Here is a 45,108-nt window from a genome sequence, read left to right as displayed (position 1 = left end):
CGCCGCGAACGGGATGATCGTCGAGGTCGACCAGCCCGGGCGTGGCACCTTCACCACCGTCGGCAACCCCCTCAAACTCTCCGACTCCCCCACCCGCATCACCCCCGCCCCCCTCCTGGGCCAACACACCCACGACATCCTCACCACCGAACTCGGCTTGAGCGACGAGGAATTGCGTCAGCTCAGAGCGGACGGGGTGGTCTGAGGTGGGGACCGTCGAGCGCACCACCGAAGGGCTGCGTCTCCCGGCTGTTGGGGGGCGGTCCATGACCTGACCGAGCACGGGAGCCGCCGACGGTGCGCGTCGGCCGGCCCCGGGATCCGTGCGCGCACGAAAGGCATTTGGACAGGGGGCGCTGGCCAGATCTTTCGACGCAAGGAGTGCTTGACCCGATGACAACCATCGATTGTTCGACGTCCGTCCCGTACCGGGAGGTGACGGACCACAACGGCCGTGTGTACCGCATCGGGGAGTCCGATGTGGACATCATGGGCCGCCGACGCAAATGGATGGTCATCCTGCCGTGGATCGGCATGATGGGCATCAGCTCCGCCGAGTACGCGTTCACCTCCGCGGAGGACACGCTCCACGAGGCTCACCTGTGGAGCAGTGGGCACATCTTCTGGCTGATGGGCGTCTGGGTGTTCTTCCAGGCGGCCGTGGCCTTCCCCGCCGGCCAGCTGCGGGAGAGCGGCAAACTGCCCGCCCGTACGGCGATGATGCTCGGCGCGGTCGGCACGATGCTCGGTTACGTGTCGCTGGCATTCGCGCCGAACGTGCTGGTGGCCTACTTCGGCTTCGGCATGTGCAGCGGTATCGGCGCCGGTCTCGTCTACGCGACCTGCGTCAACATGGTCGGCAAGTGGTATCCGGAGCGCAAGGGCGGCAAGACCGGCTTCGTCAACGGCGGTTTCGCCTACGGCTCGGTGCCCTTCGTCTTCCTGTTCACCTCGTACATGGACCTCGGCAACTACCAGGTCGTGCTCGCCTGCGTGGGCGTAGGACTGTGCCTGGTCGTCGCCTCCGCCGGCTGGTTCTTCAAGGACCCGCCGAAGAACTGGTGGCCCGCGCAGGTCGACCCGCTCAAGGTCACCGACGACCCGAAGATCCGCCGGGCGCTGGAGAAGAACCCGCCGTCGCCCAAGCAGTACACGCCGAAGGAGGCCGCTCGTCAGCCCGTGCTGTGGATGATGTGGTTCTGCCTGCTGTGCACGGCCGGCATCAACATCTTCGGTATCGCCTTCCAGGTGCCGTTCGGCAAGGACATGGGCTTCGCGGGCGGGATCGTGGCCACGGCGATGTCCCTGAAGGCGATCGTCAACGGCACCGGCCGCGGGGTCATCGGCTGGATCTCCGACCGGTACGGGCGCCGCAACACCCTGATCATCGTCTGTCTGGTGCTGGGCACCGCCCAGTTCGGTGTGCTGGTCTCCGGCCAGATGGGCAGCATGCCGTTCTTCCTGTTCTGCTCGATGGTCTCCGGCTTCGGCGGCGGCGCGATCTTCCCGCTGTTCGCGGCCATGACGGCGGACTACTTCGGTGAGAACAACAACGCCTCCAACTACGGCATGGTCTACAGCTCCAAGCTCATCTCCGGCCTCGTGGGCTCCGGCATGGGCGCGGTCGTCGTCGACGTGTGGGACTACGAGGGCGCGTTCGTCCTGGCCGGGACCATCGGTCTGTGCTCCGCCGTCCTGGCCGTCTTCCTGAAGGCGCCCGGCGCCCCGAGGACCACCCGCCGTATCGCTCCCAACCCCCAGCCGCTCGGCGAGGAGACGGCCTGACACCCACGGGCCGAGGACACGCACGGCCTGACCCCACGGGCCGCAAGACACGCACGGCCTGACACACATGGTCTGACACGGAGGAATCGCCCTGCAATGACGGCAGATCCCATCGCATCGAACAGCCCGTCGTCCCACCCCGACGCCGCACACCGTCCCTACCGAGAAGTGACCGACGCGCGCGGCCGCGTCTACCGCGTGGGCGAGACCGACCGGGACATCCTCGGTCACTCGCGCAAGCTCATGGTGTATCTGCCGTGGATCGCCATGATGGCCATCAGTGTCTTCGAGTACGCGTACGGCTCGGCGGAGGACACCCTGTCCCACGCCCATGGCTGGACGCAGAGCAACACCTTCTGGATCCTCAGCGTCTGGGTGTTCTTCCAGGCCGGCGTCGCCTTCCCGGCGGGCTGGCTGCGGGAGAAGGGCGTGCTGACGGCCCGCAAGGCCATGTACATCGGCTCGGGGCTGTGTTCCGTCGGGTTCCTGGCCCTGTCGCACCTGAGCAACGTATGGCTGGCGATCCTGGGGTTCGGCGTCGTCGGCGGCATCGGCGCCGGGCTCGTGTACGCGACCTGCATCAACATGGTCGGCAAGTGGTTCCCCGAACGCCGGGGCGCGCGGACGGGGTTCGTCAACGGGGGGTTCGCGTACGGATCGCTGCCGTTCATCTTCATCTTCAACTACGGCTTCGACACCGCGAACTACCACCGGGTCCTGGACCTGATCGGCTGCTACATCATGATCGTGGTCCTCGGGTGCGCGTTCTTCTTCAAGGATCCGCCGAAGAACTGGTGGCCCGCGGAGATCGATCCGCTGGCGTACTCCGGTGACACGAAGAACGCCACGAGCCTCGCCAAGAACCCTCCGGCGGTGAGGCAGTACACGCCCAAGGAGGCCATCAGGACCGGCATGCTCCCCCTGATGTGGCTGTCCATCGTGCTGACCGCGGGGGTGTCGATCTTCGGGATCTCCTTCCAGGTCGACTACGCCAAGGAGGTCGGGTTCGGTCCCCTGGTGGCGGCCTCGTCGATGGGCGTCATGGCGGTCATCAACGGCATCGGCCGGGGTGTCGTGGGCTGGCTGTCGGACAAGTGGGGCCGCAAGCCCACCCTGGTGTTCGTCATCGTCGTCCTGGGCCTCGCCCAGTTCGGCGTGATCTGGGCGGGCGATGTCAGGAGCGAGGCGCTGTTCCTGTTCTTCGCCTTCCTGTCCGGCTTCGGCGGCGGCGCCTTCTACCCGCTGTTCGCCGCGCTCACCCCGGACTACTTCGGGGAGAACTACAACGCCTCCAACTACGGCCTGGTGTACAGCGGCAAGCTGATCAGCGGTCTGTTCGGCGGCGGTCTCGGCTCCATGGTGGTCGCCGCCTGGGGCTATGACGGGGCGTACGCCCTGGCCGGTGCCGTGTCGCTGGTGGCCGCGGTGATCGCCCTGCTGCTGCGGCAGCCCGGGCACCGCGCGGTGCGGCAACCCGCCGGCTGACGGCACGCGCGCGTGAGGAGGCCCTCCCGGGATGCCGGGAGGGCCTCCTCATGTGTGCGGGGCCGGTCAGCACTTCTCGCGCAGTGAATGCAGGTGCTCGCTGGAACGGCGCGCGAAGGTGAAGGACTCGGTCGGCTGGTCGTGCTCAGCCTGCCAGTGGTGGGCGAAGCGTTCGCCGCGCAGCCTGGTCACGGCGGAGATGAAGCGCCGGTAGTCGATGTCGCCGTCGCCCACGTCGGTCATGCGGTAGCCGTAGGTGTTCGCGGGGTCGCTCACCCCGTCCTTGACGTGGAAGAGCGGGTAGCGGTGCGGCTGCTTCAGGACGTAGTCCAGGGGGTCGAAGGGCGCGGGCGTGCCGTCGGGCCGCTTGGAGAAGCGGAACTGGCCCGAGTACGCCCAGAAGATGTCCATCTCCAGGAACACCAGGTCGGGGTCGGTCTCGGCGAGCAGCACGTCGTAGAGGCGGACCTTGGGGTTGTCGGTGGCGAAGGAGAACTCCTCGGAGTGGTTGTGCTGGTAGAACTTCATGCCCCGCGCGCGGGCGGCCGCGCCGTAGGTGTTGAACTCCTCCGCCGCCCGCTTCCAGGCGTCGACGGTGGAGCCGTAGCGGAAGGGTCCCGAGGCGGTGCCGATGTGCTTGAGGCCGAGGGCCTGGGCGTCGTCGAGGACCTTGGTGAGGTTCTGGGCGAAGGTGTAGGCGTTCGGGTCGTCGGAGTAGTAGCCGACGTGGCTGCCGATCGGGTTCAGGCCGTAATTCCTGGCCAGCCGCCTGAGCTGCGCGAGGGTGATCGGGCCGGCCGAGCCCTGGGTGTAGCCGGCGAACTCGACCTCGTCGTAGCCGTACTTCGCCAGTTCGGCGAAGACGGGGGCGAAGCCGAGGGTGGAGACCTTGTCGCGGAGGCTGTAGAGCTGGATGCCGAGCCGGCCGGGGGGCAGGACAGGACGGCCGCGACCGGCGGTACCGGCGAGGGCTCCGGCCTCGTCCGCGGTGGTTGTGGCCCCGGCGGGGGCGGCCGCGGCTCCCACGAGCGCGGCGGCGGTGGCACCGGCGGCCACGCCGAGGATGCCTCGTCTGCTGAGGCGGTGGGAGAGCTCCGGGTCGGGCTGGGAGATGCGGCTCATGCCTGGGACTCCTCGGTGTGGGAGGGCGTTGTCAGTGGCGGGTGCTTCACTGGTGAGCAGTCGGAACGGTGATCTGCCGGAAGGGTGACCAGTCGGAACGCAGCGGTCGTACGAGGCCGGTGGTGAGGTCTGGGGTGCGGACGGGTCAGGTGAGACCGGCCAGTTCGAGCAGGAGTGCTTTCACATCGGTGGCCGCGACGCGGTCGCCGACAGCGCGGGGGGTGGAGCAGATGAGCAGCGGACCTTCGTCGTCGCTCGCCGGAAGGCGGCCGTGGCTGCCGCGCACAGGTGAGGGATCCAGAGGCACGACCGCCATGCGGTAGCGCAGGCCGAGCTTCTTGCGGGCCAGTGCGGTCGCCGCCTTGACCTTGACGTACGGGTCGACGGGGTCCATGAAGAGTTCGACCGGGTCGTAGCCGGGTTTGCGGTGGATCTCGACCAAGCGCGCGAAGTCGGGTGCGCGGGCGTCGTCGAGCCAGTAGTAGTACGTGAACCAGGCGTCCGGCTCCGCCACGGCGACGAGCTCCCCGGAGCGCGGGTGATCGAGCCCGTGGGCCTTCTTGCCCTCGTCGTCGAGGAGCTGCTCGACGCCGGGCAGGTCGGCGAGGGCGTCCCGGGTCGCCTCCAGGTCTTCCGCCCGTCGTACGTAGACGTGGGCGATCTGGTGGTCGGCTACCGCGAAGGCGCGGGAGGTCATCGGGTCCAGGTACTCCATGCCGTCCTGCGTGTGCACCTCCAGCAGCCCGGCGCGGCGCAGGGCACGGTTGATGTCCACAGGGCGGTCCGCGCGCGTGATGCCGTACTCGGACAGGGCGACGACGGTGCGGCCCTCGGCGCGTGCGTCGTCCAGGAGCGGGGCCAGGGCCCGGTCCAGGTCGGCGGCGGCCTTCAGGGAGCGTGGGTCGTCGGGGCCGAAGCGTTGCAGGTCGTAGTCGAGGTGGGGGAGGTAGCAGAGGGTCAGGTCGGGGCGGCGGGTGGCCATGATGTGGCGGGTGGCGTCGATGATCCACTGGCTGGAGACGAGGTCGGCGCCCGGACCCCAGAAGTGGAAGAGGGGGAAGGTGCCGAGTTTCTCGGTCAGTTCGTCGTGCAGGGCGGGCGGCCGGGTGTAGCAGTCGGGTTCCTTGCGGCCGTCGGAGTAGTAGATCGGCCGGGGGGTGACGGTGATGTCGGTGTCCGCGCCCATCGCGTACCACCAGCAGATGTTGGCGACGGTGTAGCCGGGGTGCACGCGGCGGGCCGCGTCCCACAGCTTGTCACCGGCGACCAGGCCGTTGTGCTGGCGCCACAGCAGGACGTCGCCGAGCTCGCGGAAGTACCAGCCGTTGCCGACGATCCCGTGCTCCGCCGGGAGGCTGCCGGTCAGGAAGGTGGACTGGGCGGCGCAGGTGACGGCGGGCAGGACGGTGCCGAGGGGTGCCTGGGACCCCGCCTGGGCGAGGGTCTTGAGGTGGGGCATGTGATCGAGGAGACGGGGGGTGAGGCCGACGACGTCGAGGACGAGGAGCGGGGTGGGGGCGGGACGGTCGGGGTGCGGCGCGGGGGCTGGGTGCGGCGCGGGGGCTGGGCGGTCGGGGTGGGGCGCGGCGTCGTGGGTGCTCATGGGAGCTCCTTCAGACCGAGGTCCGTCAACAGGTCGCGGGCCAGGGTGAGTTCGGCGGCGATGCCGTCGGCGAGTTGGGTCCGGCCGCGGGGGCGCAGCTCGGGCGGGAGTGCCTGCCAGGTGTAGGTCTCGACCTCCAGATGGCGGGTGCGCGGGTGCGGGCCGCCGATCAACCGGGTCAGTGCGGCCCGGAGGACGGGGAGGGTGGAGGTGAGGGGTGCGGCGGGGGCCGCGTGCAGGGGGACGTGGAAGTGGGCGCGCCAGGGACTCGCGTCGGGCAGCGTGTCGCCGCCCAGTGCCTCGCCGAGGTCGTCGGTGCCGCGCAGACCGGCGGCCGTGGACGTGCGGGTCTGGTGCAGGAAGCGGGGTTCGTCGAAGGCGGCGAGGGCCGCGCGGACCTCGGGGAGATGGGGGTGCTCGGCGTGCAGGGCCGCCGAGAGCTGCGACTTGACGATGGGGACGCCGGCCGCGGTGAGGGCGTCGACGGCGGTGTCGGGGTCCTCGAAGGACGTGGCGAGGTGGCAGGTGTCGACGCAGACGCCGATGCGGGGGTGGGCGATCGCGGTGAGCGGGGCGAGGGCGTCACGGGTGGTCTCCACGACACAGCCGGGTTCGGGTTCGAGGCCGACGCGGACGGATTTGCCGGTCAGCTCCTCCAGGGCGTCGAGGCGTTCGGCGAGGGTGCGCAGGGCCTTCTCACCGCGTCCGGTGTCATGGACGGTGCGCCAGGCGAGCGGCAGGGTGGAGATGCTGCCCTCGGTGACGTCCTCGGGAAGGAGTCCGGCCAGGACCCGGGCGAGGGCGGTGGTGTGCTCCAGGCGCTCGGGGTCGGCCCAGTCCGGCTTGTAGACGCGGTACTTGACCTCCTCGGCGCCGAACCCGTCGTAGGGGAAGCCGTTGAGGGTGACGACCTCCAGGCCGCGGCGGTCGAGTTCGGCGCGCAGGGTGCGCAGGGCGGCGGGGTCGGAGTCGAGGGTGCGGGCGGCGTCCGCGGCGAGCCACAGGCCGATGCCGAGGCGGTCGCGGCCGAGGCGGCGGCGTACGGGCTCGCAGTGGTCGCGGAGCTGGGCGAGGACGCCGTCGAGGGTCTCGGCGGGGTGGACGTTGGTGCAGTAGGCGAGGTGGACGGTGGAGCCGTCGGGGTGGCGGAAGCGCATCCTCTACTCGCCTCCGCGCAGGATCGAGTTGCCCTCGTGGCTCGCCCCGGCGGGGGTGGCCTCGGTGTCGAGGGCGAGGCGGCCGCTGAGTCCGTAGAAGGCGACGGGGTTGCGCCACAGCACGAGGTCGACGTCGTCCTCGTCGAACCCGCTGCTCAGCATGGTGTCGGCGACCCGGCGGGTCTTGAGTGGGTCGCTTCTGCCCCAGTCCGCGGCGGAGTTCACGAGCACCTTCTCGGGGCCGTACCGCTCCAGGATCGCGACCATCCGCTCCTCGTCCATCTTGGTGTCGGGATAGACGGAGAACCCCAGCCAGCAGCCGCTGTCCTTGGCCTCCTCCACGGTGGTCTCGTTGAGGTGGTCGACCAGGACGTGGTCAGGGGGCAGCGCGGACTCCCGGACCACGTCGAGGGTGCGGCGCAGGCCGGCGAGTTTGTCGCGGTGCGGGGTGTGCACGAGGGCGGGCAGTCCGTGGTCCGCGGCGAGCTGGAGCTGGGCGGCGAGGGCGGTGTCCTCGGCCGGGGTCATGGAGTCGTAGCCGATCTCGCCCACGGCGACGACCTGGTCCTTGGCGAGGTAGCGGGGCAGTTCGTCGAGGACGGGCACACAGCGCGGGTCGTTGGCCTCCTTGGGGTTGAGGGCGAGCGTGCAGTGGTGGGCGATGCCGTACTGGGCGGCGCGGAAGGGTTCCCAGCCGAGCAGGGAGTCGAAGTAGTCGAGGAAGGAGGCGGGCGAGGTGCGGGGCTGGCCGAGCCAGAAGGCGGGCTCGACGACGGCGCGGACTCCGGCGGCGTGCATGGCCTCGTAGTCGTCGGTGGTGCGGGACGTCATGTGGATGTGGGGGTCGAAGATGCGCATCAGGGCCGCTCCTTGGACGCGGGCGGTGTGGCTCGGGGCAGGGCCGGCACGCGAGGGGGGCTTCGGGCACAGGACGCCCGGCATCGGCGCGTTCCGTGAACGCCCGTGCGGGGCAGCGCCGTTCAGGGGTGGAAAAGGCGACGGGCAGGGGTCCGGCGTCCCCCGCCCGCCGCCGCTCAGCCGCCCTTGACGGGCAGTTCCTCCCTCCGGACGCCGGTCCGTACTCGTGCCCGGGAAAGACGCCCTCCAGGACAGGTGACGGGCGGGGTGAGGTGGCAGGCCGTCAGTTGCCGAACGCCGCGTCGAAGGAGGCCGACGGCGGCTCGAAGTCGTAGGTCTTCAGGCTCTTCAGCGCCTCCGGGGCGCCCTGGAGCCGGTCCATGCCGGCGTCCTCCCACTCCACCGAGATCGGCCCCTGGTAGTCGATCGAGCGCAGCATCCGGAACACGTCCTCCCAGGGCACGTCACCATGGCCGGCGGAGACGAAGTCCCACCCGCGGCGCGGGTCCCCCCAGGGCAGGTGCGAGCCCAGGCGGCCGTTGCGGCCGTCCAGGCGCCTGCGGGCCTCCTTGCAGTCCACGTGGTAGATCCGGTCCCGGAAGTCCCACAAGAAGCCCACCGGGTCGAGGTCCTGCCACACGAAATGACTGGGATCGAAGTTCAGCCCGAACGCCGCACGGTGCCCCACCGCCTCCAGCGCACGCACGGTCGTCCAGTAGTCGTAGGCGATCTCACTGGGATGGACCTCGTGCGCGAACCGCACACCCTCGGCGTCGAAGACGTCCAGGATCGGGTTCCAGCGCGCCGCGAAGTCCTCGTACCCGCGCTCGATCATCGACTCCGGCGCGGGCGGGAACATCGCCACCAGATGCCAGATCGCCGAGCCGGTGAACCCGATGACGGTCTCCACCCCGAGCGCGGCCGCCGCCCGCGCGGTGTCCTTCATCCGCTCCGCGGCACGCCGGCGCACCCCTTCGGGATCACCGTCGCCCCAGATCGTCGCGGGCAGGATCGCCTGATGGCGCTCGTCGATGATCGCGTCACACACCGCCTGGCCGACCAGATGGTTGGAGATGGCCCAGCACTTCAGCCCGTACTTCTCCAGCAGCTGGTGACGGGACGCCACATAGCCGGGGTCGGCCAGGGCCTTGTCGACCTCGAAGTGATCGCCCCAGCAGGCGAGTTCGAGCCCGTCGTAGCCGAAGTCCCGGGCCAGACGGCAGACCTCCTCCAACGGCAGATCGGCCCACTGACCGGTGAACAGCGTGAACTGGCGCGGCATGTCGCGTCGCCTCCTCAGACGGCAATGGGCGTGTAGACGGAGTTCTTCTCGGCGCTCTCCTCGACCGCCGCGAGGACGCGCTGGACCTGGAGTCCGTCGGCGAAGGAGGGTTCGGGACGGCGGCCCTCGGCGATGGCGTGCACCAGGTCGCGGGCCTGGTGGACGAAGGTGTGCTCGTAACCGAGGCCGTGGCCCGGCGGCCACCAGGCGTCCAGGTAGGGATGCTCGGGTTCGGTGACGAGGATGCGGCGGAAGCCGGCGTGCGTGCCCGGCTCGGTGCCGTCGTGGTAGGAGAGTTCGTTGAGGCGCTCCAGGTCGAAGGCCAACGAGCCGCGGGAGCCGTTGAGTTCGATGCGCAGGGCGTTCTTGCGGCCGGTGGCGTACCGGGTCGCCTCGAAGGAGGCGAGGGCGCCGGAGGTGAAGCGGCCGGTGAACAGCGCGGCGTCGTCGACGGTGACCTGGCCGGTGCCGGCGGACGACACCGCGGACAGTCCGCTGGTGGCGCCGACGGGCAGGGGACGTTCCCGTACGAAGGTCTCCAGGAGGGCGGAGACCCCCGCGAGCGGCTCCCCCGCCAGGTACTGGGCGAGGTCGACGATGTGCGCGCCCAGGTCGCCGAGCGAGCCGGAGCCCGCGTGCTCCTTGCGCAGTCGCCAGGTCAGGGGGAACTCCGGGTCAACCAGCCAGTCCTGAAGGTACGTCACCCGCAGATGGCGCAGCTCTCCGATGCGGCCGTCGGCGACCATGGCGCGGGCCAGCGCGGTGGCGGGCACGCGGCGGTAGTTGAAGCCGACCATGGCCAACTGGCCCCGTGCGGACGCCTCCTCGGCGGCCGCGACCATGGCGGAGGCTTCCTCGACGGAGTTGGCGAGGGGCTTCTCGCACAGCACGTGTTTGCCCGCGGCGAGCGCGGCGACGGCGATCTCGGCGTGGCTGTCGCCGGGGGTGCAGATGTCGACGAGGTCGACGTCGTCCCGGGCGATCAGCGCACGCCAGTCGGTCTCGGCCGCCGCCCAGCCGTGCCGGTCGGCCGCGGCCCGCACGGCGACCGGGTCACGTCCGCAGATCGCGGACAGCACCGGCTGCCGGGGCAGGTCGAAGACGCGGCCCGCGGTGCGCCACCCCTGCGAGTGGGCGGCGCCCATGAAGGCGTAGCCGACCATGCCGACCCGGAGTGGCGGCTTGTCGGCCCCCTCTGACTGCTGCGGCTGTGCCATGCGCGATGTCCTCCTCGTCGTCGTGGCGCGGTGGGGGGTGCCTCCCGCCCGACGGGCCGTCCGGCGCGTCGGGCGGAACGCCTCACTTGAAGCCGGTGGACATGTACTGGTCGATGTTGGTCTTGTCGACGACGGCCGAGTAGAGCGTGAGGGAGGCCGGGATCTCGAACTCGGCGAGCCCGCCGATCCCCTTGCTCTGTCCGAGGGCGCGGGCGAGGTCGATCGCGGACGCGGCCATGGTCGGCGGGTACAGGACCGTCGCCTTGAGCACGCCGTCGTCCTGCTTGATGGCCTGGAAGGCGGAGAGCGCGCCCGCGCCGCCGACCATCAGAAAGTCGTCCCGCCCGGCCTGCTCGATGGCGCGCAGCGCGCCCACGCCCTGGTCGTCGTCGTGGTTCCACAGCGCGTCGAACTTCGACTGGGCCTGGAGGAGTTGGGCCATCTTCGCCTGCCCGGACTCCACCGTGAACTCGGCGGCCTGCCGGGCCACCTTCTTGACGTTCGGGTAGTTCTTCAGCGCGTCGTCGAAGCCCTTGGTGCGCTGCTGGGTCAGCTCCAGGTTGTCCAGGCCGGCCAGTTCGATGACCCGGGCGTTCGACTTCCCCTTGAGCTTCTGGCCGATGTAGTGGCCGGCGTTCAGGCCCATGCCGTAGTTGTCGCCGCCGATCCAGCACCGGTACGCCTGCGGGGTGTTGAAGACCCGGTCGAGGTTGACGACCGGGATGCCCGCGCGCATCGCCTTCAGGCCGACCTGGGTGAGCGCCTTGCCGTCGGCGGGCAGGATCACCAGGACGTCGACCTTCTTGTTGATCAGGGTCTCGATCTGGCCGATCTGCTGGGCGGTGTCGTTGGAGCCCTCGGTGATCTCCAGGGTGACGTCCGAATACTTCTTCGCGCGGCTTTTCGCGTTGTCATTGATCGCGTTGAGCCAGCCGTGGTCGGCCTGCGGTCCCGCGAAGCCGATGGTGACCTGCTTGCCGGGCTTGTCGTCGGCGGCCGGCTGGTCGTTCGCGGCGGGCTCGTCGTCCGACTCGTTGCTCGTGCAGCCGGTGAGGACGGCACCCGCGGAAACGGCGGCGGCCCCGAAGAGCAGCCCTCTGCGTGTGGGGAGCTGTGGCATGGCGGTGAACCCTTTCCTCAGGTCGTGCTCGCGGTACGGCGCTGGACCAGCACGGCGGCGACGATGATCGCGCCCTTGGCGATCTGCTGGACGTCGCTCTGCAGGTTGTTCAGGGCGAAGATGTTGGTGATCGTGGTGAAGATCAGGACCCCCAGGACGGAGCCGGTGATGGTGCCGCGGCCGCCGCTGAGCAGCGTGCCGCCGATGATCGCGGCGGCGATCGCGTCGAGTTCGTAGAGGTTGCCGTTGGTGTTCTGACCCGACCCGGACAGGATGATCAGCAGGAACGCGGCGATGCCGCAGCACAGTCCGGACAGCAGGTAGAGGTAGAGGCGCTGGCGGCGGACGTCGATGCCGGCGAGCCGGGCGGCCTCCGCGTTGCCGCCGACGGCGACCGTGCGGCGGCCGAAGGTGGTGCGGTTGAGGACCAGCCAGCCGATGATCGTGACGACGGCGAAGACCATCACCAGCGGCGGGATCCCGAGCACGTACGCGTCGCGCAGGCCGAGGTCCAGGACGCTGTCGACGGTGACGATCTGGGTCTTGCCGTCGGTGATCTGCAGGGCGAGACCGCGGGCCGAGGCGAGCATGGCGAGGGTCGCGATGAACGGCACCATCCCGCCGTACGCGATGAGCAGTCCGTTCACCAGGCCGCAGCCGAGGCCGACCAGGACCGAGGTGAGGAGGATGCCGCCGAAGCCGTACTCCTGGGTGGCGACCGTGGTCGCCCAGACGGAGGAGAGGGCGACGATCGCGCCGACGGACAGGTCGATGCCGCCCGACATGATCACGAAGGTCATGCCGACCGTGACCACGCCGATCACCGAGGCCTGGGTGAGGACGAGTTGGAGGTTGCGGGTGTCGAGGAACTCGTCCGGCTTGGTGATCCCGCCGACCAGGATCAACGCGGCGAGGACACCGACCAGGGAGAGGGTGCGGACGTCGGCGCGAGCCAACACCGCCCGCCACGCCGGGGGTTGGTCCACGGGCGTGGTCTTCTCGGTACCGCCCCGGGGCGGGGAGACGTGCTGCGTCATGACGCCGGGCTTCCTTCCATGACGAGGTCGAGTACACGGTGTTCGTCGAGTTCACGGGCGGGGGCGGTGTGGACGACACGGCCCTCGCGCAGCACGAGCACCCGGTCGGCGAGGCCGAGGACCTCGGGCACCTCGCTGGAGACGAGCAGGACCGCGAGGCCCTCGTCGGCCAGTCGACGGACGACTGCGTACAGTTCGCTGCGGGCGCCGACGTCGACGCCGCGGGTGGGCTCGTCGAGCAGCAGCACGCGGCAGCCGCGCAGCAGCCAGCGGGCGAGGACGGCCTTCTGCTGGTTCCCGCCGGACAGGGTGCGGATCGGGACGGACGGGTTGTCCGGCCGCAGCGACAGCTCTCGGACCGCCGCCCGGGCGGCGCCCAGTTCGGCGCCCCGGTCGATCCAACCGCCGCGGGAGAAACGGGACATGGAGGAGACCGAGACGTTGCGGGTGACGGACTCCAGCATCAGCAGCGCCTGCGCCTTGCGTTCCTCGGGAGCGAGACCGAGGCCGGCCCGGACCGCGGCGCGGACGCTGCCGGGCCTGAGGGGGCGGCCGTCCACCAGCACCTGGCCGGACGTGGGCTTGCGCGCACCGTAGACGGTCTCCAGGATCTCGGAGCGTCCGGACCCCACGAGTCCGGCCAGCCCGACGATCTCGCCGGGACGCAGGGTGAGGTCGAGCGGCTCGAACTCACCGTCCCTGGCGAGCCCCCTGACCTCCAGGACCGGCGTGCCCGTGGGGGGCGCGACCGGGCGGTCCGGGAACACGTACTCCACGTTCCGTCCGGTCATCAGCGCCACGACCTCGCGGGTCGGCGTCGACTTCGCCGGCAGCCCGCCCGCGACGGCCCGTCCGTCCTTGAGCACGGTCACCCGGTCGCCGATCCGCCGGATCTCCTCCAGCCGGTGGGAGATGTAGACGACGGCGACGCCTTCGGCGGTGAGATCCCTGACGATCCGGAAGAGGTTGTCGACCTCGTCCGGGTCGAGCGCGGCGGACGGCTCGTCCATCACGATGAGCCGTACGTCGTGGGAGAGCGCCCGCGCCATGGAGACGATCTGCTGCTGCGCCGCCGACAACTCCCCCACCAGCCGCGCCGGATCGATCTCGGGGTGCCCAAGGCGCTTGAGCAGGGCACCGGTTGACTCGCGGGCCGCCTTGCCGCGTACGACGAACCCGGCCGTGGTGGGTTCGTGACCGAGGTGGACGTTCTCGGCGACCGACAGGTGCTCCACCAGGTCGAGTTCCTGGTAGATGGTGGCGATGCCCAGACGCATGGCGGCGATCGGTGAGCGCAGGGTGACCGGCTCGCCGCGCCAGGAGATGGTGCCGCCGTCGGGCTGGTGGGCGCCCGCGAGGACCTTGATGAGGGTGGACTTGCCGGCCCCGTTCTGGCCGAGCAGGCAGTGCACCTCACCGGCCTGGACATCGAGGTCGACGCCGTCGAGGGCCCGGACTCCGGGGAACGACTTGGTGATGCCGGACATGCTGAGCAGCGGTGGTTCTGGTGCCATGTGTGGTTCCCCTCGGCTGGCGTGCGGGCCGGTTCAGGGCAGGGCGAAGCGGTACAGGGGCAGCGCGTGACGGATCGTGCCGGTGAGCGGTGTCGGAACCAGTGGGTGCGCAGGGCCGCCCGGGAGGTCCGCGCGGACCTACGCGGGTGAGAACAGGTGGTCGCTGATCAGCCGGGCCCCGCCGATGACTCCGGCGGTGGGTCCCAACTCCCCTAGGACGATGGGCAGGTTGCCGGTCGCCAGGGGCAGCGACTGGCGGTAGACCTGGGTGCGGATCGCGGCGAGCAGGTTGTGGCCGAGGCCGGTCACCCCGCCGCCGATCACCACCAGGCCCGGGTTGAAGAAGCTGACCAGGCCGGCGATGACCTGGCCGGTGCGGTTGCCGCCCTCGCGGATGAGGTCGAGGGCGGTGGCGTCACCGGCCGCGGCCGCGGCGGCGACGTCGAGGGCGGTCAGGGTGCCGTTCGTCTCCAGCCGGGAGGCGAGTTCGGCGGAGCGTCCCTGCTGGGCCGCCTCGACGGCGTCCCGGGCGAGGGCCGCCCCGCTGAAATGGGCCTCCAGGCAGCCCCGGTTGCCGCAGACGCAGGGGCGGCCGTCGGGCACCGCCTGGATGTGCCCGATGTCGCCCGCGCTGCCCGTCGTGCCGCGGTAGACCTCGCCACCGACGACGATGCCGCAACCGATGCCGGTGCCGATCTTGACGCAGAGGAAGTCGCCCACGGAGCGCGCGACGCCCGCGTGCTGCTCCCCCGTCGCCATCAGGTTCACGTCGTTGTCGACCATGACCGGGCAGCCCAGGTCCTGGCTGAGCGCCTCGCGCACCGGGAAACCGTCCCAGCCCGGCATGATCGGCGGCGCGACTGGTACGCCCTCGGGGAAGCGGACCGGGCCCGGGACTCCGATGCCGGCGCCGTCGAACCCCTCCGCGAGCCCCGTGGCCTTCAGCTTGGCGGCCATGGACAGGACCTGCTCGAAGACCGCGACCGGGCCCTCGCGTACGTCCATGGGCTGGTTGAGGTGCCCCAGGATCTCCAACTCGGCGTTGGTGACGGCGACATCGATCGACGTGGCACCGATGTCGACACCGAGGAAACGCAGCGTCGGTGCGAGCCGGATGTTGTGGGACCGGCGTCCGCCGCGCGAGGCGGCCAGCCCGTCGGCCACGACCAGGCCGGTCTCCAGCAGCCGGTCCACCTCCACGGCCAGCTTCGACCGCGACAGATCGACCTGATCACCCAGCTGCGCACGGGAGTTGGGACCCCCGTCGCGCAACAGCTTGAGCAGCCTGGCCTGATGACTGTTCGCGGGTCGTGCCGTCATACGTCTCACGAGCCCCTCCCCGCCTCAATCGGCCGCCTGCCGTCGTGCTTTCGAGGGGAACGTAGCAGCGGCTGCCGAACCTGGGAAGAAGCTGTGCACGAATTGGTGAGGACTTTCTCCACTCTCAGGACAAAGGACAGTCGGGACGCTGCCGAGCACCGGTGGACACCGAGCGGCCCGCCCCGGCGAACGCAGCGGCGGGCTGGGCGGGTCGGACAGGACGTGGCGTACGCGTCAGGAGCGGCGCGTAGGCACCCTCGGGCGCACCTTCACCTCACGGCACCGCCGGATCACAGTGCGACGCACAACCACCTCTCACCGCCCCCCGCCGGAGCACAGGCAGCGCACGACCACCTCACCGACCGCCCGACCACAGGCAGCGCACGACCGCCCCAGACGACGATTCACCCTCGCCCGCTCACGGGCACCGCACCACCTGCCCCGCGTACGACAGGTTCCCGCCGAAGCCGAAGAGCAGCACCGGGTCGCCCGTGGTCAGGGCGCCCTTCTCGACGAGCTTGGAGAAGGCAAGCGGGATGCTGGCCGCGGAGGTGTTGCCCGACTCGGTGACATCGCGCGCGACGACGGCGTTCACGGCGCCGATCTTCTCGGCAAGCGGCTCGATGATCCGCAGGTTGGCCTGGTGCAGCACCACCCCGGCGAGCTCGTCGGGGGCGACGCCCGACCGCTCGCAGGCCTTGCGCGCGATCGCCGGCAACTGGGTGGTCGCCCACCGGTACACGCTCTGCCCCTCCTGCGCGAACCGGGCGGGCTGGCCCTCGATGCGCACCGCGTGCCCCATCTCGGGCACCGATCCCCACAGCACGGGCCCGATGCCGGGCTCGTCGCCCGGACCGCAGGCCTCCACGACGGCGGCCCCCGCCCCGTCACCGACGAGCACGCAGGTCGTGCGGTCGGTCCAGTCGGTCACGTCGGTCATCTTGTCGGCGCCGACGACCAGCGCCCGGGTCGCGGCACCGGCCCGCACGGCGTGGTCGGCGGTGGCCAGGGCGTGGGTGAAGCCCGCACAGACCACGTTGACGTCCATCGCGGCCGGGGAGGGGATGCCGAGCCTGGCGGCGACCCGGGCGGCCATGTTCGGGGAACGGTCGATGGCGGTCGACGTGGCGACCAGGACCAGGTCGATGTCGCCAGGCGTGAGGCCGGCGGCGGCGAGCGCCTTGGCGGCGGCGTGCGAGGCGAGCTCGTCGACCGGCTCGTCGGGACCGGCGACATGACGGGTGCGGATGCCCACCCGGCTCCTGATCCACTCGTCGCTGGTGTCGACCAGGCCCGCCAGGTCCTCGTTGGTGAGTACCTTGGCGGGCTGGTAATGGCCGAGTGCGGCGATGCGCGAGCCGTTCATCGGGTGGTCCCCCTCGTTGCCTTGGGTAGCGGGATCCACCAGTCTGATCAGTGACTCGCGGGTACGACGGCAGGTGTTGGCACAGGAAACGGGCGCCCGGGTTGTCGGCTTCTGTCAGACCCTCGGACGCCCGAACACCTCTCGAACACTCAGTTGGTGAACAGCTGGGTCGCCTTCCGCACGAGCTCGTACAGGCCGTAGGCGAGCGGCGTGCCCACCCACAGCCAGGCGAAGGCGATCAGCGGGCGCCGGTCAGGCGGACTCTGACTGCTGTCGTGCTCCGGCATCGGCGGCCTTTCTCGGTGCGGGGATGTGGTGACGGACGTGGACGGGCCGGACCAGCTCGTTGGCGACGAAGCCGATCAGCAGCAGCCCGATCATGATGAAGAGGGACAGGGTGTAGAGCGAGGCGCCGTCCTTGCCGGCCTCCTCCTGCCGGTCGGCGATCCAGTTCACGATCAGCGGTCCGAGGACACCGGCCGTGGACCAGGCGGTGAGCAGCCGGCCGTGGATCGCGCCGACCTGGTAGGTGCCGAAGAGGTCCTTCAGATACGCCGGGATCGTGGCGAAGCCGCCGCCGTAGAAGGAGAGGATCACCAGGGCGCAGAGGATGAACAGCGGCTTGGACGAGTCACCGACCAGGGCGATGAGCAGGTACATCAGAGCGCCCGCGCCCAGGTAGAGGCGGTAGATGTTCTTGCGGCCGATCAGGTCGGAGGTGGACGACCATCCGATACGGCCGGCCATGTTCGCCGCCGACAGCAGCGCCACGAAGCCGGCCGCGGCGGACACCGACACCGTTGTCGAGGTGTTCGCGAAGAAGTCCGTGATCATGGGGGCGGCCTTCTCCAGGATGCCGATGCCCGCGGTGACGTTCATGCAGAGCACCACCCACAGGCACCAGAACTGCGGGGTCCGCACGGCACTGCGGGCGGAGACCTGCGGTCCCTCCAGGGTGCTCGGTCCGCTCTCCCCCGCGGGCCTCTCGGTGCGCGGCACCCGGACCAGCAGCACGCCCAGCGTCATGAAGACCGCGTACGTGAGCCCGTGCACGAGGAACGCCAGCGCGATCCCGGAGCTGTCCGAGCCGAACGACTCCAGCATCTGCGCCGACCAGGGCGAGGCGATCAGCGCGCCGCCGCCGAAGCCCATGATGGCGATGCCGGTGGCCATGCCGGGCCGGTCCGGGAACCACTTGATCAGGGTCGACACGGGCGAGATGTAGCCGATGCCGAGGCCGATCCCGCCCACGAAGCCGTAGCCGAGGACGATCAGCCAGTACTGCTCGGTGTACGCGCCCAGCGCGGAGAGCAGGAACCCGGACGAGAAGCAGACCAGGGCGACGGTCATCGCCCAGCGCGGACCGTTGCGCTCCACGAGGGTGCCGCCGAACGCGGCCGACAACCCGAGCATGACGATGCCGAGCTGGAACGGCAGCGCGCTCTGCGTGCCGCTGAGGCCGAGCGCGGACTCCAGGGGCGGCTTGAACACGGACCAGGCGTACGCCTGACCGATGGAGAGGTGGACCGAGAGCGCGGCCGGGGGGACGAGCCAGCGGCTCCAGCCGACGGGGGCGACGGGGGGACTCATGATCCCGGACGGTAGGGAGAACCACGGCAGTTGAGAAGGCGGCACGGCGAACGTATGCGATGAACGGTATGCCGTACGCGCCGAACGGTCGGGCCGGCCGGTTTCCGCGAAGCCCTTCGCTCCGGCCCCACACCCTTGTGGGCGCCTCGACCATACTGTAGACAATATGGAGTCGACGACGTTCGACAGTTCCGCGGTACATCCTCGACCGAACGGAGCGCCACACAGTGAGAGTCGCAGTCCTCGGCGCCGGAGCCATCGGCGCCTACGTCGGCGCAGCCCTGCACCGGGCAGGCGCCGACGTCCACCTCATCGCCCGTGGACCGCACCTAGCGGCCATGAGGCGCCACGGCGTCCACGTCCTCAGCCCCCGGGGCGACTTCGTCGCACGCCCCCACACCACCGACGACCCCGCCGACATCGGCCCCGTCGACTACGTGCTCCTCGGCCTCAAAGCCAACTCCTACGCGGCGTGCGGGCCGCTCATCAGGCCGTTGCTGCACCAGGACACCGCTGTCATCGCGGCTCAGAACGGCATCCCCTGGTGGTACTTCCACCGACACGGCGGACCCCACGACGGCCGGCGCATCGAGAGCGTCGACCCGGGCGGCTCGGTCAGCGCGGTCCTCGCCCCCGAACGCGCCATCGGCTGCGTGGTCTACGCGGCCACCGAACTCGAGGGACCGGGTGTGGTGCGGCACCTGGAAGGCACCCGCTTCTCCATCGGCGAGCCCGACCGGACCCTCTCCACCCGCTGCCAGGACTTCAGCCGGGCCATGCACGAGGGCGGGCTCAAGTGCCCCGTCGAACCCCACCTCCGCAACGACATCTGGCTCAAGCTCCTGGGCAACATCAGCTTCAACCCGATCAGCGCGCTCGCCCGGGCCACCATGCGCGAGATGTGCGACCACCGCGGCACCCGCCAGGTCATCGAGACGATGATGGAGGAGACCCTGGCCGTGGCCGAGGCGCTGGGGTGCGAGGTGGGCATCTCCATCGAGCGCCGTCTCGCGGGCGCCGAGCGCGTCGGCGACCACCGCACCTCGACCCTTCAGGACCTGGAAGCGGGCAAACCCCTCGAACTCGACGTCCTCCTCGCCGCCGTCATCGAACTCGCCGACATCACCCACGTCGACGTCCCCACCCTGCGCACCGTCCACGCCATCAGCGACCTCCTCGCCCACCAGACCGCCGCGTGAACCGGCCCGAGGCGGGGACCTCGGTCGACTTGTCGACGACGCCCGGGGCCGACCGGTGGGCACTGCGGGGTGGGCTGTGGGCCGATCCCGCACGTGCAGGACAATGAGATCGTGAAGGTCACCTCGCCGCCCGACGACCCGGTGACCGGAGGCAACCTCTGCATCAAGGGCCGTTTCGGCCACCAGAGCGTACAGAACCGGGGTTGATCAGGACATGGGACGAGTCACGGAACGACGCAAGGTGATCCGCGTCCGGGACGGGGCGGTCTCCTCCCGCCCGGACACGCTCGTCGCCGAGGAACCGCTGGAGATCCGGCTGAACGGCAAGCCGCTCGCGATCACCATGCGCACCCCCGGCGACGACTTCGCCCTGGCGGCCGGCTTCCTGGTCAGCGAGGGCGTCCTGGCGAGCGCGTCCGATCTGCGGAACATCGTCTACTGCGCCGGGGCGACCGTGGACGGCTCGAACACCTACAACGTGGTCGACGTGCAGACGGCGCCCGGCGTCGTGATCCCGGACATCACGCTCGAACGCAACGTGTACACCACCTCGTCCTGCGGCCTGTGCGGCAAGGCGAGCCTCGACGCGGTCCGGACGACGACGCGCTGGCCCATCTCCGACACTCCCCCGGTCCGCCTCGAACCCGAACTGCTCGCGGGCCTCCCCGACCGGTTGCGCGCGGCGCAGCGGGTCTTCGACCGGACCGGGGGTCTGCACGCGGCCGCGCTCTTCACCGAGACCGGCGAACTCCTCGACGTCCGCGAGGACGTGGGCCGGCACAACGCGGTCGACAAGCTGGTGGGCCGCGCCCTTCAGAACGGCGACCTGCCTCTCTCCCGCGCCGTCCTGCTGGTCTCCGGACGGGCCTCGTTCGAGCTGGCCCAGAAGGCCGTCATGGCGGGCATCCCCGTGCTGGCCGCCGTCTCCGCGCCGTCCTCCCTCGCCGTCGACCTCGCCGTCGAGACCGGCCTCACCCTCGTCGGCTTCCTGCGCGGCTCCTCCATGAACGTGTACGCGGGACCGGACCGCATCGCCCTGGAGGCCACGGCCGCCCCGAGCTGACCGGGCCGGCGGACGGGGCACGCGCCCGGCCCCGCGGCACCCGGTCAGCCCTCCCGCGGGAACAGCACCTCGCCCGCCCGCACCACCGTCCCGAGCCGCGGGAAGTCCAGCCGTACGGACGCCTCGTGCTCGGCGGCGGTGAACGCGGCCATCGCGTCCTCGACGAAGACGAGGTCGTAGCCGAGGTCCCCGGCGGCGCGGGCGGTGGACTCCACCCCGAGGTTGGTGGCGATGCCGCCGAACACCAGCGTGGTGACGCCGAGTTCGCGGAGCCGGTCGTCGAGGCCGGTGCCCTGGAAGCCGCCGATCGTGCGCTTCACGATCTCGAGGTCGCCGTCCTGCGCGAGGCCTTCCACCAACCCGCTGCCGGGCGGCTGCTGGACGACACCGGGGCGCTCCACGCGGATGAGCACGACGAGGGCGCCCGCCGCCCGGAAGACGGCCGCCAACTCCTCGGCCACGGACAGGACTTCGGTCCCCTTGCGGGGTTCCAGGGGCAGCGCGACGATCCGGTCCATGAGATCGACGAGGACCAGGGCGCAGCGCGCCGGATCGAGGGTGCGGGGTGCGGTCATGACGGAACGTTATCCGCCGTCCGCCGCGCGTACCGGAAATCCGGATCAACAGGCCCGTGAACAGCTCGCGTTCGCTCGCGGTCGGCGGGGCGAGCAGCTCGTCGTCGGTTGCGCGGGTCGTGCCGCGACCGTGAACACCGCCCACCGACACCGCTCCCGGGCAACCCGGTTCGGACGCCCCACCGCTGGACCGGATCAGCGTCAGCCACTACCGTCCCGTGGGTGCCCGACGACGTACGAGCACGACAGCGGACGGGAACCGGGCTCGGCCTGTTGCTGGCCCTGGTTCTCGGGGCCGTGCTGCTCAGGGGGCTGCCGGAGGACGACGGGCGGCAGGACGCGGACGACTGCGTGCCGCGGACCGTCGGCGCATGGTCCGCGGACGACCGGCTGACCGGCGAGTTCGCCCGCTACGGCGACGACGCCGGCCGCGCCGACGACTGGACCGGCGGCGACGGCACGCACTCGGTGCGGCTGCCGGACGGCCGGGTGCTGTGGCTGTTCTCGGACACCTATCTCGGCCAGGTGTATGCCCCGCCCAACCCGGTGGGCGAGTCGTTCGCCTGGCGGGACACCACCGCCCCGCTGGTGCGCAACTCGGCGGTGCTGATGCGGGAGGGCCGGCTGGAGACCACCCTGCCCGCCCCGCTCTTCGGCGATCCCGGCCCGAACCGGTGGCGGTGGCCGGTCGCGGCGCGGGTGGAGCCCCGTTCGCCCGGGTCGGACGAGCGGGTGGTTCGGGTGCTGCTGTGGGTGCGGACGGCGGGGGCGGCGCCGTGGATCTACGGCATGCCCACCGCGACGGAGGTCGCCACGCTCTCCCTGCCCGACCTGCGGGTCGAGTCCGTCACCAAGGTCTTCGACCAGCAGCTGGTCCCGGATCCCTCGCGCCGGGTCCAGTTCGGCACCACGCTCGTGCACGAGGACGGCTGGACGTACGTCTTCGGCGGCGACGACGGACAGGCGGCGGGGCGGCCCGTGTCGTCGGCGTACGTGGCACGGGTGCCGGACGGCGGCCTCGGGCAGCCCGGCGCGTGGGAGTACTGGAACGGCTCCCGCTGGGCGGCCGGTGCCCGGCCGCGGGCCGTGCTCGGCGACGTGCACCGGCGCACGGGCGTGGGCAGCGCCTTCTCCGTCGTGCGCGAGGACGGGACGTACGTGCTGTTCACCATGGCGGCGGGCACCGCGGGGCTGACCACGGTGACCTCGTACTGGGCCTGCTCCCCCACCGGGCCGTGGCACGGGCCGGCGAAGGACTTCCGTGCCGTGCTCCCGGCGGGCGATGTGGCGGCGTACAACCCGCAGGTCCATCCCGCCCTGTCCGACGGCTCCTCCGGCGACGGACGGCTGGTGCTCAGCTACGACGTCAACTGGCTGGAGCCGTCCGCCGCGGCGGCGCAGCTCAACCGGAACGTGTCCCTGTACCGACCGCGGTTCGTGACGCTGCGGTTGAGGCCTGGGCGCTGAGAGGCGGGGTCGGGTCCTGCGAGCGGCGCTTGGCGATGACCGCGCACACCATCAGCTGCATCTGGTGGAAGAGCATCAGCGGCAGCACGGCCAGCGAGGCATGGGCGCCGAACAGGACACTCGCCATGGGCAGGCCGGAGGCCAGGGACTTCTTGGAGCCGGCGAACTGGATCGCGATCCGGTCCTCCCGGTCGAAGCGCAGCGCCTTGCCGCCGTACCAGGTCAGCACCAGCATCACCGCGAGCAGCACCGCCTCGACGACGAGCAGTCCGGCCAGCCTGAGCGGGCTGACCTGGCCCCAGATGCCCTGGACCATGCCCTCGCTGAACGCGGTGTAGACGACGAGGAGGATCGAGCCGCGGTCGACCAGTCCGAGGACCTTCTTGTGACGGGTGACGAACCCGCCGATCCAGCGGCGCAGCAGTTGCCCGGCGGCGAACGGCACCAGCAGCTGGAGCACGATCTGCACGAGCGAGTCGGCGGAGAACCCGCCCGCGCTGCTGCCCAGCAGGGCGGCGGCGAGCAGGGGTGTGACGACGATGCCGACCAGGGAGGAGAAGGAGCCGGCGCAGATCGCGGCGGGCACGTTGCCGCGGGCCATGGAGGTGAAGGCGATCGACGACTGGATGGTCGACGGGACGAGGGTGAGGAAGAGCAGTCCCTGGTAGAGCGGCTGGGTCAGGAGCACCGGGACGAGGCCGCGGGCCGCCATGCCGAGCAGCGGGAAGGCGACGAACGTACAGGCCAGGACGGTGACGTGGAGGCGCCAGTGCTTCAGTCCGTCCAGCGCCTCGCGGGTGGACAGCCGGGCGCCGTAGAGAAAGAAGAGGAAGGCGATGGCGGCGGTGGAGGCGCCGGAGGCCACGTCCGCGCCCGTCCCGCGCGCCGGGAGGAGGGCGGCGAGGCCCACCGTGCCCAGGAGCAGCAGGATGTACGGGTCGATCGGCATCCAACTCGGCCAACGCAGGCGTTTCACGGTGCTCCATCTAGCTGGTGACGGTCGGTGGTACGGGGGGCGCAGGGCCCCCCTTCATCGTCCTCCTCGAACCCGCGATCGGGAATCCGGCATACCGCTCTGACTGTCATCACGTTCCGCGATAGGCTGCGGGACATGTACGACCCGTCCCAGTTGCGCACGTTCCTGGCGGTGGCCCAGACGCTGAGCTTCACGCAGGCCGCCCGACGGCTCGGGCTGCGCCAGTCGACGGTCAGCCAGCACGTACGACGGCTGGAGGACGCGGCGGGACGGCAGCTCTTCGCCCGGGACACCCACTCCGTGGAGCTCACGGAGGACGGCGAGGCCATGCTCGGCTTCGCGCGCCGGATCCTGGAGGTGCACGAACAGGCGTCGGCATTCTTCACGGGTACCCGGCTGCGGGGCCGGTTGCGCTTCGGAGCCTCGGAGGACTTCGTCCTGACCCGGCTGCCGGAGATCCTGGAGGGCTTCCGCCACGACCACCCCGAGGTCGACCTGGAGCTGACCGTGGAGCTCTCGGGCACCCTGCACGAGCAGTTGGAGGCCGGGAAGCTGGACCTGGTGCTGGCCAAGCGCCGGCCGGAGGATCCGCGCGGCGAGCTGGTCTGGCACGACCGCCTGGTGTGGATCGGGGCGGAACGGCTGCGCCTGGACCCCGACCGGCCGGTTCCGCTGATCGTCTATCCGCCGCCGGGCATCACCCGGACCCTCGCCCTGGAGTCCCTGGAGCGGCAGGGGCGGCCCTGGCGGATCGTCTGCACCAGCGGCAGCCTGAACGGCCTGATCGCGGCCGCCCGCGCCGGCCTCGGCGTGATGGCCCACTCCCGCGGCCTGATCCCGCCCGGCCTGGTCCGCACCCCGGACCGCGCGGGCCTTCCGGAACTCGGCCGGGTCGACTTCGTCCTGGTCCACGGCCGCCGCCGCACGGCCGCCCAGGGCGCCGCGGACGCGCTGGCCGCGGCGATCCTGGCGGGCGGGGACCGGTTGCACCGGCGCTAGGCGCTCCGCTGGAGGGGCGGCGACATGCCGTCTGCGGCACCAGCGTGGCTGATCGCGCAGTTCCCCGCGCCCCTTCAGGGCGCGGCCGCACCGCAGCCGACTTCGCCAGACCCGCTCAGCGCAGGCGGCCGGGGGCCGTGGCCGGGGCGTACAGATTCGGTGGAGATTACGGGACCGAAACTTACCCGGCCGTCAGTTTTCTGTCCGACCCTTCCCCATGTGAGCGCATTTTCCTGCGCTGACCTGTGCGTACCCGCACCGGGCCCGGAGCCGCACCCCCTCCCGCCCCGAGGCAAGGTGGGGTAGCTTTCACGGCGCTATACAGAACGTCATCAGGAGCGGGGACCGAGGGAGCGGGAGCGGGGTTTGCGCGAGTTCACCAACCCTCCGTTGGCGTTGCCGGCCCCCGTGGGCGGACTGGCCGACGTCGTCTACCGGCGCGCCCAGGAGGACCCGCGGCACATCGCGCTCGGCCGCAAGGACGCGCAGGGCCGGTGGCAGGACGTCACCTCCGCGGAGTTCCGGGACGAGGTCCTCGCGCTCGCCAAGGGACTGCTCGCCCAGGGCGTCCGGTTCGGCGACCGGGTCGCCATCATGTCCCGCACCCGCTACGAGTGGACCCTGTTCGACTACGCCCTGTGGACCATCGGCGCCCAGGTGGTGCCGATCTACCCCACCTCCTCGGCCGAGCAGTGCTTCTGGACGCTGTACGACGCCGAGTGCACGGCCGCCGTGGTGGAGCACGAGGACCACGCCATGACGATCGCCACCGTCATCGACCGGCTGCCGCACCTGCACCGGCTGTGGCAGCTGGACGCCGACGCGGTGCACGAGCTGTACGACGCCGGGGCCGCCATCGACGACGAGGTGGTGCACCGGCACCGGCAGGCGGTCACCCCGGACTCGGTCGCCACGATCATCTACACCTCGGGCACCACCGGCCGCCCCAAGGGCTGCGTCATCTCGCACGGCAGCTTCATGTGGGAGGCCGACACGGTCGCCGAGCACTGGGAGCCGGTGTTCCACTCCAAGAAGGGCGACGAGGCGGCCACCTTGCTGTTCCTGCCGCTCGCCCACGTCTTCGGGCGGATGGTGGAGGTGGCCGCGATCACGCGCGGGGTGCGCTTCGGCCACCAGCCGCAGCTCAACGCGGCGGCCCTGCTGCCGGACCTGGCCGCGTTCAAGCCGACGTTCATCCTCGCGGTGCCGTACATCTTCGAGAAGGTGTTCAACGCCGCCCGCCGCAGGGCCGAGAAGGAGGGCAAGGCGGGGCCGTTCGAGAAGGCCGTCGAGGTCGCGGTGAAGTACGCGGAGGCCATCGAGGCCAAGGCCTGGGGCATCGGCCCGGGCCCCTCGGCGGGGCTGCGCGTGCAGCACCAGCTCTTCGACAAGCTCGTCTACGCCAAGGTGCGCGCCGCGATGGGCGGCCGGATCCGCAACGCGATGTCCGGCGGCTCGGCGATGGACCGCCGGCTCGGGCTGTTCTTCGCGGGCGCGGGCGTGCAGATCTACGAGGGGTACGGCCTGACCGAGTCCACGGCGGCGGCGACCGCCAACCCGCCCGGCCGTACCCGCTACGGCACGGTCGGACAGCCCGTCCCCGGCGTCACCGTGCACATCGCGGACGACGGGGAGATCTGGCTGAACGGCCCCAACGTCTTCCAGGGCTACCTCAACAACCAGAAGGCCACCGACGAGACCCTGCACGACGGCTGGCTCGCCACCGGCGACCTGGGCTCCCTGGACGCGGACGGCTTCCTCACCATCACCGGCCGCAAGAAGGAGATCCTCGTCACCTCCGGCGGCAAGAGCGTGGCGCCCGGGCTGCTGGAGGAGCGGGTCAGGGACCATCCGCTGGTCGCCCAGTGCATCGTCGTGGGCAACGACCGGCCCTACATCGCCGCCCTGGTCACCCTCGACCAGGAGGCCGTCGAGCACTGGCTGGCGATGCGCGGCAAGGCGCGCATGACGGCCTCCGAGCTGGTGCGCGACGCGGATCTGGAGGCCGAGGTGCGGCGGGCCGTGGTCGCCGCGAACACGCTGGTCTCGCAGGCCGAGTCGATCCGGACGTTCCGGATCCTCGCGCAGCCGTTCACCGAGGAGCACGGGCTGCTCACCCCGTCCCTGAAGCTGAAGCGCAGGGCGATCGAGACGACGTACGCCAACGAGGTCGAGGCCCTGTACCGGGCCTGAGCGAGTTTCCGGCGAATTCCGTCCGATTCCGCGGTCAGGAATGCATCAGGCCCCCTGATCGTTGACGATGGGAGTACCACCTGTCGACAACGTTAAGGATCAACAGCTCGTGAGCAGCAAGGTCCCCTCGATCACCCTCAACAACGGCGTGGAGATGCCCCAGCTGGGCTTCGGAGTCTGGCAGGTGCCCGACGACGAGGCCGAGCAGGCGGTCAGCACCGCTCTGGAGGCCGGGTACCGCAGCATCGACACAGCGGCGATCTACGGCAACGAAGAGGGCACCGGCAAGGCGATCGCCGCCTCCGGTCTCCCGCGCGAGGACATCTTCGTCACCACCAAGCTCTGGAACAGCGACCAGGGCCACGACGCCACGCTGCGCGCCTTCGACACCTCGCTGGCGAAGCTCGGCCTGGACTACGTGGACCTGTACCTCATCCACTGGCCCACGCCGGAGCGGGACTTGTACGTCGAGACGTACAAGGCGTTCGAGAAGCTCCAGGCCGACGGCCGTGTCCGGGCCATCGGTGTGTCCAACTTCGAGCCCGCGCACCTCGAGCGGCTGATCGCCGAGACGTCCGTCGTCCCGGCCGTCGACCAGATCGAGCTGCACCCGCACCTCCAGCAGCGCGCGGCCCGCGACTACCACGCGGAGCAGGGCATCGCGACCGAGGCCTGGTCGCCGCTCGGCCAGGGCAAGGGCCTCCTGGAGGTCCCGGCGGTCGTGGCCATCGCCCGCAAGCACGAGCGCACCCCGGCCCAGGTCGTCCTGCGCTGGCACCTTCAGCTGGGCAACATCGTGATCCCCAAGTCCGTGACGCCGTCCCGGATCAAGGAGAACATCGAGGTCTTCGACTTCACCCTGGACACCGAGGACCTGGCCGCGATCAGCGCGCTGAACGAGGACCGCCGACTGGGCCCGGACCCGTCGACGTTCAACGCGGCCTGACCGCACAGCACGTGGAGGCCCGGGCGGTGACACACCGCCCGGGTCTTCGCGCTGGGGCCGGGCCCGCGTCCGTCAGTTGGGCTGCCCGATCGGCCGTACGACGACGGTGTTGACGTCGACCCCCTCGGGCTGCCGGATCGCCCACACGATCGAGTCGGCGAGCTGGTCGGCGGTGAGGAGATGGCCGGGCGGGAGGCTGCCGTAGCTGTCCCAGAACGGCGTCTCGACCCGGCCGGGGGCGATGAGGGTCACCCCGACGCCCCACTCGGTGACCTGGCGGCGGGTGTTCTCGGCGAGGCCGGTCACCGCCCACTTCGTCGCGCCGTAGATGTTCCCCGGCGTGGGCACGAACCCGGCGACACTGCCGACCAGCACGATCCGGCCGCGGGTCTCCTTGAGGGCGTCGACGGAGGCGCGGATGAGCAGCGCCGGTCCGAGCACATTGGTCAGCACCATCTCGGTCCAGCCGGCGGGGTCCCCCTCGGCAACCGAGTCATGGGTGGCGATGCCCGCGTTGCCGACGACGGTGTCCAGCCGCCCGAACTCCTCCAGCGTACGGTCCACCGCCGACCGCACGCTGTCGTAGTCGGCGGCGTCACCGACGAGCGTCAACAACCCCTCGGGGTCACCGAGTTCCTGGGCGAAGCCGCGCAGCCGCTCCTCGCCGCGCCCGGTCACGGTGACCCGGTACCCGGCCCCGAGCAGCTGCCGCGCGACCGCGGCGCCGATACCACTGCCGCCGCCCGTGACGAGTGCGACCGGAGAGTCGGTCATGGTTGCCCCCTGTGATGTCCCGCGGGGTTTCCCGCGGAGGCCGATGCGCCGCGGGGTCATGGTTCCCCACGGATGCCGATGTCCCGCGGCTGCCGGTCTCCTGCCGAGACCCGTCTCCTGCGGATGCCGGGGAGTAGATCACTTGGAGCCTTCTCGAAGTCAAGTGCCGCAGGTGTCACGGTATTTCGACGCGGGGAGGTAACGCCGCCACTGCGCCGCGGTCGGACCGCCTTCCGCCCGGACGGGACGTCGCTGACGGTTCAGGCCGCGCGGGCGGCCGTGTGTACCGTGCGGGCCGTCAGGACGAAGACGTCGGGGCGGTGGTGGACGCTCGCCTTGTCGTCCGGGTCCACGAGTCGGTCGAGGGTGGCGATGTCGTCCGGGTCGAGGCGTTCGCCGAGGACGTCGCGCATCCGGGTCAGGGTCGCGACGGCGCACCTGCGTGCCCGGTCGGTGGTCGGGGCGGGCAGGTCCAGCAGGAAGCTGCGGCTGCCGGTGTGTTTGAGGCCGACGGACGTGAGCAGGGCGGGCCAGTCCTCGACCTCGGCGACCGCGCCGGGCAGAGCGGCCCGCATCTCGGCGAACCACTCCTCGTGCACCGCGTCGAGCCGGGCCGCCAGGCCCGGCTTGCCGATGCCGATGTCCCGCGGCAGGTACCGCGTGGGCAGGCCGCCCTCCAGCAGCGCCAGCGTGCCGCCCGGGGCGAGGCGGTCGGCGAACGCGGCGAGGGCGGCCCGCTGGTCACCGAGGTGGTGCAGGCTCCAGCTGGCCCAGAGCAGGTCGGCCGGGTAGTCCAAGTCGTCGAGCACGCCGGGCAGTTCACCGGCGAGGGTGCTGAAGCGGTCGGCGACGCCGAGGCGGCCGGCCCGGTCGCGGGCCCGCTCCAGGAGCGGCTCGGAGCTGTCGACGGCGACGATCCGGGCGCCGGTGAAGGTCTCGGCCAGCAGACACGAGACGACGCCCGGGCCGCTGCCCGCGTCCACGATCAGCCCGGGTTCGGTCTGCCGTTTGGCGAGCCATGCCGTCGCCCGTTCGTACAGCGGGGTGTACAGCTCCGCCTGGTCCTCCAGGAGCGGGGCCATCTCGGCCCAGTCGATGTCGGTGTGGTCGTGGTGGTGACCGGGCCGGTCCTCGTGGTGGTGATCGTGCTCGCCGTGCTGGTCCTGGTGATCGTGCGCCATGGGGTCAGCCTCTCGTCCGGGTGCGACCAGCGTGCGCCGACGCACCGTGCGGAGGCCAGTACTGTTGCCGAGGCGGCAAAAAACGGGGGTGCGGATTCCCTGGAGAGTCCAGGTCGCGGTCCGCCGGGGCCCGGCGTGGGGGAAGTCCGGGCCCCGACGTTCAGCCGCTTACGACAGCGGCGGGTAGGCGTTCTGCATCAGCTGCTGGAACTGCGCGGAGAACCAGTGGCCGGACAGCGGCGCGTTGGGCAGGGCGCCGGACAGGTTGTTGCCGTTGCGCGGGTTGCCGGTGTACGTGGGGTCGCACATCCGGTCGAAGCCCTTGCCCTCGTTGTTGTCGATGACCGAGCTCGCACCGTCGGACTCACCCGGGGGCTTCACCCACACGTATGCGTCGATCCCGGCGGCGGGGGCCGCCTTCGGACGCTCACCGAGACCGGCTCCGGACTGGTTGCACCAGTTGCCGACGTGGATGCGACGGTCGTAGCGGCCGCCGTTGACGTACGCGTCGACGTCGGTCATCGGTCCCGGGCCGGTGGGCCGGGCGGTGCCGCCCCAGCCGTTGCGGGAGGTGTCGATCAGCATGCCGATGCCGGAGTTGAAGCCGACCGACACCAGCTGGTTCCGGAACGCCTGGGCGTACGACAGCTCGTCGGTGTACCGGTTCCAGTCGACCCACTTGGACTCCCGCACGGACTTGCCGCCGACGGAGTCGTTGATGGAGAAGTTGTTCTCCTTCAGGGCGCTGTAGTTGGCCGTGTTGGTGATGAACCCGTGGACGTCGTTGACGGTGGCGCCCTCGGTGGTGGCCGCCTCCTTCATGATGGCCGCGCTGGGGGCGAAGTTGTCGTCCCAGCCGAGCCAGCCGTGGTGTCCCGCGTCGACGTAGTTGTAGACGTTGGGCACGTCACCGAGCTTGTTGAGGGCGTACCCCACGCCCTTCTGGTAGTTGCCGTTGGCCTTCATCACGTCGCACTGCGGGGTGGCCGTCGGACGGCTGCCGGTGTTGGTGACGAGGTTGGGCAGCGAGTCGATCTCGACCGTGGTGACGATCCGCAGCGAGGCGTACTTGGGGTCGGCGAAGATCGCGGCGATCGGGTCGATGTACTGCGTCTTGTACTTGTCGATCTCCGTCGGGCCGAGCTCGCCGTTGGAGGCGAGGGCGGAGCAGTCCCGGCCGGGCAGGTTGTAGATCACGAACTGGACGACGAGTTCGCCGGAGCCCTTCTGCCGCAGCGCCTCGTCGAGATGGGCGCGCACTCCCATGCCGCCGCTCACCCCGTTGATGGCCGCCGTCCGGTCCAGCCACACCGCGGTGGGCTGGTTGGCGATACGGCTGCCACCCGGCTCGGCGGCCGCCTTGGCGGACCACTCCGGGTTCACGTACACCTTGGCGCCGCTGTACGGGTTGTCGACCCGGGTGCCGGTGCCGGGGTCCGGCGGGTCCGTCGGGCCGCCACCGCCGTCGACGTTGCAGGTCACCCCGTCGAGGGTGAAGGTGGCCGGGATCGCGTTGGTGCCGCTGTAGGTGCCCTGGAAGCCGAAGCTGGTCGAACCGCCGGTGGCGAGCGTGCCGTTGTAGCTCTCGTTGGCGGCGGTGACGGCCGTCCCGCTCTGGGTGATCTTCGCGTTCCAGCCGCTGGTGACCTTCTGGCTGCCGGCGTACGACCACTTGACCGCCCAACTGCTCTTGGCGGCACCGTTGTTGGTGATCGTGACCGCGGCGGTGAAGCCGGAGCCCCAGTCGTTCTGGATCTTGTAGTCCACGGTGCAGGGGACGGCGGCCGCCCCGACGTCGGCGGGGTTGACGGCCAGCGCCGTCCCGGAGGCCCCGGCGACCAGGGCCATGGCTGCGAGGAGCGCGGTTCTGGTGCGACTCATGAGTGGGGGTTTCCTTCTCGGTTGCGAGGTGCTCGGATCTCGGTCGTGCGAGAGGGGGTTGTCCGTGCAGGGTGTGCGGGTGAGCGCGCAGCCCGATGCCGTACGTCGTCGGCGTACCGTCGTAACGGGAGATCAGGGCTGGTCCGCAGGAGCGGTTCCCCGGATGCCGTCGCCCGGCACACGACGGCACTCGCCGCCGGACCGGTTGACGTCGAGGGGACGTCGGGTGGGGCCGTCGGCGTCGCCGAGCTTGCACCCGGCGTTCCGGCCCTGGTCGAGCTTCTGACCGCCCATCAGGTCGAAGGCGGGGCTCCAACTGCGCCTAACGGCGGTGTTGTCGGTGGCCGTCACGGACCCGAGCGGGGTCACGTCGGCGCTGACGGCTAAAAGTACTGAACGCGGGGGGTGTCGCATGAGCGACTCCTTGCAGCTCAGCGCGCCGTGACGGACGCGTCGACTGATGGAACCGCTCCCACTGGTGCTTTTGAAGCTAGCGCCACGGGACGGCAAAGAACAGAGGAGTCACTTGACTTTTCCTGAGCCGCCTTCGTCGAATCGTTTCGACTCTTCAAGCATCTTGACCCCCCACACCCACGTCCTCACTATGGGAGCGCTCCCACTGGTTCAAGCCTTGACTTCTCCGAGCCGCAAGGAGGGACCAGCACATGCCCCCCAGAAAGAGACGCCGGACTGCCCGGCGCTTGTGGACGGCCGTCGCGGCCGCCCTGGCCCTGCCGATCACGATGTTGAGCACGGGTTCAACTCCCGCACAGGCAGCAGCAGTTCAGTGCAGCGTCGACTACAAGACCAACGACTGGGGCTCCGGCTTCACCACGGACGTGACGATCACCAACCGTGGTACGGACGCCATCAGCGGCTGGACCCTCACCTACGCCTACGCGGGCAACCAGAAACTGAGCAACGGCTGGAACGGCACCTGGTCCCAGTCCGGTCAGAACGTCACGGTGAAGAACGCGTCGTACAACGCGAACATCGCGGCCGGCGCCGCGGTCTCCACCGGCGCGCAGTTCAGCTACAGCGGCACGAACGCCGCTCCGACCTCCTTCGCGATCAACGGCACCTCCTGCACCGGCGCCCACCAGCCGCCGATCACGGTCCTGACCAGCCCGGCAGCGGGCGCCGTCTACACGCAGGGCAGCGCCGTCCCGCTCGCGGCGACCGCCGCCGCCGCGGACGGGGCGACGATCAGCAAGGTGGAGTTCTACGACGACACCACGCTGCTCGGCACCGACACGACCGCGCCGTACTCGCTCTCGGCCTCAAGCTTGACCGTGGGCAGTCATTCGCTGGTGGCGAAGGCGTACGACAGTCTGGGCGCCTCGGCGTCCTCGACACCGGTCGGCATCACGGTCGCCTCGGGTCCCGCCGTGGTGGCCTCGGCCACCCAACTCGCCGTGCAGCAGGGCAAGACGGGCACCTTCGGGGTGCGGCTGTCGACACAGCCGTCCGCGAACGTGACGGTGACGACCGCTCGCACGAGCGGCAACACGGGTCTGTCCGTGACCGGCGGGGCCTCCCTGACCTTCACCCCGTCGAACTGGAACACCGCCCAGAACGTCACCATCACGGCAGCCGCCACCGGCACCGGCGCGGCGACCTTCGAGTCGACGGCCACCGGTCACGCGAAGTCGTCGGTGACGGTCACCCAGATCGAGGCGGCGGGTGAGTACGACGCCCGCTTCCTGGAGCTGTACGGAAAGATCACCAACCCGGCGAACGGCTACTTCTCCCCCGAGGGCATCCCCTATCACTCGGTGGAGACTCTGATCGTCGAGGCTCCGGACCACGGTCACGAGACCACCTCGGAGGCCTACAGCTACCTGCTGTGGCTGCAGGCCATGTACGGCAAGGTGACCGGCGACTGGTCCAAGTTCAACGGTGCCTGGGAGATCATGGAGAAGTACATGATCCCCACGCACGCCGACCAGCCGACCAACTCCTTCTACAACGCCTCCAAGCCGGCGACCTACGCCCCCGAGCTGGACACGCCCAACGAGTACCCGGCGAAGCTGGACTCCGGGGTGCCGGCGGGGTCGGACCCGATCGCCGGTGAGCTGAAGTCCGCGTATGGCACGGACGACATCTATGGCATGCACTGGCTCCAGGACGTCGACAACGTCTACGGCTTCGGCAACTCGCCCGGCAAGTGCGAGGCGGGTCCGACGGACACCGGCCCGTCGTACATCAACACCTTCCAGCGCGGCGCGCAGGAGTCGGTGTGGGAGACGGTTCCGCAGCCGACCTGCGACGCCTTCAAGTACGGCGGCAAGAACGGCTACCTGGACCTGTTCACCGGTGACTCCTCGTACGCCAAGCAGTGGAAGTTCACCAACGCCCCGGACGCCGACGCCCGCGCCGTGCAGGCCGCCTACTGGGCCGACAAGTGGGCCGACGCGCAGGGCAAGGGCAGCCAGATCTCCGCGACCGTGGCCAAGGCCGCGAAGATGGGCGACTACCTCCGCTACTCGATGTACGACAAGTACTTCAAGAAGATCGGCAACTGCGTCGGTCCGTCCACCTGCCCGGCCGGCACCGGCAAGGACGCCTCGATGTACCTGCTGTCCTGGTACTACGCCTGGGGCGGTGCCACCGACACCTCGGCGGGCTGGGCCTGGCGCATCGGCTCCAGCCACGCGCACGGCGGCTACCAGAACCCGATGGCCGCGTACGCCCTGAGCAATTACGCCGACCTGAAGCCCAAGTCGGCGACGGGCGCGGCGGACTGGGGCACCTCGCTGACCCGGCAGATCGAGTTCTACCGCTGGCTCCAGTCCAACGAGGGCGCCATCGCGGGCGGTGCGACCAACAGCTGGGCGGGCCGCTACGCGACCCCGCCGGCCGGCAAGTCGACCTTCTACGGCATGTACTACGACCAGCAGCCCGTCTACCACGACCCGCCGTCCAACCAGTGGTTCGGCTTCCAGGCGTGGTCGATGGAGCGGGTGGCGGAGTACTACCAGCAGACGGGCAACGCGGCCGCGAAGACCGTCCTGGACAAGTGGGTCGACTGGGCGCTCGACCACACCACCATCAACCCCGACGGCACCTACCAGATCCCCTCGACACTCCAGTGGTCGGGCCAGCCCGACACCTGGAACCCGTCAAGTCCCGGCGCCAACAGCGGACTTCACGTCACCGTCGCGGACTACACCAACGACGTGGGCGTGGCCGCGGCGTACGCCAAGACCCTGACGTACTACGCGGACCGCTCCGGTGACACCGCCGCCGCGAACACGGCGAAGGCGCTGCTGGACGGCATGTGGGACAACTACCAGGACGCCCTGGGCATCGCCGTGCCGGAGAACCGGGCCGACTACAACCGGTTCGACGACACGGTGTACATCCCGAGCGGCTGGACCGGCACCATGCCCAACGGCGACGCCATCAACTCCTCGTCCACCTTCGCGTCCATCCGGTCCTTCTACAAGAGCGACCCGGCCTGGTCGAAGATCGAGGCGTATCTCAAGGGCGGCGCGGTGCCGTCGTTCACGTATCACCGGTTCTGGGCCCAGGCGGACATCGCCCTGGCCATGGGGTCGTACGCGGAGCTTCTCGAATAGCCCCCGCGAAGCGCTCCGCGGGGCGCGCCGTGCTCGACTGCGGGTCCGTTGTGGCTGGTCGCGCAGTTCCCCGCGCCCCTTCCGGGGCGCGGGACAGGCACCGCTCGTTCCGCGGAACCGCTTAAGAGCCCGCGTACGAGGTCTCGCCACCTGACGGCGAGGCCGACTCGCCGGGCGGCCCCCTCCCGCACTGGGGGTCGCCCGGCACCTCTCACCCCACCTGGTAAGCGCTTGCTATTCGCACTTTCCCCTCCCCCTCACGTCCCGGAAAGGACCCCCCGTGCGAAGAACACGCATCCTCACGGCCGCGCTGGCGCTCGCGGCCGGCCTGCTCGCGGGCACCCCGCCGGCACTCGCCGCCGACAGCGCGAAGCCGGCCCTCGCCGCCGACACCTACTCCTGGAAGAACGCCCGGATCGACGGCGGCGGATTCGTCCCCGGCATCGTCTTCAACCGCAGCGAGAAGAACCTCGCCTACGCCCGCACCGACATCGGCGGCGCCTACCGCTGGCAGCAGTCGAGCAAGACCTGGACCCCGCTGCTGGACTCGGTCGGCTGGAACGACTGGGGGCACACCGGCGTGGCGAGCATCGCCACCGACTCGGTGAACCCCGACAGGGTGTACGCGGCCGTCGGTACGTACACCAACAGCTGGGACCCGGGCAACGGGGCGATCCTGCGCTCCTCCGACCGGGGCGCCAGCTGGGCGAGAACGGACCTGCCGTTCAAGCTCGGCGGCAACATGCCGGGGCGCGGCATGGGTGAGCGCCTGGCGATCGACCCCCACAGGAACAGCGTGCTCTACCTGGGCGCGCCCAGCGGCAAGGGCCTGTGGCGGTCCACGGACTCCGGGGTGACCTGGTCGCAGGTGACGAACTTCCCCAACGTCGGCACCTACGTACAGGACCCCAGCGACACCTCCGGCTACGCCAGCGACAACCAGGGCATCGTCTGGGTCACCTTCGACGAGCGGACCGGCGGCTCCGGCAGCGCGACGCAGACGATCTACGTCGGGGTGGCCGACAAGGACAACGCGGTGTACCGCTCCACGGACGGCGGGGCGAGCTGGTCGCGGCTGGCCGGGCAGCCGACCGGCTACCTCGCCCACAAGGGCGTGCTGGACACCGCCAACGGCTATCTGTACCTCGCCTACAGCGACAAGGGCGGCCCCTACGACGGCGGCAAGGGCCGGCTCATGCGGTACGCGACCGCGACCGGCACCTGGACCGACATCAGCCCGGTCGCCGAGGCCGACACGTACTACGGTTTCAGCGGGCTGACCGTCGACCGGCAGCACCCCGGCACGCTGATGGCCACGGCCTACAGCTCCTGGTGGCCGGACACCCAGATCTTCCGCTCCACCGACAGCGGCGCCACCTGGACGCGCGCCTGGGACTACACCTCCTATCCCAACCGCTCGAACCGCTACACCATGGACGTCTCCTCGTCGCCCTGGCTGACCTGGGGCGCGAACCCCTCGCCGCCCGAACAGGCGCCGAAGCTGGGCTGGATGACGGAGGCGCTGGAGATCGACCCGTTCGACTCCGACCGGATGATGTACGGCACGGGCGCGACGGTCTACGGCACGGAGAACCTCACGAACTGGGACTCCGGCAGCCAGTTCACCATCAAGCCGATGGTGCAGGGCCTGGAGGAGACCGCCGTCACCGATCTCGCCGCGCCCCCGTCCGGCGGCGCCCAACTCTTCAGCGCGCTGGGGGACATCGGCGGCTTCCGGCACACGGACCTGACCAAGGTGCCGGCGATGATGTACACCCAGCCCAACTTCACCACGACCACGAGCCTGGACTTCGCCGAGACGAATCCGAACACGGTGGTCCGGGTCGGCGACCTCGACTCCGGGCCGCACATCGCGTTCTCGACGGACAACGGCGCCAACTGGTTCGGCGGCACCGACCCCTCGGGGGTCAGCGGCGGTGGCACGGTCGCGGCGGCCTCCGACGGCAGCCGCTTCGTGTGGAGCCCGGCGGGCACCGGGGTGCAGTACACGACGGGCTTCGGCTCCTCGTGGGCGGCGTCGAGCGGGATCCCCGCCGGTGCGATCGTCGAGTCCGACCGGGTCGATCCGAAGACCTTCTACGGCTTCAAGTCCGGGAAGTTCTACGTCAGTACGGACGGCGGCGCGAGTTTCACCGCCTCGGCCGCCACCGGGCTGCCGAGCGGGGACAGCGTGCGCTTCAAGGCGCTGCCCGGAGGCAAGGGCGACGTGTGGCTGGCGGGCGGCGCGAGTGACGGCGCGTACGGGCTGTGGCACTCGACGAACGGCGGCACGTCCTTCACCAAGCTGGCGGGCGTCGAGCAGGCGGACACCATCGGCTTCGGGAAGGCGGCGACGGGGTCGTCGTACCAGACCCTCTACACCAGCGCGAAGATCGGCGGGGTGCGGGGCATCTTCCGCTCCACGGACCAGGGTTCGACCTGGACGCGCATCAACGACGACGCCCACCAGTGGGGTTGGACGGGTGGCGCGATCACCGGTGACCCGCGCGTGTACGGCCGGGTCTACGTGTCCACGAACGGCCGGGGCGTGATCTACGGCGACTCCTCCGACACGGGCGGGGGCGGCGGTGGGGGCACCGACCCGACCCCCACCGGTGCCTGCGCCGTGACGTACAAGATCACGAACCAGTGGTCGGGCGGTTTCCAGGCGGACGTCCAGCTCAGCAACACGGGCTCGAAGGCCTGGAGCGGCTGGTCGCTCGGCTGGTCCTTCCCGAACGGCCAGAAAATCGGGCAGCTGTGGAACGCCGAGCACACCCAGTCGGGCGCGGCGGTGACGGCCAAGAACGTCAACTGGAACGGCAATGTGGCGGCGGGCGCGTCGGTGAGCTTCGGCTTCACGGGCACCTGGTCGGGCACGAACACCAGACCGACGGCGTTCAAGCTGGGTGACCAGACCTGCACGGTGAGTTGAGCACCGGGGGCGTGTGCCGACCGCGGTACACGCCCCCTCCCGCCCAGGACCCGGCGGGGATGCAGCTGACCGGCGCGTGGGTGCGCGCCCTCCGGGAGGGCGCGCACCCACGCCTGTTCACGGCGTGTGGACCGTCGGTCGCGGGTCCCGTGCGGACGGGAGGGTTCCGCTCCTCAGTGGCCGCCGTGTGCCCCGGAGTTGCCGTACATCTCGGCCAGTCGCGCCACCGTGGCGGCGAGCCGTTCGCGCAGCTCGGGTGGTTCCAGGACCTCCACGTCCGCGCCCATGCGCAGGAACTCGCCGAGGGCATGGTCGGTCGACTCGACGGGGACGGTGGCCAGAGTCCAACCGCCGGTTTCCTCGCGGATGTTCACGGCTCTGGCGATGCGCACGCCCGGCGCCAGCCGCACCACCGCCTCCCCCTGGTACAGCCGCTCGTGGAAGTCGCGCTGGTACGCCGCCCAGTACCCGGCCAGATCGAACTGCCCGGGCCGCTCGAACTCCTCGTCGGACGCGGTGAGTTCCAGAATCTGGTCGACCCGGAAGGTCCGCGGCCCCGGCCCGGCCACGACGTACCAGCGGCCCGCCTTCAGCACCAGCCCGTACGGCTCCAGGCGGCGCTCGACATCGGTGGGAGTGCGCCAACGGCGGTAGACGATGTGCAGCACCCGGTTGTTCCACACCGCGTCGGCGACCGCGGACAGATGCGGCGTCTGCTCGGCCTGCGCGTACCACCCCGGCGCGTCCAGGTGGAAGCGGCCGCTGACCCGGTCGGCGTGCGCGCGCAGCTCCGCCGGCAGCGCGGCCCGCACCTTGAGCTGCGCGGCCGCCAGCACCGACCCCAGTCCCAGCTCGGCGGCCGGACCGGGCGCCCCCGCGAGGAAGAGCGCCTCGGCCTCGTCGGCGGTGAGGCCGGTCAGCCGGGTGCGGTAGCCGTCGAGCAGGCGGTAGCCGCCCGCGTGCCCCGCGTCGCCGTACAGGGGCACACCGGCCGCGCCCAGCGCCTCCACGTCCCGGTAGACCGTGCGCACCGACACCTCCAGCTCCTCGGCGAGCTGGGCGGCGGTCATCCGCCCCCGGGTCTGGAGCAGCAACAGGATCGAGACGAGTCGGCCAGCTTTCACCGTCACAGCGTCGCAGACTTCACTGACACAAGCTGTCAGTGAAGCCGTCGTAGCGTCCCGCCATGGGATTCACCGAGAAACTCCTGACCGTCCCCCCGCCCATCGAGGTGGCGGGCCGGCGGATCAAGCGCTACCACGTCACCTCCGACCCCGCGGGCATCGCCCCCGAGGTGGCGAGGGCGGCGTACGAGATCCTTCCGGAGCTGCTGCCGGAGCCGGACGGCACACCGCCCGCGACCTTCGTGGTGCTGCACCGCGGCGGCGACGACGGCGCCTACCTGAACGCGTACAGCTGGGTGTGGGACAACGTCCTGCACTTCCGGGGCGCCGCCGCCGGCCAGCCCGTGCTCGGCTGCCCGGACGACGATCCCACCCACTTCGTCAGGCCCGACCTGCCCTGGATCGGCTGCGTCTGGGAGCTGCCGCCGATCCGGCACGAGCGGGACGCCTGGGTCCGCCACCTGCTGGCGCCCGAAGTCCCGGACCTGGAGGCCTACGTGGCCGACTCCCTGCCCGCCGGAACCACGGGGGACCGTTCATGAGCAGCGCCCGCGACTTCGACTTCTTCCACGGCGACTGGCAGGTCCACCACCGCCGTCGCACCGACTTCCTCGACCCGGACGGCGGCTGGGAGGAGTTCGCGGGGACCAGCAGCTGCCGGCCGCTGTTCGACGGTGCCGCGAACATCGACGAGATCGACATGCCGCACCTCGGTGCGAAGGGCGCGACCCTGCGGCTCTTCGACCACGACAGCGGGCAGTGGTCGCTGAACTGGGCGTCCAGCCGCGGCGGTTCGGTGGACCCACCGGTCGTGGGACGCTTCGAGGGCGATCGCGGCGCGTTCTACGGCGACGACACCCACGGGGGCGAGGAGGTGCGCGTGCGGTTCGTCTGGTCCGACTGCTCCGCCACCGGGGCCCGTTGGGAACAGGCCTTCTCACGCGACGGCGGGCGGACCTGGCTGACGAACTGGGTCATGGACTTCACTCGGGCTTCCGGAACGCCCGCAGCGTGAACACCGGGTCGGCGCGCGGCCGGTCCTGATCGGGCAGTGCCTCCAGGCGTACGGCGAAGTCCTCCGTGCGCGGGTCGCCCGGCGGGAGCAGCGTGAACCAGCCGCGTCGCAGGTCGGCGGCGGTGCGCCGGGGGCTGCGGCCCCGGCCCGGGAAGCTTGCCCGCCCGGCGGCGACCAGGCCCTGCGCCGCGGCGTGCGCCTCGACACGGGACGCGGCGTCCGGGGCGGGCCGGCGCGGGCGCGGGGCGAGGACGGCGTCGATGTCGCTGCCGACGTCGTGCGCGGCGGCCTTGTCGACGGTGGTCACATACACCCCGCCGGGTCTCAGCACCCGGGCGCACTCGGCGACGATGCTGCGCGCGTCGTCGGCGTCGTCGACCAGATGCAGCAGCCACACGCTGGTCACCGCGTCGAACGTCCCGTCGGGAAAGGGCAGTCGGCGGCCGTCCGCGAGCACGATCGCGCCGGGCAGCCGGGCGGCCGCCATCCGGGCCATGCCGTACGTCAGGTCGGCACCCGCCACCCGCAGCGCGGGCCGGGCCCGGGCCAGCCGCCGGGTGACGATGCCGGTCCCGCAGGCCACGTCGAGGAGGCGGCGGGCACCGTCGGGGACGAGGCCGAGGACGGCGTCGGCGGCCGCGGCGGCGCGGGGCTCGCCGCCGCGGCTGACGTCGTAGGCGTCGGCCTCCTTGTCGTAGTCCAGCACCTCACCGGGCTCCGTGGCCGGGGGCGAGCGCCTCCACCCGCTGCGCGAGCTCGAAGTCCTTCTCGGTCACCGCGCCGCCCACGCTGTGCGTGTTCACCGTCAGGGACACGGTGTTGTAGCCGAGCGTGAGGTCGGAGTGGTGGTCGAGTTCCTCCTGGACCTGGGCGATGTGGACGACCATCGCCGTGGCCGCGAAGTGCGAGGAGAGGCGGTAGGAGCGGGCGAGGCGGTCCCCGTCGAGCGACCAGCCCGGCAGTTCCGCCAGCCGGTCCTCGATCTCCTTCTGCGACAGCGGTTCGAGGGGCATGGGGTCGCTCCTTCCTGGGCGTCGGGTTCCCCTTCAGCCTGCCACACGGGACCCGCCGGAGCCCTGGTCAGAAGGGCCCGCCCTGCCTCCCGCCCCGCTGGTCCGCCCCTGGGTCGTGCACGGCCTGCCTCCGGGCCCACGCCTCGCCGTCCACGGCCTGCTTCAGGACCCACGCCTGCCCTCCCCAGGGCCCGTTCCTCGCCGACCCCGGCCTGCTTCCCCGTCCCGCCCCCTCGTCGTCTACGGTCCTCCTATGACCACCACTGCCGCCGACAAAGCCCATAAGGCCGACAGGCCCGACACAGGCGTCGGCCCCCTGCTGCGGGCCTGGCGGGAGCAGCGCCGGGTCAGTCAGCTGGAGCTGGCGCTGCGTGCCGACTCCTCCGCCCGGCACATCAGCTTCATCGAGACGGGCCGTTCCCGGCCGAGCGAGGAGATGGTGCTGCGGCTGGCCGAGCACCTGGACGTGCCGGTGCGGGAGCGCAACGCCCTGCTGCTGGCGGCCGGTTACGCCCCGCACTACTCCGAGACCCCGCTCGACGACCCGGCGCTGGACGCGGTGCGGGCGGGGATGGAGCGGCTGATCCAGGGCTACGAGCCGTATCCGGCCCTGGTGCTGGACGCGACGTACCAGGTGCTCGCGGCCAACCGGGGCATCCTGATGCTGCTGGACGGTGTCGCGGAGTCGCTGCTCGAACCGCCGCTGAACGCGATGCGGCTGACCCTGCACCCCGAGGGCCTGGCGCCCCGGATCCGCAACCTGCGGGAGTGGCGCGGGCATCTGCTGGCACAGATGGAACGGCAGATCGCGCTGCACCGGTCGCGGCCGTTGCGGGAGCTGTACGAGGAGGTGGCGGCCTATCCGGTGCCCGACACCGGCCCCGGTGAACCCCTGGAGGACGTCCCGTACTTCGCGCTGCCGATGCAGATCGAGATCGGGGGCCGGGTGCTGTCGTTCATCTCGTCCATCGCGACCTTCAACACCCCCATGGACGTGACCGTCGCCGAGCTGGCCATCGAGACGTTCCTCCCGGCCGACCCGGCGACGGTCAAGTACCTTCAGACGCTGGTCTCCTGACGCGCTCTCAGCGCTGCGTACTGGAGGACGGCGAACCCGGCGACGGTGAGCGCCTGAAGGACGGCCCACACCGCGCCCGTCGCGGTCGGCGTCAGCCACAGGGCGAGGGCGAGACAACTCAGGGCGGACCAGGCGAGGTTGGCCTCCACGACGGCTTGGACCGGCAGGGTGGCGGGGCGGGCCCGCGAGCCCAGCAGGCCGACGGCGGCCGCGTACACCGCCAGGAACCCTCCGAGGGCGAGCAGCAGCGCGCGATCGACCCCGAACAGGCGGCCCAGCGGACCGGAGAGGGCCAGGTAGGCGAGGGCGTTGGCGCCGGTCACGACCGCGTCGAGGGCGAGGAAGCGACGCAGCGCGGTGTGCGGGTCGGTGGTGCGGGCGAGGGCGGACAGCTGGGTGGCGGACATGGCGAATCACCCTCCGGCGAGGTCGAGTCGGGGCAGGGACGGATGTCGGACCCGGGTGCCGGACCGGAGTGCGCCGGCCCGGAACCCGGTGTCATCACGATCCCGCGGGGTGGCCGCCGGCGTCGATTACCCCCGGGGTAATGGCCCCACGTGGCGAGCGCCTCACCGTCGATCCTGTGAGACCGGCAGGGGAACATGACACACTGCCCTGCGTACTTCGGCGCGTAGGGGAGGCGTGGCGTGAGTGAGCGGCGTCCTGCGCCCACCGTAGGTCAGGTGGTGCTCGGCAAGCGACTGCAGGAGTTGCGGGAGGCCGTCGGCCTCAAACGCGAGGAGGCCGCCAAGGTCCTGCGCGTGGCACCCGCGACCGTGCGGCGTATGGAGATGGCAGAGGTCGCCCTGAAGATCCCGTACGTGCAGCTGCTGCTGTCCGCGTACGGCGTCTCGCAGGAGGAGGCGGACGCGTTCGTCGCGCTGGCCGAGGAAGCGAACCGACCGGGCTGGTGGCAGCGGTTCCACGACGTCCTGCCGGACTGGTTCAGCATGTACGTGAGCCTGGAGGGCGCCGCCCGCATCATCCGCTCCTACGAACCGCACTTCGTGCCGGGGCTGTTGCAGACCGAGGCGTACGCGCGCGGGGTGATGGAGGCGGGCACCATCGCGCAGCAGGGCTCGGACACCATCGAGCGGCATGTGTCGCTGCGGATGACCCGGCAGCAGCTGCTGGAGCGGCCCGATCCGCCGCACCTGTGGGTGATCATGGACGAGACCGTGCTGTGCCGTCCGGTCGGCCGGGGCGGCGAGGTCATGCGCGAACAGCTCGACAAACTCCTGGAGTTCGCCGAGCGCGACCGGGTCACCCTCCAGGTCGCCGAGTTCGCCGCCGGTCCGCACCCGGGGACGTACGCACCGTTCTCGCTGTTCCGCTTCGCCGAGCCGGAGCTGCCCGACATGGCGTTCACCGAGTACCTGACCGGCGCCCTGTACCTGGACTCCCGCACGGAGGTCTCCGCGCACCTGGAGGTCCTGGACCACATGACGGCACGTGCCGCGTCCGCCGAGCGCACCAAGAAGATCCTGCTGGAGCGCCGCGCGAGCTACTGAGCCGCGCGAAACCGCCTTCCGGCCGCACCAGAGGACTCCCGAGCGAACCCGTCGAGCACCGACGACTCCCGAGCGAACCCGTCGAGCACCGAGGAGAAGACACCCCATGACCGGATCCGAAGCCGCCCCCACCGCCGTCGACACCAGCCGGCCGCATCCGGCGCGGGTGTACGACTGGTGGCTGGGCGGCAAGGACAACTACCCCGTGGACGAGGAGCTCGCCCGCCGGATCCTCGCCACGGACGGCACGGCGGTGCGCGGGGCCCGCGCGAACCGCCGGTTCATGCACCGCGCGGTGCGCACGGTCGCCGAGGCCGGGATACGTCAGTTCCTGGACATCGGCACCGGCATCCCCACCGAGCCCAACCTGCACCAGGTGGCGCAGGAGGTCGCCCCGGACGCCAGGGTCGTGTACGCCGACAACGACCCGATCGTCCTGAGGCATGCGCAGGCGCTGCTGCACAGCACCGCCGAGGGCGCCACGAACTATGTGCACGCCGACGTCCGGGACCCCGACACCATCCTGCGGCTCGCCGCCGAGACCCTGGACTTCTCGCAGCCGGTCGCGCTCTCCCTGGTGGCGCTCACCCACTACCTGAGCGAGGACCCCGACGGGGACGACGTCTACGGCCTGCTCAAGCGGTACGTGGCCGAGCTGGTGCCCGGCAGCTACCTGATCCTGTCGCAGGTCACGCCCGACCTCAGCCCGCAGGCCATCGCCCGGGCCGCCGAGCACTTCCGGGCCGGCGGCACCCCGTTCTACCCGCGCTCCCTGGCCGAGTTCTCCCGCTTCTTCGACGGCCTGGAGCTGCTCGGCCCGGGCGTGATCCCGGTCTCCGGCTGGCGGCCGGGGCCCGAGGACGTGGCGGCCCAGGCGGAGGGCATCGTGCCGGTGTACGCGGGGGTCGCCCGCACGGTGTGACCTGACTCGAACGGGTGCCGCCGACGGGTGCGCTCCCCTGCTCAGCCCTAGCTTCGAAGGCACGGGCCAGCAAGGGAGCGCATGTGACCGACACCCAGACCCCGCCCACACCGCCCACGGAGCCGGGGGCGGCGCTGCTGCGCGCCGGGAGGTTCTTCCGGCCGGGCCGGGCCGCGCCCGACCTGCACAGCATCGGGCTGACGGGCGGGCGCGAGGCGG

General features: G+C 70.9%; 40 protein-coding genes and 1 pseudogene (1 of these 41 cut by a window edge). 18 read left to right on the top strand and 23 right to left on the bottom strand.

Features of this window, described 5'->3' with window-relative positions; genetic code table 11:
- The 3 genes from ACH41F_RS10430 to ACH41F_RS10420 all read left to right on the top strand — a co-directional run.
- Nucleotides 1-205, top strand: a 205-nt coding sequence (locus ACH41F_RS10430) for a CoA transferase (protein WP_398834267.1), incomplete at its 5' end; no start/stop codon positions are given.
- 188 nt (nucleotides 206-393) lie between these two features.
- A complete protein-coding gene (locus tag ACH41F_RS10425) occupies nucleotides 394-1,785 on the top strand; it encodes an MFS transporter (protein ID WP_391239598.1) in 1,392 nt (463 codons plus the stop codon).
- A gap of 96 nt (nucleotides 1,786-1,881) precedes the next feature.
- Nucleotides 1,882-3,270: an MFS transporter gene (locus ACH41F_RS10420; RefSeq protein ID WP_391239595.1), complete on the top strand. Its 1,389-nt coding sequence runs from the start codon at nucleotides 1,882-1,884 to the stop codon at nucleotides 3,268-3,270.
- Nucleotides 3,271-3,336: 66 nt separating this feature from the next.
- Here ACH41F_RS10420 and ACH41F_RS10415 read toward each other — a convergent pair whose 3' ends face one another.
- From ACH41F_RS10415 to ACH41F_RS10355, 13 genes are all read right to left on the bottom strand, one after another.
- Nucleotides 3,337-4,392: a sugar phosphate isomerase/epimerase family protein gene (locus ACH41F_RS10415; RefSeq protein WP_398834265.1), complete on the bottom strand. Its 1,056-nt coding sequence runs from the start codon at nucleotides 4,390-4,392 to the stop codon at nucleotides 3,337-3,339.
- 145 nt (nucleotides 4,393-4,537) lie between these two features.
- Nucleotides 4,538-5,995, bottom strand: coding sequence for a nucleotide pyrophosphatase/phosphodiesterase family protein (locus tag ACH41F_RS10410; protein WP_398834263.1), 1,458 nt, complete (start codon nucleotides 5,993-5,995; stop codon nucleotides 4,538-4,540).
- Nucleotides 5,992-7,152, bottom strand: coding sequence for a metabolite traffic protein EboE (eboE, locus tag ACH41F_RS10405; RefSeq protein ID WP_398834261.1), 1,161 nt, complete (start codon nucleotides 7,150-7,152; stop codon nucleotides 5,992-5,994). The genes ACH41F_RS10410 and eboE overlap by 4 nt, the downstream gene beginning before the upstream one ends.
- Before the next feature lie 3 nt (nucleotides 7,153-7,155).
- Entirely contained in the window at nucleotides 7,156-8,010 is an 855-nt protein-coding gene (locus ACH41F_RS10400) for a TatD family hydrolase (RefSeq protein WP_391239583.1), read from the bottom strand.
- Nucleotides 8,011-8,293: 283 nt separating this feature from the next.
- On the bottom strand, nucleotides 8,294-9,292 hold the full coding sequence (locus ACH41F_RS10395) for a sugar phosphate isomerase/epimerase family protein (RefSeq protein ID WP_398834259.1): 999 nt from the start codon (nucleotides 9,290-9,292) through the stop codon (nucleotides 8,294-8,296).
- 14 nt (nucleotides 9,293-9,306) lie between these two features.
- A complete protein-coding gene (locus ACH41F_RS10390) occupies nucleotides 9,307-10,509 on the bottom strand; it encodes a Gfo/Idh/MocA family protein (RefSeq protein ID WP_398834257.1) in 1,203 nt (400 codons plus the stop codon).
- Nucleotides 10,510-10,591: 82 nt separating this feature from the next.
- A complete protein-coding gene (locus tag ACH41F_RS10385) occupies nucleotides 10,592-11,629 on the bottom strand; it encodes a substrate-binding domain-containing protein (protein ID WP_391239573.1) in 1,038 nt (345 codons plus the stop codon).
- Between the two features lie 17 nt (nucleotides 11,630-11,646).
- Nucleotides 11,647-12,666 (bottom strand): ABC transporter permease, encoded by a 1,020-nt coding sequence (locus tag ACH41F_RS10380; protein WP_398834254.1) that lies wholly within the window; start codon nucleotides 12,664-12,666, stop codon nucleotides 11,647-11,649.
- Nucleotides 12,663-14,180: a sugar ABC transporter ATP-binding protein gene (locus ACH41F_RS10375; protein WP_398834252.1), complete on the bottom strand. Its 1,518-nt coding sequence runs from the start codon at nucleotides 14,178-14,180 to the stop codon at nucleotides 12,663-12,665. Before ACH41F_RS10375 ends, ACH41F_RS10380 begins: the two co-directional genes overlap by 4 nt.
- Nucleotides 14,181-14,318: 138 nt before the next feature.
- Nucleotides 14,319-15,500, bottom strand: coding sequence for an ROK family protein (locus ACH41F_RS10370; protein WP_391239564.1), 1,182 nt, complete (start codon nucleotides 15,498-15,500; stop codon nucleotides 14,319-14,321).
- A gap of 418 nt (nucleotides 15,501-15,918) precedes the next feature.
- Complete coding sequence (locus tag ACH41F_RS10365; protein ID WP_398834250.1) at nucleotides 15,919-16,866, bottom strand: beta-ketoacyl-ACP synthase III; 948 nt, start codon at nucleotides 16,864-16,866, stop codon at nucleotides 15,919-15,921.
- A 149-nt stretch (nucleotides 16,867-17,015) separates the two neighbouring features.
- The gene (locus ACH41F_RS10360) at nucleotides 17,016-17,153 is read right to left on the bottom strand and encodes a hypothetical protein (protein ID WP_391239557.1); all 138 of its coding nucleotides are present in this window, start codon (nucleotides 17,151-17,153) and stop codon (nucleotides 17,016-17,018) included.
- Nucleotides 17,119-18,456 carry an MFS transporter gene (locus ACH41F_RS10355; protein ID WP_391239554.1) on the bottom strand — a complete coding sequence of 446 codons (1,338 nt, stop codon included), beginning with the start codon at nucleotides 18,454-18,456 and terminating at the stop codon, nucleotides 17,119-17,121. Before ACH41F_RS10355 ends, ACH41F_RS10360 begins: the two co-directional genes overlap by 35 nt.
- Nucleotides 18,457-18,683: 227 nt before the next feature.
- On the opposite strand from ACH41F_RS10355, the gene ACH41F_RS10350 reads away from it, so the two are divergent.
- The 3 genes and pseudogenes from ACH41F_RS10350 (at nucleotide 18,684) to fdhD (ending at nucleotide 20,718) form a co-directional block, all read left to right on the top strand.
- The gene (locus tag ACH41F_RS10350; RefSeq protein WP_391239551.1) at nucleotides 18,684-19,655 is read left to right on the top strand and encodes a 2-dehydropantoate 2-reductase; all 972 of its coding nucleotides are present in this window, start codon (nucleotides 18,684-18,686) and stop codon (nucleotides 19,653-19,655) included.
- 60 nt (nucleotides 19,656-19,715) lie between these two features.
- A pseudogene (locus ACH41F_RS10345) lies at nucleotides 19,716-19,862 on the top strand (Fe-S-binding domain-containing protein); the annotation flags it as partial.
- A gap of 7 nt (nucleotides 19,863-19,869) precedes the next feature.
- Nucleotides 19,870-20,718, top strand: a complete 849-nt coding sequence (fdhD, locus tag ACH41F_RS10340; RefSeq protein WP_398834247.1) for a formate dehydrogenase accessory sulfurtransferase FdhD — start codon at nucleotides 19,870-19,872, stop codon at nucleotides 20,716-20,718.
- A gap of 44 nt (nucleotides 20,719-20,762) precedes the next feature.
- Here fdhD and ACH41F_RS10335 read toward each other — a convergent pair whose 3' ends face one another.
- Complete coding sequence (locus ACH41F_RS10335; RefSeq protein WP_391239545.1) at nucleotides 20,763-21,293, bottom strand: isochorismatase family protein; 531 nt, start codon at nucleotides 21,291-21,293, stop codon at nucleotides 20,763-20,765.
- 222 nt (nucleotides 21,294-21,515) lie between these two features.
- Between ACH41F_RS10335 and ACH41F_RS10330 the strand changes: the two genes are divergently transcribed.
- Nucleotides 21,516-22,760: a DUF4185 domain-containing protein gene (locus tag ACH41F_RS10330; RefSeq protein ID WP_398834245.1), complete on the top strand. Its 1,245-nt coding sequence runs from the start codon at nucleotides 21,516-21,518 to the stop codon at nucleotides 22,758-22,760.
- On the opposite strand, the gene ACH41F_RS10325 is transcribed toward ACH41F_RS10330, so the two are convergent.
- Nucleotides 22,696-23,709 carry a bile acid:sodium symporter gene (locus ACH41F_RS10325; protein WP_391239631.1) on the bottom strand — a complete coding sequence of 338 codons (1,014 nt, stop codon included), beginning with the start codon at nucleotides 23,707-23,709 and terminating at the stop codon, nucleotides 22,696-22,698. The genes ACH41F_RS10330 and ACH41F_RS10325 overlap by 65 nt on opposite strands.
- A gap of 162 nt (nucleotides 23,710-23,871) precedes the next feature.
- Here ACH41F_RS10325 and ACH41F_RS10320 point away from each other — a divergent pair, with 162 nt between their 5' ends.
- The 3 genes from ACH41F_RS10320 (at nucleotide 23,872) to ACH41F_RS10310 (ending at nucleotide 27,874) form a co-directional block, all read left to right on the top strand.
- Entirely contained in the window at nucleotides 23,872-24,735 is an 864-nt protein-coding gene (locus tag ACH41F_RS10320; RefSeq protein ID WP_391239539.1) for a LysR substrate-binding domain-containing protein, read from the top strand.
- Nucleotides 24,736-25,101: 366 nt separating this feature from the next.
- Entirely contained in the window at nucleotides 25,102-26,928 is a 1,827-nt protein-coding gene (locus ACH41F_RS10315) for an AMP-binding protein (RefSeq protein WP_391239535.1), read from the top strand.
- 109 nt (nucleotides 26,929-27,037) lie between these two features.
- Nucleotides 27,038-27,874, top strand: coding sequence for an aldo/keto reductase (locus tag ACH41F_RS10310; RefSeq protein ID WP_391239532.1), 837 nt, complete (start codon nucleotides 27,038-27,040; stop codon nucleotides 27,872-27,874).
- A 72-nt stretch (nucleotides 27,875-27,946) separates the two neighbouring features.
- Here ACH41F_RS10310 and ACH41F_RS10305 read toward each other — a convergent pair whose 3' ends face one another.
- From ACH41F_RS10305 to ACH41F_RS10290, 4 genes are all read right to left on the bottom strand, one after another.
- Entirely contained in the window at nucleotides 27,947-28,648 is a 702-nt protein-coding gene (locus ACH41F_RS10305) for an SDR family oxidoreductase (protein WP_398834242.1), read from the bottom strand.
- 260 nt (nucleotides 28,649-28,908) lie between these two features.
- Entirely contained in the window at nucleotides 28,909-29,829 is a 921-nt protein-coding gene (locus ACH41F_RS10300; protein WP_398834240.1) for a class I SAM-dependent methyltransferase, read from the bottom strand.
- A gap of 168 nt (nucleotides 29,830-29,997) precedes the next feature.
- Nucleotides 29,998-31,710, bottom strand: coding sequence for a glycoside hydrolase family 6 protein (locus tag ACH41F_RS10295; RefSeq protein WP_398834238.1), 1,713 nt, complete (start codon nucleotides 31,708-31,710; stop codon nucleotides 29,998-30,000).
- A 132-nt stretch (nucleotides 31,711-31,842) separates the two neighbouring features.
- Nucleotides 31,843-32,061, bottom strand: a complete 219-nt coding sequence (locus ACH41F_RS10290) for a hypothetical protein (RefSeq protein WP_398834236.1) — start codon at nucleotides 32,059-32,061, stop codon at nucleotides 31,843-31,845.
- A 314-nt stretch (nucleotides 32,062-32,375) separates the two neighbouring features.
- Here ACH41F_RS10290 and ACH41F_RS10285 point away from each other — a divergent pair, with 314 nt between their 5' ends.
- Complete coding sequence (locus ACH41F_RS10285) at nucleotides 32,376-35,291, top strand: glycoside hydrolase family 48 protein (RefSeq protein ID WP_398834234.1); 2,916 nt, start codon at nucleotides 32,376-32,378, stop codon at nucleotides 35,289-35,291.
- 280 nt (nucleotides 35,292-35,571) lie between these two features.
- Nucleotides 35,572-38,226, top strand: a complete 2,655-nt coding sequence (locus tag ACH41F_RS10280; RefSeq protein WP_398834232.1) for a cellulose binding domain-containing protein — start codon at nucleotides 35,572-35,574, stop codon at nucleotides 38,224-38,226.
- A gap of 173 nt (nucleotides 38,227-38,399) precedes the next feature.
- Here ACH41F_RS10280 and ACH41F_RS10275 read toward each other — a convergent pair whose 3' ends face one another.
- Nucleotides 38,400-39,350 (bottom strand): helix-turn-helix transcriptional regulator, encoded by a 951-nt coding sequence (locus ACH41F_RS10275; RefSeq protein ID WP_398834230.1) that lies wholly within the window; start codon nucleotides 39,348-39,350, stop codon nucleotides 38,400-38,402.
- Nucleotides 39,351-39,412: 62 nt separating this feature from the next.
- On the opposite strand from ACH41F_RS10275, the gene ACH41F_RS10270 reads away from it, so the two are divergent.
- Nucleotides 39,413-39,892, top strand: a complete 480-nt coding sequence (locus ACH41F_RS10270; RefSeq protein ID WP_398834228.1) for a hypothetical protein — start codon at nucleotides 39,413-39,415, stop codon at nucleotides 39,890-39,892.
- The gene (locus ACH41F_RS10265) at nucleotides 39,889-40,365 is read left to right on the top strand and encodes a hypothetical protein (protein ID WP_391239505.1); all 477 of its coding nucleotides are present in this window, start codon (nucleotides 39,889-39,891) and stop codon (nucleotides 40,363-40,365) included. Before ACH41F_RS10270 ends, ACH41F_RS10265 begins: the two co-directional genes overlap by 4 nt.
- Here ACH41F_RS10265 and ACH41F_RS10260 read toward each other — a convergent pair.
- Nucleotides 40,334-41,071 carry a methyltransferase domain-containing protein gene (locus tag ACH41F_RS10260; RefSeq protein ID WP_391239503.1) on the bottom strand — a complete coding sequence of 246 codons (738 nt, stop codon included), beginning with the start codon at nucleotides 41,069-41,071 and terminating at the stop codon, nucleotides 40,334-40,336. The genes ACH41F_RS10265 and ACH41F_RS10260 overlap by 32 nt on opposite strands.
- A gap of 1 nt (nucleotide 41,072) precedes the next feature.
- Entirely contained in the window at nucleotides 41,073-41,378 is a 306-nt protein-coding gene (locus ACH41F_RS10255) for a 4a-hydroxytetrahydrobiopterin dehydratase (RefSeq protein ID WP_391239500.1), read from the bottom strand.
- 253 nt (nucleotides 41,379-41,631) lie between these two features.
- Here ACH41F_RS10255 and ACH41F_RS10250 point away from each other — a divergent pair, with 253 nt between their 5' ends.
- On the top strand, nucleotides 41,632-42,456 hold the full coding sequence (locus ACH41F_RS10250) for a helix-turn-helix domain-containing protein (protein ID WP_398834225.1): 825 nt from the start codon (nucleotides 41,632-41,634) through the stop codon (nucleotides 42,454-42,456).
- On the opposite strand, the gene ACH41F_RS10245 is transcribed toward ACH41F_RS10250, so the two are convergent.
- Nucleotides 42,438-42,863 carry a hypothetical protein gene (locus ACH41F_RS10245; protein ID WP_391239495.1) on the bottom strand — a complete coding sequence of 142 codons (426 nt, stop codon included), beginning with the start codon at nucleotides 42,861-42,863 and terminating at the stop codon, nucleotides 42,438-42,440. The genes ACH41F_RS10250 and ACH41F_RS10245 overlap by 19 nt on opposite strands.
- A 240-nt stretch (nucleotides 42,864-43,103) precedes the next feature.
- Between ACH41F_RS10245 and ACH41F_RS10240 the strand changes: the two genes are divergently transcribed.
- The 3 genes from ACH41F_RS10240 to ACH41F_RS10230 all read left to right on the top strand — a co-directional run.
- Nucleotides 43,104-43,967, top strand: coding sequence for a Scr1 family TA system antitoxin-like transcriptional regulator (locus tag ACH41F_RS10240; RefSeq protein ID WP_391239492.1), 864 nt, complete (start codon nucleotides 43,104-43,106; stop codon nucleotides 43,965-43,967).
- Nucleotides 43,968-44,073: 106 nt separating this feature from the next.
- Nucleotides 44,074-44,889 carry an SAM-dependent methyltransferase gene (locus tag ACH41F_RS10235; RefSeq protein WP_398834222.1) on the top strand — a complete coding sequence of 272 codons (816 nt, stop codon included), beginning with the start codon at nucleotides 44,074-44,076 and terminating at the stop codon, nucleotides 44,887-44,889.
- A gap of 83 nt (nucleotides 44,890-44,972) precedes the next feature.
- On the top strand, nucleotides 44,973-45,108 hold the 5' portion of the coding sequence (locus ACH41F_RS10230) for a nitrate reductase subunit alpha (protein ID WP_398834220.1). It continues 3,557 nt past the right edge of the window; 136 of the gene's 3,693 nt are visible here — the first part of the coding sequence; it begins with the start codon at nucleotides 44,973-44,975; the stop codon falls past the right edge of the window.

Source organism: Streptomyces sp. NPDC020489 (assembly GCF_044386545.1).
Classification (GTDB): domain Bacteria; phylum Actinomycetota; class Actinomycetes; order Streptomycetales; family Streptomycetaceae; genus Streptomyces.
This window is presented reverse-complemented; position numbering and strand designations above follow the sequence as displayed.

Coding starts and splice junctions, on each gene's coding strand:
- ACH41F_RS10420 (WP_391239595.1), top strand. CDS start 1,882: ATGACGGCAGATCCCATCGCATCGAACAGCCCGTCGTCCCACCCCGAC.
- ACH41F_RS10285 (WP_398834234.1), top strand. CDS start 32,376: ATGCCCCCCAGAAAGAGACGCCGGACTGCCCGGCGCTTGTGGACGGCC.
- ACH41F_RS10355 (WP_391239554.1), bottom strand. CDS start 18,456: ATGAGTCCCCCCGTCGCCCCCGTCGGCTGGAGCCGCTGGCTCGTCCCC.
- ACH41F_RS10325 (WP_391239631.1), bottom strand. CDS start 23,709: ATGCCGATCGACCCGTACATCCTGCTGCTCCTGGGCACGGTGGGCCTC.
- ACH41F_RS10370 (WP_391239564.1), bottom strand. CDS start 15,500: ATGACGGCACGACCCGCGAACAGTCATCAGGCCAGGCTGCTCAAGCTG.
- ACH41F_RS10320 (WP_391239539.1), top strand. CDS start 23,872: ATGTACGACCCGTCCCAGTTGCGCACGTTCCTGGCGGTGGCCCAGACG.
- ACH41F_RS10425 (WP_391239598.1), top strand. CDS start 394: ATGACAACCATCGATTGTTCGACGTCCGTCCCGTACCGGGAGGTGACG.
- eboE (WP_398834261.1), bottom strand. CDS start 7,152: ATGCGCTTCCGCCACCCCGACGGCTCCACCGTCCACCTCGCCTACTGC.
- ACH41F_RS10300 (WP_398834240.1), bottom strand. CDS start 29,829: ATGGCGCACGATCACCAGGACCAGCACGGCGAGCACGATCACCACCAC.
- ACH41F_RS10245 (WP_391239495.1), bottom strand. CDS start 42,863: ATGTCCGCCACCCAGCTGTCCGCCCTCGCCCGCACCACCGACCCGCAC.
- ACH41F_RS10235 (WP_398834222.1), top strand. CDS start 44,074: ATGACCGGATCCGAAGCCGCCCCCACCGCCGTCGACACCAGCCGGCCG.
- ACH41F_RS10395 (WP_398834259.1), bottom strand. CDS start 9,292: ATGCCGCGCCAGTTCACGCTGTTCACCGGTCAGTGGGCCGATCTGCCG.
- ACH41F_RS10365 (WP_398834250.1), bottom strand. CDS start 16,866: ATGAACGGCTCGCGCATCGCCGCACTCGGCCATTACCAGCCCGCCAAG.
- ACH41F_RS10250 (WP_398834225.1), top strand. CDS start 41,632: ATGACCACCACTGCCGCCGACAAAGCCCATAAGGCCGACAGGCCCGAC.
- ACH41F_RS10295 (WP_398834238.1), bottom strand. CDS start 31,710: ATGAGTCGCACCAGAACCGCGCTCCTCGCAGCCATGGCCCTGGTCGCC.
- ACH41F_RS10410 (WP_398834263.1), bottom strand. CDS start 5,995: ATGAGCACCCACGACGCCGCGCCCCACCCCGACCGCCCAGCCCCCGCG.
- ACH41F_RS10390 (WP_398834257.1), bottom strand. CDS start 10,509: ATGGCACAGCCGCAGCAGTCAGAGGGGGCCGACAAGCCGCCACTCCGG.
- fdhD (WP_398834247.1), top strand. CDS start 19,870: ATGGGACGAGTCACGGAACGACGCAAGGTGATCCGCGTCCGGGACGGG.
- ACH41F_RS10360 (WP_391239557.1), bottom strand. CDS start 17,153: ATGCCGGAGCACGACAGCAGTCAGAGTCCGCCTGACCGGCGCCCGCTG.
- ACH41F_RS10305 (WP_398834242.1), bottom strand. CDS start 28,648: ATGACCGACTCTCCGGTCGCACTCGTCACGGGCGGCGGCAGTGGTATC.
- ACH41F_RS10415 (WP_398834265.1), bottom strand. CDS start 4,392: ATGAGCCGCATCTCCCAGCCCGACCCGGAGCTCTCCCACCGCCTCAGC.
- ACH41F_RS10255 (WP_391239500.1), bottom strand. CDS start 41,378: ATGCCCCTCGAACCGCTGTCGCAGAAGGAGATCGAGGACCGGCTGGCG.
- ACH41F_RS10385 (WP_391239573.1), bottom strand. CDS start 11,629: ATGCCACAGCTCCCCACACGCAGAGGGCTGCTCTTCGGGGCCGCCGCC.
- ACH41F_RS10270 (WP_398834228.1), top strand. CDS start 39,413: ATGGGATTCACCGAGAAACTCCTGACCGTCCCCCCGCCCATCGAGGTG.
- ACH41F_RS10375 (WP_398834252.1), bottom strand. CDS start 14,180: ATGGCACCAGAACCACCGCTGCTCAGCATGTCCGGCATCACCAAGTCG.
- ACH41F_RS10380 (WP_398834254.1), bottom strand. CDS start 12,666: ATGACGCAGCACGTCTCCCCGCCCCGGGGCGGTACCGAGAAGACCACG.
- ACH41F_RS10335 (WP_391239545.1), bottom strand. CDS start 21,293: ATGACCGCACCCCGCACCCTCGATCCGGCGCGCTGCGCCCTGGTCCTC.
- ACH41F_RS10265 (WP_391239505.1), top strand. CDS start 39,889: ATGAGCAGCGCCCGCGACTTCGACTTCTTCCACGGCGACTGGCAGGTC.
- ACH41F_RS10400 (WP_391239583.1), bottom strand. CDS start 8,010: ATGCGCATCTTCGACCCCCACATCCACATGACGTCCCGCACCACCGAC.